Below are 57,671 nucleotides of genomic sequence, written 5' to 3' on the forward strand. Positions count from 1 at the left end.
CGAACAGAGAAGTTAAGCCCGCCTGCGCCGATGGTACTGCAATGCAATGCGGGAGAGTAGGAGGCCGCCTTTTTTTTCAGAGTTGAGTCCCTGACGTCAGTCGTGATGTCAGGGACTCTTTTTTTTGTTTGGTTCCCTTGAGGATGTGACTTATGAGACTAGTAAGACTAATGTGACTTATGGGACGGATGGGAATGATATGATGATGGAAATCATTATTTTACCCCCAATCGCTTTCTATGTTCAAATCTAAATATTTTAACCGTCATTTTTATAATTATGCAGATATCCGATATTTAGAAATGGAAGGTTTTCTGTAGTGATATCCAATGCATGAGGTGCTGCACTTACAGGCCATGGAAATAGGATATGCGTGAGTGCAGGTGAAATGGTGAGTCCAATGAGGTTTTATTAATGTTTCTGCCTTAGGCGGCAGATGGCTTGGTGGAATGAAATAGAAATGAGAATTGTTCAAAGATAGTTAGTTCTTGCGCTGTTTGGCGCTTATACCGCATATATCTAGACAACATTTGATAATTCCTTATATGAGCAAATTAATTAGGCGGAAGGACGTTTGAGGTTGCCTTGGCTGTGCATAAAGGAATGTATGAGTGATAAAACAACTGAAGCCGGACGAACAACTCAATATAAAGATACAATTATCGAGGATGCTTATTGGCAGATTTTCATAAATGATTCCGCCCGCCTGACCTTATGCAGAAATGCTTTATTAGTCAGGCGGGCGGAAGCGTATTTCTTTTCTGTATTATATCTCTTGGCTTATGCGCCGAAGATTATATTTTGATATATTGCTTATTGTGGTTAGATTTATGCCTCTCCTTGGGCCTTAATCATATTTTGTTTACGGTGGATTTACTTTATTGTTTTCTCTCCGTTCTGTTATTCTGTCCAAATATTGCTGTTTAATATCCTCAATACGATAGTTTTGTTTCTTTCTGAGGCATTTTAAACGCATTACAACGGGATTATGCCTGGCAGGGGGATATGCATACCGGCAATATCTATTTTATGCTCTCTGGCGTAATTCAGGATGCGCTTGCGTGTCCTTATTGCCTTTTCTTTATCCATGTCGTATGACGCACAATATTCGGGATGGCTTAGCTGGAGTGCCATTCCGTGAATTATGTCGCCTGCAACCAATACTTCATTGTCTACATTGTAGATGGTATGGCCGGGAGTGTGACCGCTGCCATCAAGCGCAATGACGTTGCCTGGAAGAGTGTCTCCAAACTCGAAAAGGTGCAAATGCTTTTCGTATGCCTTCATCGTCTTCACGACCTGAGCCTTTGCTTCATCCGGCATTTTCATCCAACTTTCATATTCTTCACGCGAAGCATAGACTTCTGCATTGGTGAACACAGGCTTGTCGCCCTTCATCATGCCGCCGATATGATCGCCGTGAAAGTGTGTGAGATAGATGAACTTGATGTCTTCTGGCTTATTGCTCAGGGCCGTAAGCAACTGGCTGTCCGACTTTCCGAGTCCGGTGTCGAACAGTATTGTTGCTCCTTCTGTCTTGACCAATATGGCATTAACAGACGACTTGATGCCGTTGCGTATGCCAAGGCTGTCTATAAGGCTTTCAGGTATGTCGCCAAAAAGACTCAGCGGCATTGTGCGCTCTGCCTTGTTGTCCCTGATACAGGTAACCGTAACTTCGTTTACCTTGACGGTTTCAGATATATTTGCTTGGTCTGCCATTTTAGGTTGACTGATAACGACATTCTCTTCTACGTTGCCACCATTTGCCGCATGCGGCACAATGGCCGCCAGCAGCATGACACATAAAGCTAATGGCTTGTTCATCGCTCCGCAGTCTTTATGTTGTCACTTAACGATATTAAAGCCCTTAGCCAGTCCGCCTTCGCTTGTCTCCTTGTAAAGAGAAGGAATGTCGTGGCCGGTGTGCTTCATCACGTCTACTACTTTGTCGAACGAAACGCGGTGGATACCGTCTGAGAATGCTGCATACAGGTTAGAGTCGAGGGCTCTTGCTGCAGCGTAGGCATTGCGCTCGATGCACGGAATCTGCACAAGTCCGCACACAGGGTCGCACGTCATGCCGAGGTGATGCTCAAGACCCATCTCTGCTGCATACTCAATCTGCGACGGACTGCCGCCGAACAGCTGGCATGCAGCTCCTGATGCCATGGCGCAAGCAACGCCTACCTCGCCCTGGCAACCTACGTCGGCTCCTGAGATTGAGGCATTCTTCTTTACGATGTTGCCGATAAGTCCGGCTGTGGCAAGGGCATGAAGTATGCGGGTGTCATTGAAGTTGTGGCCTCTCGAAAGATGATACAACACGGCAGGGAGCACACCGCTGGCGCCGCAGGTGGGAGCTGTTACGATGGTGCCGCCCGAAGCGTTCTCCTCGCTTACTGCCAGCGCGTAGGCATAGACCAGACCTCTCGACTGCAGCGACTGCTTGTAGCCTGAAGCCTTGACATAATAAGTGGGAGCCTTGCGGGTGAGATTGAGCGGACCTGGCAAACGTCCTTCGTGGTTAAGACCACGCTCTACTGCCTGCTGCATCATATGCCATACCTCGAGAAGATAGTCCCAGAAGCCTGAATCCTCACATTGGTCGACATATTCCCAATAGTTGCGTCCCGTCTCGTAACACCAGTTCATGATGTCGCTCATGGTGTTCATGTCGTACACCTCGGGCGTATTGAACATGTCGTCGCGGCCCTTGCCTTCAGACAGGGCGCCTCCGCCGATGCTGTAGACGGTCCACTCGTCTGCCACTTTATCTTCATCGGCATAAGCAACAAATTTCATTCCGTTGGGATGATAGGGCAGAAACACCGACGGCTGCCAGTCGATTTCTACCGGAGCCGCTGCCGACAACACTTCTATGATGGCCGTGTCTGTCATGTGGCCTTTGCCTGTGGCTGCCAGACTGCCGTATAGAGTAACCTTAAACTGCTTGGCTGAAGGGTTCTTCTCCAAAAAAATCTTAGCTGCTTTCTGCGGCCCCATTGTATGACTGCTCGACGGGCCTTTACCTATCCTGTATAATTCCCTTAATGATTTCATATCTTTGTTTTCTTAATGTCTTTGCAAATATAATAAGAAAACACGTTAACGGCAAAGCCCTGCGGCGTTTTTATGCAACGGTCTTGACATGAATCATGACAGAGGTTAGGGCCAACCGCTATTCATGCGGTACGAAAATGTGCCCCTGCACGGCGCTTTATGCAGGTGAAAACCCGAAAACGCTGACATGCAGGGGCGCTGTATCTAATCCCAAATCTGTCATTCGGCCGCACATGGCTTTATCTGTTTTGTGCATCCATGCTTTCAGTCAGCCTTTCTGTTTCTATTGAGCGGATTTTCGTCAGATTCTTCTTGACTTGGCACTTTGTGCCTGCAAAATGACTGACGAAAATCCGCTCGATAGAAGGCAAAAATACGGACGGAATACTAATAACGCTTCGTGCTAAACTATTTGTCCCGCATCTGTGCCGCCTTAGCTTGCCATGAACGGCATAAGCGGAATGTCGTGGCTGCGAGGGAGGCTAAAGACTGTAAGGACACCTTGCCGGACATTATCTGATACCGTTGTCGTTGTCGCTGTTGCTCAGCCTGCGCTGGTCGGCCTTATACTTGCGTCCGTGACTGAAGTTGTACGACAGAGTGAAATAGATCATGTTGCCGTTGTCCTTTATCTGCGTAACTCCCGTGTTCTTATAATAGCGGCTTGTGGTGCTGCTCTCGTATATGTTGCCCTGCGCATAGCCTACGAGGATGCCGCCGACGCCCACCTGAAGGTTCTTGTATTTGTAGCTTACGTTAAGGTTGAAGTTGCGCTCGCCTCCCGTCATGCTCTCGCCGAAGAAACTTTTCGGAGCGTTGTATATGTCGGCCGACGCGCTCCAGTTGCCCAGCATCAGATAAGCCGAAGCCCTCCAGCGCCATGCGTTGAAGTTGTGCGAGTAGCTAAGTCCGCGGCTTTCGTATCTGTTATAGCTGCCATACAGCGCTATGTTGAGCACGTTCTTTATCGGGCGCAGTATCAGGTTGGCCGCAACGGTTTTCTGTGTGAAGCTCTCCTGGTTTTCAGGTCTTGCTGTTATGACGTATGTTCCGTCTTCCTGCATCACCGGGCTGTAGGTGTTCATAATGATGTCGGGCGCATAATACCAGCTGCCGGTAAGGCGGAAGTCGAAGAAGGGCATCGACCAGCTTACCATAAGACTGTTGTTGTAAGAGTTGTATGGCGTCAGATTTCTGTTGCCGTCGTAGGCCACAGCCTCGTTCATATACTGCTTGACCTCCGTGAGCTGCGACAGCGACGGCATGTTCTGTCCCATGCTTCCGCTGTATCTGATGAATACATTCTTTATCGCACTTGTCGAGAGGCTAAGCTGCGGCCTTGCCGTCCATTTGTTGAATCCTGTCTCGCCCTGATGTATCGAGGTGTAGCTGGCACCTATGCCTGCCTGATAGTTTATCACGCTGAGGTTGCCCTGTAGCTGCGCAAACATATACAGGTTGTCAGAGTTGAGGTGTGCGTCGGTCTCATTGGTGCCCGAGTAATCGTTTTCGGTCCTGCTCACAGAGTATCTCGCCCCAGCCGTGAAGGCTGTCTTCTTCATGGTCTTGGTATACATAGCCTCGCCTATCAGCGAGTATTTGCGTCCGTCGGCAATATAGCTGTAGTCGCTCAGCGGCTCTGACTTGACTGACTGCTCAGGCGACTCGTCGAAGAGATAGTTGCTCATCAGGTATTTGTAGTCGGTGCTGATGTACGTGCCCACAAGGTTGGCCATGATGTTCTGGTTGTGCGGCAAGTTGACTGAGTAGTAGATGTCGAGCGACGGCGTGCGGTCTTTGTTCACCACCTTGTTGTAGAGATACCTGTCGGGCTGCCCCGTCTCCTGCACCAGCTGGCGCATGTCTCTGTTGGGACTGTTGTAGTTGTTGTAGAATAAGCGCACGTCGAGCACATACTTGCCGGGGTCGGCCAGGCTGTAGCCCAGCTGCAGATTGTTCATCGTGTACATGAAATCAGAGTTGTAGCCTATATAGTTTACGCTCTTCTGCGTTCCGTCGGGCAGATAGTAAGTGCTGTTGTTGCTGATGCTGCGCTCGTCGTAGCCGCGGTAGCTGAATCCGTAGTTAATACTGAACTCCGACTTCTTGTAGTTATATTTAAAGTAAGCGCTGCTGTTGTTGAATCCCGTGGCAAAGGCCTGCATCGTGCTTGCCCCGCCCACGTAGCCCGCGCTGCGCCGCTTCACCACATAGTTGATCACGGCCTTCAGTCCGCTGTCAGAGTATCTTATTCCTGGGTTGTCGATATATTCTACGCGCACCACCTCGTCGGGCCTGAGCGCCATGATGTCCTGCGTGCTGGCCACGATGTCGTTGATGCGCACCTGCACCGAGCCGCCCTCCATGCTCGACACGGTCTGCATCACGGGGTCTACCCTTATGCCGTCGAGCGTCATGAGGTTGAGCAGTTCAAATCCGTTCGACGACGCCTTCACCATCTCCTTTGTAGGTATTATCAGCTGCCGGTCAACCTTCTTTATCACTCTCATGCCCTTCACCGTTATTTCGCCCAGTGTCAGCGTGGTGTCCACCTCGAGCGAGTCGGTCTGGGCCGCGGCTGTTCCGGCCGTGCATGCCATAAGGGACAGTATTAATATTATGTTTCTCATGTTATTACGATTTTGTGGGGTTGCTTGATGTTTTGTCTGCTACGGTAAACATGTGTTGCCGCTGCCGCTTTAGTGCGGCGTCAGCTTTTGGCTGCAAGCTGAGTTTGTGTTGCCTTGCTTCAGTCAGAGCCTTTCGCTGTTGCCATGTGTCAGCCGCCTTCATGTGGGCGTATGCCAGTGTTGCCGTCGTTCATAGTCTGCCGTTTTTTAGTTAAACCTAAATAAAATATGTCTGTATCTTTATGCCGGTAAAATACTTACATACGGCAAATATATGCAATTATTCTGAATTTGGCAAGTATTATTATTATTATTATTATTATTATTATCTGCAAAATGTCGTATTTTCAATGCAATAGGTGTCATACAGATACTTAATATCTTTAGCCTGTGTAAAAATGAAATGCTGTACGGATGCAAACAGAAAGGCCGTCACCATGCCCGGAGAGGCGCTTTTACCGGCTATGAAAACATCGTAAGCGATGCAACCGGCACGCCCTGACGGCCGTTTGGGATGACGGGAAATGCTGCCGCTGTAACGCCTTGATATTCAATGCGTTGCAAAAGGCCACCTTTTAGCGTGCAAAAGACGGTCTTTTAGAGGCTGAAAGCATACCTTTTAGGAGCTGAAAGGTGCCCTTTTGGCTGGGCCGTGCACGGACTGATGGGCGACAGGGGCAGCCTGCGCCATGTCAGTGGCGTTACGTCGCGCAGCCGGCGGCCTTGCAGATGCTTTCAGTGACTTATGGTGAGGTCAGACGGCTGCAAAGTGATGTATTATCACAGAATGTCGCATTTTTTTGAATAAAAATGCTTTTTTCGAATAAAAATATATATATTTGCATATTACAACACGGCAACGGCGCAATATGAAAAACAACTTTGCTGTTGGGTGGCTTATGCTTTGTCAGTGTATGGCACCGGTGTCTCCGGGCATTATTGCCGGCGGCAGGTTAGCGCCAATGCATGCTGTATATTATATAATGTGTCCGACTTTGGCAAAGGCGATAACATGATGACTACAGATAAGACGACATACAGTGCGGCAAGTTCATGCGGCAAGCTGCGGCGCATGCTTGTGTGGCTGAGCCGCATGCGCCATAGCCGCGGCTTTGGCGTGCAGTCGCCGTGGGCCTACCGCATGGTGCGCTATGTCATCAACGAGCATTATCCCTATTACGCCTACGACGACCTGGCGCTGAGCTATCCCGGCCTGGGCGTGGTGGAGCGCAAGATGTGCGAGTTGTGCCTCAGGCTTGCCAACAGCGTGCAGCCCTCGCTCGTTGTCAACTTCGACGATGCCGGCGGCGCTTACGGCGCATATTTCGGTGCCGGATGCCGCAAGGCGCGCATCGAGAGCGTCAGTTCGGCCTTGTCGCCCGTGCGCCTTTCCGACATGATTGGCGGCTGCGGCGGCCGCTTCGTGGCAAGGCTCGTTCCCTGCAGCGGACTTGCCGACCAGCTGGCCTCCATATGCAGTGCGGCCCGTGCCGGTTCGGCGGTGATGGTTCACGGCATACATTCCGACAGCAATGCGCGCGGCGTATGGCGGCGCATAGTGAGCGATGAGCCCGGCGTGGTTACGTTCGACCTGTATTACTGCGGACTTGTGTTTTTCGACGAGAAACGTTATAAACAAAATTACATAATTAACTTTTAAATCCATTATGGCTATGAAGATGACGAAGGTATATACAAAGACCGGCGATAAAGGCACCACAAGCTTGGTGGGAGGTGTCAGAGTAGAGAAAACAAACGCACGCATTGAGGCCTACGGCACAGTCGACGAGCTCAGCGCCCATCTCGGCATGCTGGCTTCTTTCTTGAAGGATGGCGAGGACAAGGAATTTATCTACAGAATACAGCGCAACCTCTTTACCGTATGCTCGTATCTGGCCACCGACAAGACACAGACAGCCCTTGCGCCGTCGTACACGCTTAATCCGGAAGAAGTTACAGCCGTCGAGGAGGAGATTGACATCATCACGGCCAACATACCTCCGCAGACAACGTTCATCCTGCCCGGAGGATCACACGGAGCAGCCCTTGCCCACGTGTGCCGCACGGTGTGCCGCAGGGCAGAGCGCCGCATATTCAAGCTCAACGAGATGACCGAGCTCGACCCTGAGGTGCTGCAGTATGTGAACCGTTTGTCGGATTATCTTTTCGTATTGGCGAGAAAATTAAACTTTATTTACGGAGTGAGAGAAAAAATCTGGAAGAAACCTTGCAAATAAGAAAAAATATAGTACTTTTGTGGGTGATTAAAAACGTAAATTTTAAAGGTTATGTATTGGACACTTGAATTAGCTTCAAAACTCGAAGATGCACCGTGGCCCGCAACAAAAGACGAGTTAATCGACTATGCAGTCCGCTCGGGTGCTCCTCTGGAAGTGCTGGAAAATCTGCAGGAAATAGAAGACGAGGGCGATGTTTACGAGAGCATCGAGGATATATGGCCAGACTATCCTACCAAGGAGGATTTCTTGTTTAATGAAGACGAATATTGATTTAATTTGATAAAAAAGGGCAGCTCAGAGAAAAAGAGCCGCCCTTTTGCATACAATAAAATTGCATGACTTGCGTTATATTGTCGTGCGAATACGTCTTTTAACCATATTAACAGTGATGATGCTGGCCTCGGCAAGGGTCAGCGCGCAGTATGACGCGTCTTTCAGTCACTACTGGGACCTTGAGCCTTACTATAACCCGGGCTCGGTGGGCAAGGCCTCAAAGCTAAACATTGCGGCGGTGTATGCCCTCAGCTTTGCAGGATTCGAGAACAATCCGCGCTCAATGTACGTGGGCGCCGACATGCCGCTGTATTTCCTTAAGAACTATCACGGCGTGGGCCTCTCGCTCTTCAACGACCAGATAGGTCTGTTCACACACCAGCGCCTGGCGCTGCAGTATGCCTACAAGCACAAGCTCTTCGGCGGAATGATAAGTGCGGGCGTACAGCTGGGGCTGCTCAGCGAGGGCTTCGACGGCTCGAAGCTCGACATTGAAGACTCGAGCGACCCGGCCTTCACCACATCAGACGTCAACGGAAGCGCCTTCGACGTGGGCTTCGGACTTTATTACACGCACGGCCCCTGGTATGTGGGCGTGTCGGCCCAGCACCTCACCGCTCCGCTGGTTGAACTGGGCGAAACAAACGAATTGCAGATAGATCCTACATTTTATTTGACCGGCGGATACAATATTAAACTAAGAAATCCGTTTCTTACAATACATCCGTCTGTGCTGCTGCGCACCGACGGGGTGGCCTGGAGAGGCGACGTGTCGGGCCGGCTGGTCTATACAAACGACAAGAAAATGCTCTACGGTGGCGTGTCTTACAGCCCCACAAACTCGGTTACGGTGCTGGTGGGCGGCAGCTTCCACGGCATCAACATAGGCTACAGCTATGAGGTGTACACCTCGGCCATCAACATGGGCAACGGCAGCCACGAGCTTTTCATCGGATATCAGACTACACTCAACCTTTATAAAAAAGGAAAGAATAAACATAAAAGCGTGAGAATATTATAAGATATGAAAAAGATAAATACAATAATTGCCCTTGGCGTGATAGTGCTCACCACGCTCTCTGCATGCTTCGGCGGACGCTCCGCATCGGTAGGACGCGGAGGCGAGGTGGTAGGAGTAGGCGGGCGTGCCTTCACCGAGCCTACGCCTTACGGAATGACACTTATAAAGCGAGGCTTCCTCAAGATGGGTATGGATAAAGAAGACAGCCTGTGGGGAAAGCAGACTCCGGTAAAGGAAATATCGGTTGACGGTTTCTGGATGGACGAAACCGAGGTTACAAACTCTGAGTACAAGCAGTTTGTGTTCTGGGTGCGCGACTCTATCCTCCGCACTCGTCTTGCCGACCCGTCTTATGGCGGCGACGAGAGCTACATGATAACCGAAGACAAGAACGGCGACCCCGTAACCCCGCACCTCAACTGGAAGAAACCGTTGCCGCGAAAACCCAACGAGGACGAGCTGAGAGCCATCGAGAGTCTCTACGTTACAAATCCCGTTACAGGAGAGAAGATGCTCGACGCCAGTCAGATGAACTACCGTTATGAGGTCTACGACTATACAGCCGCTGCGCTGCGCCGCAACAGGCTTAACCCTGCTGAACGCAACCTCAACACCGACATACCGGTTAATCCCGACGAAGTGGTGATGATTTCAAAGGACACTGCTTACATCGACGACGAAGGACGCATCGTAAGACAGACCATCGACCGTCCTCTCAGCGGCCCGTGGGACTTCCTCAACACATACATCGTCAACGTATATCCTGACACAACATGCTGGGTAAACGACTTTGTCAACTCTGACAACGAGACCTATATGCGCCTTTATTTCAGCAGTCCTACATATAACGACTATCCCGTTGTGGGCGTAACATGGGAGCAGGCCAACGCGTTCTGCGCATGGCGCACCGACTATCTGCTCAAGGGTCTTGGCGGCGAGGCACGCTATATACAGCGCTATCGCCTGCCCACAGAGGCCGAGTGGGAGTATGCCGCACGCGGTAAGGAAGGCACAGAGTTCCCCTGGGAGACTGTCGACGTTAAGAACGACAAGGGCTGTTTCTTTGCCAACTTCAAGCCCGACCGCGGCAACTACACCGAAGACGGCAACCTCATAACCAGCCGTGTGGGCATCTTCTCGTCTAATTCAAACGGACTGTTCGACATGGCGGGCAACGTGGCGGAGTGGACCAGCACCACATATACCGAGGCTGGTATCGACGCTATGAACGACCTTAACCCCGAGCTGCGCTACAACGCTGCCAAGGAAGACCCCTACAAGCTCAAGAAGAAGAGCGTGCGCGGAGGTTCATGGAAAGACCCCGAGTCGTACATACGTTCGGCATGGCGTACATGGGAGTATCAGAATCAGCCCCGTTGCTACATCGGTTTCCGCTGTGTCAGAAGTCTGGCAAGCACAACAAGTTCAAAACAGAAAAAGAAGTAAGACATGACAGAATACAGCAAATATAATATCATCTACCGCCTGCAGAGGTGGCTCGACAGCGTACCGGGACAAACGTTCCTGAACTACGCTTACAGTTGGGGTGCGTCTATCGTTATCCTTGGTACATTGTTCAAGCTCACTCACCTTCCTGGAGCCAACATCATGTTGTACTTCGGTATGGGCACTGAGGTTATAGTGTTCTTCATTTCGGCCTTCGACCGTCCTTTCGACAAGACTGCCATAGGCAAGGAAATACCCACTCATATTGCTGAGGAAGGGTATGGCGACGAAGAACTTGACATGGCTGATGCCGACGGGTTTGGCTCTCAGGCGGCTGCTCCGCGTGTTGCCGGTGGTGGAGTTCAAGGCGGAAATGTGGTTTATATCAATGGTGGCGGTGCTCAGCCGCAGCCCGCTTCGGCAGCTGTTGCTTCTTCTGACGACAGCGTTCAGCCGTCAGCCGGAGGCCAGTCGTCTGCCGGTGGCGAGTTTGTTGCAGGCCAGCCATATGCCGCTGCAGCAGGAACTGCTCCGCAGGGAATGCCCGCTCAGCAGCCTTCTACAGGCTGGATAACAGCCCAGCAGCAGGTATCGCCTGAGATGGAAGAAGCTACAAGCAACTATGTTGAAGAACTCAAGAAACTTACAGACATGCTGGCCAAGGTGTCGGAGCAGAGCGCACGTCTTACACGCGACTCAGAGGAGATGGAAAATCTCAACCGCACTCTCACCGGTATATGCAAGGTTTACGAGATGCAGCTTAAGGGCGCAAGCTCTCAGATCGGCACTATCGACCAGATAAACGAGCAGTCGCGCAAGATGGCTTCACAGATAGAACAGCTTAACAAGATTTATGCCCGCATGATAGAGGCCATGACCGTGAACATGCGCGCAGCAACAAACAACGGAAACAACGCAGAAGTATAAAAACGCAAGGCAATGGCAATAAAGAAAAGACCGGTATCTCCACGCCAGAAGATGATAAACCTCATGTATGTCGTCCTCATGGCCATGCTTGCGCTTAACGTCTCGACCGAAGTGCTCGAGGGCTTCTCTATTGTGGAGGAGAGCCTTCACCGCACCACCTCAAACGCTTCGTCAGAGAACGAATCGCTTTATGGCGATTTCGAGACTCAGATGAAATCAAACCCTCAGAAAGTGAAGGCATGGTTTGAGAAGGCCACTGCCGTCAAGCAGATGAGCGACTCGCTGTTCAACTTTGCACAGCAGCTGAAGGAGGCTATTGTGAAAGAGGCTGACGGAGAAAAAGGCGACGTGCTTAATATAAAGAACAAAGAAAACCTCGAAGCTGCCAATCAGATAATGCTTTCGCCTGCTTCGGGCAAGGGCGAACAGCTCTTCAACGCCATCAACTCATTCCGTGAGCGCATCCTGAAGATGGTTACCGACGAGCGTCAGAAAGCAATCATAGCCAGCAATCTTACCACGACATTGCCCAAGAACGCGCGGACAATGGGTAAAAACTGGCAGGAATACATGTTCGAGGATATGCCTGTGGCAGCGGCTGTTACGCTTCTGACCAAGCTGCAGAGCGATGTCCGCTATGCAGAAGGCGAGGTGTTGCACACTCTTGTGGCCAATATCGACATGAAAGACATACGCGTCAACAAGCTAAGTGCTTTCGTGATACCCAATGCACAGACGATAGTGCGCGGCGACAAGTTCTCGGCTCAGATCGTTATGGCAGCGGTAGACACAACGCAGCAGCCACAGATATACATCGGCGGAAGGCAGATGAACCTGCGCAACAATACCTATGAGATTGTAACCGGACGCACCGGCGACTTTAATCTCACTGGTTATATCACAATGCGCAACGGCAGCGGCGATGTGATTCGCCGTGATTTCTCACAGAAGTACACCGTGGTTGACCCCAGCGCAACGGTTTCTGCCGACCTCATGAATGTGCTTTATGCAGGCTACAGCAATCCTATCAGCATAAGCATCCCGGGCGTTCCGCTCAACAAAGTATCGGCATCGATGAGCGGCGGTACGCTTCAGCCAGTGGGTCCGGGCAAGTATATAGCCCGTCCGACAGCCGTAGGAAAGGATGTAACGATAAATGTAATGTCGCTGCAGACAGGCAGCGCTAAGCCTGTAGGCCAGTTTACGTTCCATGTGCGCAAGCTTCCTGATCCTACACCATACATCGCCATCGGCGACAACCGTTTCCGTACGGGCGGCTTGGCCAAGGCTTCGCTCATGTCGGTAGGAGGCATCAAGGCCGCCATTGACGACGGACTGCTCGACATTCCGTTCAAGGTGCTGAGCTTTGAGACCGTGTTCTACGACAACATGGGTAACGCTGTGCCAATGGTTTCTAATGGCGATTCGTTCACGCAACGCCAGCGGGAGACCTTCCGCGGACTGTCGCGCAACAAGCGGTTCTATATCACCCGCATCACAGCCGTAGGTCCCGACGGAATTAAGCGCACGCTGCCGTCGACAATGGAAGTTATTGTGAAATAGTTCTCTTGCCCGAGGCCGGACAGCAGACCCGGGCTGAGATAAAAATAAAAACATAAGTATGACAAGATTCATGTTCTTTAAGAAGATAGCAAATGGCCACAAGACGGTGGCTGGCGGACCCACCTTGCGTGTGTGCGCAGTGCTGCTTTTGCTGGCAGCATGCATGGCAGAGGCGTCTGCACAGCCGGCGGCGCGCCGCAGACAACAGCAGCAGAAAAACGAGTCGAACGCACAGACGCTTACCACCCGTGCTCGCATCTCTTATCCGACGGCTGCCCGCATGTCTGAGGATGTGGTGTGGCGCCGTGACATTTACCGTGAGATCAATCTCGAGGAGGACGCCAATGCCGGCCTTTATTATCCGGTAGAGCCTGTAGGTTCGCAGATGAACCTGTTCACATACATCTTCAAGCTGATGATGCGTGGCGACATAAAGGCGTATGAGTACCGTCTGGACGGCAACGAGGTGTTCACCGACTCTGCCCGTGTAAAGCCCCTGGCCTTTCTCGACAACTATCACATATATTACGAACGCAACGGAGGCCGCGTGCGTCTGGACAACAGCGACATTCCGTCGCGCGAGGTTAAGTCTTTCTATGTAAAGGAGAGCGCATATTACGACCAGGCTTCTGCCACCTTCCATACAAAGGTCTTGGCGCTGTGTCCTATCATGTCGCGTGAGGACGACTTCGGCGACGGAGCGCAGAAGTATCCGCTTTTCTGGGTGAAATACGACGACCTGGCTCCTTATCTGAGCAAGCAGATAATAATGACGAGCAATCTCAACAATGCCGCCACGATGAGCATGGACGACTATTTTACGCGCAACATGTATAAGGGCAAGATATACAAGACCACGAACATGCTTGGCAAGACGCTCAGCCAGTATTGCCACACTGACTCTGCCATGATCAAGGAGCAGAAGCGCATTGAGGGCGAGCTTGCCGCCTTTGAGAAAAACATCTGGGGCGACCAGGCACGCAAGGACTCGCTCGACAGCATTGCCAAGGCCGAAGTGAAGGTGAAGGGCAAGAAGGTGAAGAAGAACCGCCGCTCGTCTACAACGGTGAAGAAGAGCCGTTCGTCGAGCAAGAGCTCTTCAGGCTCATCATCGGCAGCACGCGTTACGGTGCGCAGACAGAGACACTGATATAATACAAGATAACGACTGCCCCACGACGGGGCAGCCAAATTTATAAACACTTAAAATGAAAGCTTATGAAAAAGTTATTTACACTGATTGTTCTTGTAGCGGCAACCTATTTCGCCGTGCCGGCAAACGCACAGCTGAAGTTTGGTATCAAGGGTGGTCTTAACATCACAGACATGTCGCTCAGTAATGATGTATTCGAGACATCAAACCGCACCGGATTCTTCATCGGTCCGACTATCAAGTTCACACTCCCCATCGTAGGCCTTGGCATCGATGCTTCTGCGCTCTACGACCAGCGTGAAGGCGAGGTCAATGTTGAGGCAGACGACAACACTCTGGTGTCAACAAGACTGAAGCAGAAGTCAATCAATATTCCTATCAACCTCCGTTACGACATCGGCTTGGGAAGCCTTGCAGCCGTTTATCTCGCAGCCGGACCTCAGTTTGGATTCAACGTCGGCGACAAGAACCAGAGCTTGTATAAGGATGTGGCAGAATGGAGACTCAACACCTCTAACTTCAGTGTCAACGTGGGTGCCGGCGTAATGCTGTTAGGCCATCTGCAGGTTGGTGCCAACTATAACATCGTTTGCGGCAAGACAGGCGAGATAACCGTTCTCGACGGTGCCGAGAGCGTGTTGCGCGGCCGTTCAAACACATGGCAGATTTCTGCTGCCTACTATTTCTGATCCGGGCAAATTCTTTAAAAGCATAGAATAATTCCGTTGGAGACATTTCTGCGTAGGCATGAAATGTCTCCTTTTTTTGTTCCTTTTTATTCCGCCATTTATGGTTTTTGTGCAAACAAGCACTTTCATCTTTTGTGCATTTGGGCATAATTCTGTATTTTTGCACAACAGATGACTTACGCAGATATCATACTTCCGCTGCCGCTCGACAGCCTGTTCACCTACTCCGTGCCCGACAGTCTTGCCGGACGCGTGGGGCAGGGCATAAGGGTGCTCGTGCCGTTTGGCAAGAGCAAGACATACGTGGGGCTGGTGGTGAGGACACACAACAACAAGCCCGACTTCAATGTTAAGGACATATCTACCGTGATGGACGACGCTCCCGTGGTCAATGCCGTGCAGCTTGAGCTGTGGCGATGGATGGCCGACTACTATCTGTCGTCTGTTGGCGACGTGATGAACGCTGCCCTGCCGTCGGGACTCAAGAGCGAGGACGGATACACGGCAAAGACCGAGACCTATGTGTCGCTTGCGCCCGAATATCACAGCGAGCGCGCCATACGTGTGGCTCTCGACATGCTGAAGCGTGCTTCGGCCCAGCTTAAGGTGTTTGAGACATTCCTCACGCTCTCTCACTGGGACACCATAAGCGGCGACACATGTGCCGAACCCGTGGCCGAGGTGAGCCGCGACGAGCTTATGAACGAGACACACAGCACTTCGGCAGTGTTCAGAAATCTTGTCGTAAGAAAATTCCTGAACACCTACGAGCGCGAGATAGGCCGGCTGAACAATGCCGGAGAGCCGCATCCCGAGCTGATAAAGCCGCTCAACGAGGCTCAGCAGACGGCCTACAACAATATAGTCTTTAGCTTTCTGAAAAAAAACGTGGTGCTGCTCCACGGCGTAACGTCGAGCGGCAAGACCGAAATCTACATACATCTCATCCGCCAGGCCATCGAGCGCCGGCAGCAGGTGCTCTATCTGCTGCCTGAGATAGCGCTCACCGTGCAGATACGCCAGCGCCTTCAGCGCGTGTTCGGCAACCGCCTCGGCATATACCATTCAAAGTATTCCGACGCCGAGCGCGTGGAGATATGGAAGAAGCAGCTGTCTGCCGCGCCCTACGACGTTATACTCGGTGCGCGCTCGGCCGTTCTCCTGCCGTTCACCAATCTCGGCCTTGTCATCATCGACGAGGAGCACGAGACATCGTTCAAGCAGCAAGACCCCGCCCCGCGCTATCATGCCCGCAGCGTGACCATAATGCTTGCGCGCAAGTTTGGCGCAAAGGTGCTGCTCGGCTCTGCCACGCCTTCGCTCGAGAGCTGGAACAACGCCCATACGGGCAAGTTTGGCCTGGTGAGCCTTATGCAGCGTTATAACGACATACGCCTGCCCGAGATTGAGGTGGTGGACATTAAAGACCTGCAGCGCCGCAAGATGATGAGCGGTCCGTTCTCGCCCCGCCTTATGGCAGCCGTGCGCAAGGCCTTGGACAACGGCGAACAGGCCATACTGTTTCAGAACCGCCGCGGCTTCGCGCCGATGATAGAGTGCCGCGAGTGCGGATGGGTGCCACACTGCGACAAGTGCGACGTGTCGCTCACATACCATAAGAGCCTCGGACAGCTTACGTGCCACTATTGCGGCACGACATACACCGTGCCCGAGGTGTGCCCCTGCTGCGGAAGCCGCAACCTGCGTGGGCGCGGATATGGCACGGAGAAGGTGGAAGACTACGTGATGGAGCTGTTTCCCGACGCCCGCGTGGCACGCATGGACCTCGACACCACCCGCACGCGCAACGCCTATGAGAGGCTGATAAGCGACTTCTCGGCGCATAAGACCGACATTCTGATAGGTACGCAGATGGTGAGCAAGGGCCTCGACTTCGACAAGGTGAGCGTGGTAGGCATATTGAATGCCGACAGCATGCTCAACTATCCCGACTTCCGTGCCTACGAGCATGCCTTCATGATGATGGCGCAGGTGGCCGGACGCGCCGGGCGCAAGGGCAAGCAGGGCCTCGTGATACTGCAGACCAAGAGCCCGCAGCTGCCTGTCATAACGCAGGTGGTGCGCAACGACTGCGAAGGACTGTTTGCCGACCAACTCGAGGAGCGCCAGGCGTTCTGCTATCCGCCGTTCTGCCATCTGATATATGTCTTTCTGAAGCATCGCGACGACGCCGTGGTGGCCTCTGCATCCATGCGTCTCGGCGACATACTGCGAGGCTGGTTCGGCAGCCGTGTGCTCGGTCCCGACAAGCCTTCGGTGTCGAAGGTTAAGACGCTCAACATACGCAAGATTATGCTGAAGCTCGAAAACGGCATCGACCTTGCCAAGGTGCGCCTCTATCTGCGCAAGGCACAGGCCATGATGGGGCAGGACGCCAAGTATCGTTCTGTTCAGATTTACTTCGATGTCGACCCCCTTTAATCCCAATCAGGACATCAGACCGCACATTGTGTTGTCTGTTTTGTGTATTCCGGCTCTCTGCCGTCTTTCCGTTTTCTGTTGCCACGTTTCCGTCCGCTTTTCTTGACATGGCGTACTATGCCTGCTAAATAACAGACGGAAATATGCTCTGAATAAAGCAAAACAACAGGCAGAATAATGATGCCGGTTTAGGTTTAGCCACGTCATTCTTAACCGGCTGCAGAGCCTGCTGTTGCCCCTGGAAAAATGGTTGATTATATATGTATTTCCAATATGTGGTCTTTTGCCTTCCAAAAGGCCACATATTGCAACGTAAAAGGCCACCTTTTAGACGATAAAAGGCGGCCTTTTGCAAAAGTAAGATTATGATGCCCGTAACGCACTGATAATCAGCTGCATTACATCGCGTAGGAATTAAAAGTCGATGTCAAGTCCGATACCGAACACACGGTTAGTGCGTGTGAACGTGTCGGCACCGTAAAGCATGCTCTTTCCTGTCGACGGGTCAGGCGTGGTCAGCAGTGCCGTGGTCTTGTCTACGGCCACCTGTGCAGCCTCCGGGCCCAGCAGCTCGTTGGCCACGTTGCCGATAACCTTTCCGGCCAGTCCGGAGATGTTGTAGTAGTCGTTGGTCTCGCGCTTGTAGTCCTTGTAGAATGTCTGGAAGTATGCCAGGTTGAGCTTCATCTTCTCTGTCAGCTTAATGCCCACGCCCAGGCCCACAGAGCAAGAACTTACGTTGAAGCTGATGTCCTCCATGTAGCTGTCTGTGAAGTCATACTCCGTAAACTGCGCTCCGGCGCTCACCTGCACTCTCTTGTTGATGTCATACTCTGCACCGAAGAGATACTCGTTGGTGTTGCCTCCGAGCTTGTCCTGGTGGTTGTCAAACTGCTTTGCGTCAGTGTCAAAGTAGTGGTGCCATCCGGCAGAGATGCGCAACTGCTGCAGCGGCGACCACTGTGCGCCCAGCGTCAGCAGAGCCGGCGAGTCTTCAGCCACCTCTATTCCGTCGGTATAGCGGTTGAGCTGCTCCAGGTTCTTGGCGCTCTCGCTGTTGGCAGAGCGGTTCTTCAGGCGCATGCGCGTCTTGAATTCATACTTTGCTGCAAAGTTAAAGTCGCCCGTCTTATAGTCAACACCGATTATCGGCGCGATGCCCCATCCGGTCTGGTCGCAGTTAAGCGTTACGTCCTCTGTGGCAGAGCCGAGCGCACCCAGCATCACGGCCTTCACCTTATAGTCCTTTGCCAGCTGTGCATATTTGGCAGCGTTGGCCATGTCGCCTGCCTGCTGATACATGTTGGCCATCTCTGTGTATGTGCCCACAGCCACGGCAGCCTGTGCCGAAAGGTTCTTGAACGTCTCGGGCGCGCTTACCATCTCGCCGTTTATGTTGGCCTTGATGTTCTTCACGTAGCCGTAATAGTTAGAGTTGCCGTATAGCACACGTGCTCCCAAATACACCGACCAGTTGTCGTTCAGCTTGCGTGCCGCTCCGAGCGTAAAGCCGTAATAGTATTGGCGTCCGCGCATGTATGTGTCCATGTCATACTGCGACACCGTGGGCAGTCCCAGCGAGCCCAGTCCGAGTTCGTTTGTCAGCACGTCGAGGTTCTGCGACAGCAGCGGCAGCAGGGCTATGTTGCCCTCAAACGACGACAGGCCGTCGTCGAACACACACTTGCCGCCTCCGCCCGTGATGGCGAAGTTAAACTGGAAACTCCAGTTGTTCTTGTTGTATGCCGCCTGTATCGACGGTATGATTGGGGCGTTGGCCTCGCCCTTGAAAGTCTTTGTGGTGTTGCCGAAGTTTTTGGCTCCATAGGCAAACGGAGCGAACGTTGAGGTTATCTCACGCGTCTGGTGAGCGTTCTGGATGTTGAGCGACAGATGGAATCCGTTGTTCATAAACGCCACTCCGGCAGGGTTGCTGTACACACCGGCAATGCCAATCACGGCATCCTGAGCCGGATTTCGTAGGAAAGCAATGTTCTGATTGGTGTTAGTAAGAATACCGCCTGCGCTGGCCGTTGCGGCTGCTGACAGTGCAAGAGCTGCGCAGATTAATTTTGTTTTATTCATCTTTAATAACCTTAAATAAATTGGCTGCAAAGGTATTATTCTTGTTCTTTATTTCCTAAAATGCGGTCTTTTGTTTAATTTTTATTAACAAGATAGCGGCATGTTAATGCACAAATATATAGATGTGTGCAAGTTTTTGTGTCATACACGTGCATAAATAAAAGGTCGCCTGCGCTGCATCTACAACAGCGTTGGCGACCTTTTTCAGCTGTGCCGTCGGCCCTTATTGCTTTGCGGGCTGCGTGTTTTCGGTCTTGTTGTTTTTCTTTGCCAGTTCCGGATAGCTTGTGCGCGTGTGGTATATCGACTTCAGTCGCTCCGTCAGCACCTGCTTTGCCACGGCTATGTCGTGGAAGGTTATCGGGCAGTAGACAAAGTATCCCTCGCTCACCTGCTGGTCTATGAGCCTGTTCACCAGGTTGGATATGCTCTCCTCGGTGTATTCAGGCAGCGATCTCGATGCCGCCTCCACCGTGTCGGCCATCATCAGTATGGCCTGTTCGCGCGTGAACGGGTCGGGGCCGGGATATGTGAAGAGCGAGTCGTCCACGGGTTCGTCGGGGTGTTCGTTCTTGTACGATATGTAGAAATACTTTGTCTTGCTGCTTCCGTGGTGAGTGTTTATAAAGTCCTTGATTATGCTCGGCAGGTTAAACTTCTCAGCCATTTTCAGTCCTTCGGTTACGTGGCTTATCACGATCTGTGCCGCCTCTATGCGCGGCATCTTGTCGAGCGGGTTGGTGCCCACCTGGTTTTCGGTGAAGAAGGCCGGGTTCTTCATCTTTCCTATGTCGTGATACATGGCTCCTGTTCTCACGAGCTGCGCCTTAGCTCCGATCTTGTTGGCTATCTCGGCGGCAAGGTTGCTCACCATGACAGAGTGCTGGAATGTGCCCGGAGCCACCTCGCTAAGCTGGCGCAGCAGGTCCTTGCTGGTGTTTGACAGCTCAATGAGCGTAACGTTTGAGATGAACCCGAACGCCTTCTCGATGATGAGCATCATCGGGTAGGCAAAGAGCAGCAGCACGCCGTTCACGATAAAGTATTTATACATGCTGTGGTCCATCGACGTGATGTTGTTGTCCTGCATCAGCTGCAGCGCGAAATACATGGCGCTGCTGCCTATCGTCACGAGCACGGCCGTCTTGAACAGCTGCGCCCTCTGCGACAGTTCGCGCAGCGAATAGATGGCCACGAGGCCCGCCACAAGCTGCACTATGATGAACTCATACTGATATTTCACGGCGGCGGCACATATCAGAATCATCGTTACGTGCGATATGAAGGCCGTTCGCGAGTCCATGAACACGCGTATGAATATCGGTGCTATGGTGAACGGCAGCACGTAGACGTTCAGTATGCTGTGGCTCATCATCACCGACACGAGTATCGGGAACAGCGTTATCATCGTGTAGAGCATGGTGATGCTGCGCGGCTTTTCAAAGTAGTCCTTGCGGAACAGGCCGAGATACGTGGTGAACAGCATTATGAGCGTGGCCACGAAGAGTATCTGTCCGGCTATTGTCGACGGTATGGCACTCACCGTTGCGCTGCGCCTCTGCGTCTCCTTCTCAAACGAGTTGAGCACCCTGTACGTGTGGTCGTCTACAATTTCGCCGCGGTCTATTATCTTCTGTCCGCTGAGCACCATTCCGCTTGCCAGCGGTATCGTGCTGAGCAGGTCGGCCTTCTCGGTCTCGCTGCGCTCCTCGTCATAGTTGAGGTTAGGCTGTATATATTCGTTCAGGTTGCATTTCTGCAGTATCTGCCTCTGTTCGGCCAGCTTCTGGTCGGTGAACAGTTGTTCATAGGCCGTCATCGTCGAGTAGATGCACATTATTTCGGCGTTGGTGGCCTTCTTGCCGCTCACAATCCTTATGGTGCTTGTTGTGTCCTTGCTTATCTCTGAGTATTCGGGCGTGTCCATGATTCCTGCCTGATACAGGCGGTGAAGCCTGTCGGCAATGGTCGTAACATAGTTGTAGGGCAGTCCGGGTATGCCCTCCTTGTATTTGCTCAGAAACTTGCCGATCTGCTCCTTCTCTACAGCCGTGTTATAGTTGTAGTAAGGCTCAAAGGCCTTTATTATGCTGTCTTGCTCTCCCTTAATGGCCTCGTCGGTCTTGTAGATAGGAAAGTCGAACTTGGCTATCAGCGAACTGTACATCCACGGCTTGCCTATGTCGTATCTGAACTGCGGTCCGCTGTTGCGCGGAAGGAAGCCCACGATGATGATCACAGCCGTAACCACCAGCGACACTCGTGTCAGGATGTTTCTGAAATAATGTTTGTCAGTTTTGTTGAATTTGCCCATTTCTATTCGTATTAAATGCTTTACACTGCGAAAATAATAAAAAAATACGCCACTTTGCTAAAAAAGTTGTAATTTTGCACAAAATTTATCTTATCTTCATTAATAAATGGCAGAAAGAAAAGTAAGGGTGCGCTTTGCACCAAGTCCTACCGGGGCGTTGCATATAGGCGGCGTACGTACCGCATTGTATAATTATCTTTTCGCCCGTCAGCATGGCGGCGATTTCGTTTTCAGAATAGAAGATACAGACTCAAACCGTTTTGTTCCGGGCGCAGAGGAGTATATCATAGAGTCGTTCAGATGGCTTGGCATCAAGTTTGACGAGGGTGTCAGCTTCGGCGGCGAACATGGTCCTTACCGTCAGAGCGAGCGTCGTGCGATATACAGAAAATATGTCGACCAGCTGCTCGATGCCGGCAAGGCATACATTGCCTTCGACACGCCCGAGGAGCTTGAGGCAAAACGCCAGGAGATAAAGAACTTCCAGTATGATGCCCATACGCGAATGATGATGCGCAACTCGCTCACATTGCCGGCCGAAGAGGTTGAAAGACTGATAGCCGACGGCAACCAGTATGTGGTGCGCTTCAAGATTGAGCCGGGCGAGGACGTTCACGTTAACGACATGATACGCGGCGACGTTGTTATAAAGAGCGATATTCTTGACGACAAGGTTCTTTATAAGAGCGCCGACGAACTTCCTACATATCACCTTGCAAACATTGTTGACGACCACCTGATGGAGATCAGCCACGTTATCCGTGGCGAGGAGTGGCTGCCGAGCGCACCGCTGCACGTGCTTCTTTACAGAGCCTTCGGCTGGGAAGACACTATGCCGCGCTTTGCGCATCTGCCTCTGCTGCTCAAACCGGACGGAAAGGGCAAGCTGAGCAAGCGCGACGGCGACCGCCTGGGCTTCCCCGTGTTCCCGTTGGAGTGGCACGATCCTAAGACAGGCGAGGTGTCTAACGGCTTCCGCGAGCAGGGATATTTCCCCGAGGCTGTCATCAACTTCCTTGCACTGCTGGGCTGGAATCCGGGCACGGAGCAGGAGATGTTCACTCTCGACGAGCTTGTTGAGCAGTTCGACATAACGAAGTGCAGCAAGGCCGGAGCGCGTTTCGACTATCAGAAGGGCATCTGGTTCAATCACGAATACATCCTGCGCAAGAGCAATGAGGAAATTTCTAAGCTGTTTGCGCCTATCGTTGCAGGCAACGGCATCGACGAGTCAATGGAGCGCATAACCAAGGTCGTTTCTATGATGAAAGACCGTGTAAGCTTCGTCAAGGAGCTTTGGCCGCTCTGCTCGTTCTTCTTCATTCCTCCTACAGAGTATGACGAGAAGACCGTACGTAAGCGCTGGAAGGAAAATTCGGCTCAGGTTATGGGCGAGCTTGCCGAGGTGCTTGAGGGCATTGACGACTTCTCGCTCGAGAATCAGGAGCACATCGTCATGGCTTGGGTTGAGAGCAAGGGCTACAAGCTGGGCGACGTGATGAATGCTTTCCGTCTTACTCTTGTGGGCGAAGGCAAGGGTCCGGGCATGTTCGACATTTCTGCTTTCCTCGGCAAGGAAGAGACGCTGCGCCGTCTGCGCCGTGCAATCGAGGTGCTTAAATAGACCTAACAAACAAGCATAAGCCGTGTACGAAATTGTTATCAGCCTTTACACGCTGGGCGTGGCCGTGATGAGCCTGTTCAACGATAAGGTAAAGAAGATGTGGCGGGGCGAGCGCGAGGCCTTCAGAGTGCTAAGGAACAGCGTTGACCCCGGCTCACGCTATGTGTGGTTCCATGCGGCGTCGCTCGGAGAGTTTGAGCAGGGCCGCCCCATCATGGAGCGCCTGCGCCGCGAGCATCCCGAGCTTAAGATTCTTCTTACGTTCTTCTCGCCCTCAGGATATGAGGTCAGAAAGAACTATGAGGGAGCCGACATAATATGCTACCTGCCGCTCGACACGTATTTCAATGCGCGCAGATTCCTTAATCTGGTGCATCCCGAAGTGGCTTTCTTCATCAAGTATGAGTTCTGGTGGAACTATCTGCACATACTGAAGCGCCGCAATGTGCCTGTCTACAGCGTGAGCAGCATATTCAGGCCCAATCAGGTGTTCTTCCGCTGGTATGGCCGCACCTACAGCAATGTGCTTAAGTGCTTCACACGTTTCTTCGTTCAGAACGAGGTCAGCAGACAGCTGTTAGCCAAGCTCGGCATCACTGAGGTTGAGATTACGGGCGACACACGTTTCGACCGTGTGCTGCAGATAAAGAGCCAGGCCAAGAGTCTGCCTATAGTTGAGGCTTTCAGACAAGACTATAAAGTGTTTGTGGCCGGAAGCAGCTGGCCTCCCGATGAGGACATCTTCATCAAATATTTCAACGGCCGCGACGACTGGAAGCTGATTATTGCCCCGCACGTTATCGGCGAGGACCATCTTCAGCAGATATTGTCTAAGCTGAAGGGCAAGGCCGTGAGGTATACCGAGGCCACTCCTGAGAGCGTTGCCGATGCAAAGATTCTCATTATCGACTGTTTCGGTCTGCTCTCCAGCATTTATGGCTACGGCCATGTTTCGTATGTTGGCGGCGGTTTCGGTGTCGGCATACACAATGTGCTCGAGGCGGCGGTATGGAACATACCGGTGATATTCGGTCCTAACAACGAGCGTTTCCAGGAAGCGCAAGACCTGCTTGCATCGGGCGGCGGCCGTCAGATTGACGGTTATCAGCAGTTTGAGAGCCTGATGAACAGCTATATAGCCGACGACAGCCTCCGCAAGGCAGACGGCGACAAGGCTGCGCAATATGTAAGCAGCAAGGCCGGAGCAACGGGAAAGATACTCTCGGCAGTTAAATTCTGATTTTTTTGTTGGCTAATGAATATAAGGACACAGCGCGCCTGCCGTTCACACGGCGACGCGCTGTTGTCTTTTTGTGTTTTTCTTTGTATGTGATGTAAGGTCTTTTATATTTTCAGCCGCTGTCTTTCTGCTGCTTTGACCTGCACATTCTCCCGAGATATATGATGAAGTCAGGCGTGCAGAATCCGTTTTTCATCTTATAGGCCTTCTGTCAAACGAGTACATGTTTCTTCTGTATTCGCTTGGCGACATGCCAGTCTGCGACTTTACAAACTTTCCGAAGAATGATATGTTAGGAAAGTTCATCGTGTCCGAAATTTCCTTTATTGTCATGTTTGAGTATCTCAGCCTCTTTATTATCGCGTCAATGGTAAACTGATGAATCCAGCTCAGCGCAGTTCTTCCGCTGACCTTTTTCGACAGCGACGAAAGATATTTGGGCGTTATGCACAGTTTTTCGGCATACGCACTCACCGATCGCTCCATGCCTCCGTTTTCGGCCAGCAGCTCCATGAAGCGCCTGAACAGCAGGTCGCCCTGCCTTATCACCCCGTTGTATATAGTATTGTCTGTGCATGATGCTATAAGTTCGGCCAGTTCATAGAACGCAAACTGAAAGAGCGAGCGCATTATTTCCCTGTGAAACAGCCCGTCCATGCTTTCCAGCTTAAACTGCAACAGACTGTAGAATCTGTTCATCAGTATTTGTTTTTCGCTGTTGAGGCTTATCACTGGGTGATGAGATGCGTATAATACGATGTTCCAAAAGTTTTTGCTGAGGTCAAGACTTCTGAAAAGAGCCTTGCTCGAGAGTCCGAGAATCTTCAGGTCGATGTCGTCTGATGTATTTATGTCGGTTACGAGCGAGTTAGGCAGACATATCATTATATTGCCTTTTTCAAGTCTGTGGTAAGAGTCGTTGATGCAGCACTCAACTCTTCCTCTGGCACAATATATAACTATCAGCAACTCAAGCTTACAGGGGTTGTCCGTGGGGATGTTCTTTAGGCTTTCCATTACCACGATGTCTCCGTCGTAATAGTCGGTCTGGGCTTCGTTGATTATTGATTCGATGTCTACTTTAAGTTCGTTATCTGTCATAAGTTGCGTCAAAATTTGTTCTTCGGGTGCAAAGATAGGTATTAACTGAAACAGTGCAACTATCTAAAAGTAGATAATAGTGTTCCTAAATTCTTTGCAGTGTTCATATTCTCCACTTTTGGATTTTTTGTTTAGGAAATAAGAACACAAGAGTAAAAGCCTTTATCCGTAATTTTGCAAAAAAATTTTTGAACAAATACAAAGGAAATGAACAAAGCAAGTTATTTAGCAATCCTTGCGCTGTCGGTGGTGCTTCTTGCATCATGCTCCGGCAAGGAAAAGGCGAGAGAGGTGATGCCGGTTAAGGTGAAGACAGAGAAGGCAGAGCCGGTACCCGTAAGTGGAAGTCAGGAATTTTCGGGCACGGTAGAGGCCTCAGACGATGCCGCTCTAAGTTTTGCTTCGGGCGGAACCGTAACAAAGGTATATGTGTCTGTGGGCGATATGGTAAAGAAAGGTGCCCTCATAGCCGAGGTTGATCCTGTCAGCGTGCGCAATGCCTACAATGCAGCCAAGGCCGTGAGAGAGCAGGCTGAGGATGCCTTCAGGCGCATGAAGCAGCTGCACGACGAAGGAAGCCTCACCGAGATGCAGTGGATAGAAGTGCAGAGCAAGCTGCGCCAGGCTGTGTCAACCGAGAACATTGCCCGCAAGAGTCTGACTGACTGCCGTCTTTATGCCCCATACAGCGGATACGTGGCCGAGAAACTTGTCGAGGCAGGACAGAACGCCGCCCCCGGCATGCCCGTGATAAAGCTGGTAAGTATTAATAAGGTGAAGATAAAGATTGCCGTGCCCGAAGACGAGATGTCTGGCATAAAGGTTGGTCAGAGCGCCCTCGTGCGCGTGCCGGCACTGGAGAACATGAGCTGCAGCGGCCGCGTGGCCGAGAAGGGTGTGGCTGCCGACCCGCTGTCGCGCTCTTACGAGGTGAAGATAGAAGTGTCTAACTCTGGCCACAAGCTGCTGCCGGGCATGGTGTGCGAAGCCTATGTGGGCGACAATCTTTCAGCCACGGCCGTGGCCCTGCCTGCCAATGTGATACTGATAGACACCGACAACCGCACATTTGTGTGGACTGCCGTAGGCGGAAAGGCTCACAAGACTTATGTGGAGGTGGGCGAGAGCGTAGGCAGCCGCGTGGTGATTAACAGCGGAATAAGCGCCGGCGACAAGGTCATTGTCGGCGGACAGCAGAAGGTCAGCGAGGGAACTAAAATAGCAGAACTATGACAAAGAAGAAAAGAAACATCGTAGAGTGGGCCATGCACTATCGCCAGATAGTGATAATGGTGGCATGCTGTCTCGTGGCCTTCGGCGTCTACGGTCTGGCTGACATGAACAAGAACGAGTTTCCCGACTTCACGGTGCGCCAGGGTGTGGTTGTAGCCGTCTATCCGGGCGTGTCGGCACAGGACGTTGAGGAACAGCTCACAAAGCCGCTCGAAAACTACATATTCTCATATAAGGAGGTAAAGAAAGAGAAGACCAAGTCGTACAGCCGCAACGGCATGGCCATAATACAGATAGAGCTTAACGACGATGTGTCGGGCACCGACAAGGACAACTTCTGGAGCAAGTTCAAGCACGGCATCAACACGTTCAAGGCTCAGCTGCCTTCAGGTGTGCTTGCGCTCATGGTTCAGGACGACTTCGGCGACACGTCGGCCCTGCTCATAACCATGGAGAGCAAGGACAAGACCTACCGCGAGCTCAACGACTATATGGACGACCTGAAAGACAGGCTGCGCCGCATTGAGAGCATCGGCCGCATGAACGTATTGGGAATGCAGAAGGAGCAGATATCAATATATCTCGACAGCGACAAGATGTCCCACTACGGCATAGGCACCAACACCATTGCCGCCAGCCTCTTTGCCAAGGGCTTCGTTACCACTGCCGGCACGCAGAAGGGCAACGGCTACGACAGTCCGATACAGGTGGAGCGCTCGCTCAACGTGGTGGGCGATGTTGAGCAGCTCGTTGTCTACTCCGATCCGTCAGGCAACGTGGTACGTCTGAAGGACGTTGCCAAGATAAGGCGCGAGTATCCCCAGCCGTCGTCGTATGTAACCAACAACGGACAGAAGTGTCTTGTGCTGAGTGTGGAGATGAAGAAGGGCCGCAGCATAACGGCCATGGGAGCTGACATCGAAAAGGTGATGGACGAGTTTAAGTCGACATTGCCGTCAGACGTAACCATCTTCACCATAACGGACCAGACCAAAGTGGTAAACGACAGCGTCGTAAACTTCCTTCGTGAGCTTCTCATTGCCATAGCAGCCGTCGTAATAGTGATAATGCTGTTCTTGCCGATGCGCGTCGCTCTTGTGGCGGCGTCCACCATCCCTATCTCTATTTTCATCTCATTAGGTTTGTTCTATGCGTTCGGCATAGAGCTCAACACGGTTACGCTGGCTGCTCTTATTGTTACGCTTGGCATGATTGTCGACAACTCCATTGTGATAATCGACAGCTACATGGAGATGCTTGCCGAGGGCAAATCGCGCTGGACGGCATCTATCAGCAGTGCCACCCATTTCTTCAAGTCGATATTTTCGGCCACGCTTGCCATAAGCATCACGTTCTTCCCGTTTCTGCTTACTACGAAGGGAATGTATCACGACTTCCTGCTTTATTTCCCGTGGTCCATCACCATCGTGCTGCTCATATCGCTTCTGGTGGCAGAGCTTATAGTGCCGTTCCTGCAGTTCTACTTCATACGCAAGCCTGTTGGCACAGGGGGTAAGAAGAAGTTCTCGTTCCTCGACCTCGTTCAGCGCTATTACGACTGGCTCATAGGCCGCTGCTTTGCCCATCCTTACATCACCGTTTCTGTCGGCGTGGCAAGCATAGTGATTGGTTCAGTCATGGTGTCACAGCTGCCGCAGAAGATGATGCCTACGGCCGAGCGCAACCAGTTTGCCGTTGAGATTTACCTTCCCGACGGCACGTCGCTCAAGCGCACCGCTGCCGTTGCCGACAGTCTGGAGCATATTCTGCGCAAAGACAGCCGCGTGGTGTCGGTGGCATCGTTCAAGGGCACTTCGTCGCCGCGTTTTCATGCAGCCTATGCGCCGCAGTTTGGCGGATCTAACTATACACAGTTTATCGTCAATACGAAGAGTAACCACGATACTGAGACCCTGCTGAAAGACTACCGCATGAAGTATGCCACACACTTCCCCAACGCTTATGTGAGGTTTAAGCAGCTGTCTTATTCGCAGGATGCCAACCCTGTTGAGTTAAGGCTTACGGGCGACGACTGGCAGCAGCTTAAGTCGGTTGCTGACTCCGTAACGCGCCTGTGGCGTAACAATCCTTACCTTATGCTTGTGCGCAACGACGTCAATGAGCCTCTGCTGACCACCGACGTAGTGCTCGACGAGACCAAGGCCGGCCGCATGGGCGTAACCAACGCCATGGTTGAGGCCACGCTCGCCACGCGCTATAACAGCAGCGGCATAAGTCTCGGCACGATATGGGACGGCGACTATAACTACGGAGTATGCCTTAAAGGCACTAATGCCGACTCGTCTGCTATGAAGGACGTTGCCGACGAGCTTATACCCGTCAGCGGCGGACTCTCCGTGGTGCCCTTGCGTCAGATAGCCGATATTAAGCCTGTATGGGCTGACGGACAGATAGCCCACCGCAACGGCCTGCGCACCATCACCGTGATGGCAGATGTTGTCAACGATAAGAATGTAATGGAGCTGACCGCCGAACTGCAGAAAAACTTCGACACGTCGCGCCTTCCTTCTGGCGTTACGGCCGAGTGGGGCGGCGAGTATGCCGAGTCGCAGGAGTCGCTGCCGCAGATTTTGTCGGCTCTTGCCGTGGCTGTGGTCATCATCTTCTTCATTCTTGTATGGCACTTCCACCGCATCAACACCGCCGTCCTGCTGCTCGTGTCGCTTGCCATGACAATATTTGGTACGAGCTTGGGTGTTGTTATTTCAGGCGTAACGTTCAGTCTTACGTGCTTCCTCGGCATAATCAGCCTGATGGGTATATTGGTGCGCAACGCCATAATAATGTATGACTATGCCGAAGAGCTGCGCGAAAAGGAGAAACTGACTGCCCACGAGGCCATCTTCCTTTCGGCCAAGCGTCGCATGCGTCCCATCTTCCTTACCTCGGCGGCTGCCTCAATGGGTGTCATCCCGATGATTCTCGGCGGCAGCGGTCTGTGGATGCCCATGGGTTCTGTTATATGTTACGGCACGCTGGTTACGATGTTGCTCATACTCACCGTGCTGCCCGTGGCCTACTGGCTGATGATGAGCGGATCGACAAAACGTCGTGAGGCAGGACTGAAACTTGAAAATGAATGATAAAAGTAAAAATAAGAAAGCGTTATGAACAATAATATAAAACTAATCGGGCGCGCCCTCTGCGGTCTGCTTGCCGTTCTTAGTCCGGCAGCTGTGCAGGCTCAGACGGGCCTCACGCCCGAGATGTGCCGCAGCATGGCCGTGAGCCATAATGCCAAGATGGTCAACGCCAAGAATGCAGTGGCTGAGGCAGAGCAGACAAAGAAAGAGGCCTTCACCAACTATTTTCCCATTGTCAGTGCCACCGGCATGGGCTTCAATGCCGACAAGGGCATGGCCAAGATGCAGCTTCAGCCCGACATGGCCATGGAGATGTGCAAAAACGGACTCATGGGAGGCGTTACTGCCGTTCAGCCCCTGTTTGCCGGCGGACAGATTGTCAACGGCAACAAGCTTGCCGGATTGGGCGTTGACGTGAGCAAGCTGCAGCTCGAAAAGTCGGAAAACGACGTGGAACTTACAGCCGAACAGTATTTCTGGCAGCTCGTGGCTCTTAACGAAAAACTCAACACGCTGCACGTGGCCGACACCATGCTCACGCGCATTTATCGTGATGTGAGCAACTCGGTCAACGCCGGCGTGGCGCTGAAGAACGACATGCTGCAGGTGCAGCTCGAGAAGAACGACAACATGAGCAACCGCGTAAGCCTTGAGGGCAACATCGCTGTGGCAAGAATGCTGCTCGCACAATATCTCGGACTCGAGGACAGCAGCTTTGTGCTCGTGTCAGACATCAGGGTGGGCGAGATGCCCGAGTCGCCCGCCTCGCTGAAGAGCGACCACCGGTCGGCATTGCAGCTTACACCCGAATACCGCCTGCTCGAAAAGAACGTTGAGGCCACGCGGCTGAAGCAGAAACTCGACGTGGGCAAGAACATGCCTACGGTGAGCGTAGGCGCCGGATATATGTATCACGACCTGCTCGACTGCAGCCGCTCGTTCGGCGTAGTGTTTGCCACGGTCAACGTGCCGCTGTCGGCATGGTGGGGCGGAAGCCACGCCATAAAGCGCCGCAAGATGGAGGTTGCCGACGCGCAGACCGAGCTTACGGACAAGTCGCAGCTGCTCGTCATCGGCATGCAGAAGGCATGGAACGACCTCAACACGGCCTACACCCAGCTGGGCATAGCCTGCAAGTCGATAGAGCAGGCTGCCGAAAACCTGAGGCTCAACAACAGCTACTATCGCGCCGGAACCGCCACCATGACCGACCTGCTGAAGGCTCAGACGCAATACACGCAGAGCCGCGACCGCTTCGTTGAAACTTATTGCAATTATAAGATACTGACTCTTCAATATCTTCAGTTAACAGGTAGATAGTATTGTTTTGAGTTGCGCCCGGAGAGAAATCTTCGGGCGTGTTTTTTTGTCTGTCTGTTGTGCATGTTTTACCGAAAATATTACCATTATCCCGTTTTTCGTGTTGCTGCCGTGCCGTAAGTACGGCGAAAGATGTAACTTTGCAGCCATACTTAAAACAATGAAAACAATGTGGTTTGTTCTTTTCTTCGTGCTGCCGTTCGTCGGCCTTGCCTATGTTCTGTGGCATGTGTGGTGCCTCCTGCCGCTGTCGGCGGGCTGGCGCTGGGCCGTGGTGGGCGTTGGTCTGGCGGCATTTCTCACCCTGTTTCTTAACTTTTCGCGTGCCATCGACGGCCTTCCCCTCAATCTGGCTTCGGCATGTTACGAGGTGGGCAACTCCTCCATATTCATCCTTCTTTATCTCGTCATCGCCTTTCTGCTGCTCGACCTCGGGCGGCTTTTGCACATAGTGCCGCGCTCATGGCTCTATTCCAACTGCATAGTGTCCACGGTGCTGTTTGCCGTCGTAGCGCTTGTGTTCATTGCCGGCAACATTCACTATAACAACAAGGTGCGCCATACCATACAACTCACCACCGACAAGCATCTCGGACGCCCCGTTAAGGTGGTCATGATGAGCGACCTTCATCTCGGTTATCACAACCGCCGCAAGGAGCTGGCGCGCAGGGTGGACATGATTAACGCCGAGCATGCCGACCTTATCCTTATTGCCGGCGACATGATAGACATCAGCATGCGTCCGCTCATCGAGGAGAACATGGCGTCAGAGCTGCGCCGTCTCAACGCTCCTGTGTATGCCTGTCTTGGCAATCATGAGTATTACAGCGGCGAGCCGCAGGCGCAGAAGTTCTTTGCCGACGCCGGCATAACGCTGCTGCGCGACAGCATGGCCAACGTAGGGCAGCTGTGCATCATTGGCCGCGACGACCGCACCAACCCGCGCCGCCGCAGCGTGGCGGAGCTTATGCGCCGTGCCGACAAGAGCAGATACACCATTCTGCTCGACCATCAGCCCTATCATCTCGACCGCTCCGAGCGTGCCGGCGTTGACTTTCAGCTTAGCGGCCACACCCATCGCGGGCAGCTATGGCCCATATCGTGGATAACCGACCGCATCTACGAGTGCTCTTACGGTCCGTGGCAGCGCGGCAACACGCAATATTATGTAAGTTCGGGCCTTGGCATCTGGGGCGGCAAGTTCCGCATAGGCACCTGTTCAGAGTATGTTGTGGCTACGATAACGGAGCGCAAATAGCCGTCGTCAGAAAAAGTTTCTGAAAATCGTAACATTTTATATGATTTTTCCTTTCAGATTAAACATTTGGACTTTAAAATAGACATATTCATTAAGGAATATTACCGATTTACTTTCGAACTGTTAGTGGCCGAGTTACGCATCGTAACTCGGCCACTTTTGCATAAAAAGTGGCCTACTTTTCAAGCCTAACTCATAGCCTTTTTTCGTGGATTCTGATGGAATAGGAGAGACGGACCATGATATTAAGAGTAAAGGAACGGGGTTAGATACTTTATAAGGTGAATGGCAACAAGGCAAATGACTTGTTGTTTTTTTAAAAGGGTATATATTATTGGAAGTTATCGGATCACAGATTAGCTTCGCTGACTTTCAGTTCTAATATTTAATTCCGGCAGATTTTTCGCTGCGTTCAACAACTCGTGCAAATTAGCCGGCACATTAGTCTTGTTGGTATTTATGGAAGTAATAAGGCAACAAAGCTAATGTTCTGTCAGATTTGTAATCTGACAGCGATGAATATAAGAACTGAAAGTCAGCGAAGCTAATTTGCGATCCGCAACTCCTATCTTTTTATTGACTAATAGGAAACTTAACGGAAAAATTCATTCGCTTAAACCGCGAAACAAGTGATTATCAGCCGGTTGTCGGGATAATGTCAGTAAAATGTCAGTTGTTTTATAGCTGAATTTTTTTGTCAAACTTTATTTTTGCAAAATTAAAAACAGCTATTAGTTATGAGAAAATTGAAATTTATTTTTCTGCTGCTTTGCGGTTTAATGTGTACAATATCTACATTGGCCCAACATACCATAAAGGGTATTGTGAAAGATTCTAAGGAACAATTTATAATTGGAGCTTCAGTAGTAGTAAAATCCAAAACAGATTCTCTTTATTATAAAGGATGCACCACTGACGGAGAAGGACAATTTGCTATAGAAGGACTTGCGTCAGGAGACTATATTCTTGAAATTTCATTTTTGGGATATTTAAATCATCATCAGAATCTGAAATTGAACAAGACTATGGATTTGGGAATAATTCATCTGCAAGAAAAGTCTTTAAACATTGACGAAGTTGTTGTAACAGCCAGCATGGTAAAAAGGTTCGCCGATAGGAAAGAATATAAATTGACTAATGCTGAAAAAAAGCAATACAGCAGTGCTTTGTCTGCTTTGGAATTTCTGCCTAAGATTCAGGTCCTTGATCAAAGTGTTTCGTCTGTAGACGGTAAGGCTGTAAAGATTCTGATTAACGGTGTCCCGTCAACTCCGGCAGACCTGTCTGTCATATCTCCAGAAAATATTTTAAAAATCGACTATTACACACAGCCTCCAATACAATACTCTAATATGGGATTAGGTTCGGTAATAAATGTAGTAACCAAAGAAAAACAAACAGGAGGCTCTGTTGGTATAAACACTCAGAATGCTGTTACAACAGGTTTCGGCAACAATGTTGTTAATTTTAAGTATAATTGGGGCAATTCACAGATTGGCGTGACTTACAATATCAATTACAGAAACTACAACAAGAGAATCTTGGATGAGAATATGACATATTCGGTTGGAGGGATAAATTATGAAAAAGTAAAAAGCGGTCATAATAGTCCGTATGCCTATGAACAGCAGATGGCTGAAATCAGTTTCAACAATTCAAAAACAGACAACTATCTGTTCAGTGCAAAACTGTCTTTCAATTCATTAAACCGTAGACGTTCGTCAAAACAAGACATAATATCGAGAGTCAATGGAATGGAGTCTGACAAAATAGGTGAAAGCTCAGACAAGGATAAGTATATCAGTCCGGTTTTGGATATGTATTTCAGCAAGCAATTCGGCTCAAGGCATGAATTTATAATGAATATTGTCGGCACATACTATAAATCTGACTATGATTATGAGTACAAGGAAATGATGGATGAAAAAAAGGATTTTGAAACAGCAACAGTGATAAACACTGACAAATATTCTGTTATCGGAGAGGTATTGTATAACTATAAAATGAAAAAGGCTAATTTATATGTTGGAACAAGGTATATGTATAACAACAGCACTCAGAACAATTTGCCTTCGAATAATAAAATAACAACCAAAGAACTCTATTCTTATTTGGGAATAACCGGGATGCTGGGCGAGAAATTCAATTACAGCATAAGTGCTGGCGTGAACAACAATATTTTTACAACAATTGAAAACGAGACGTACAACTTCACTTATTTTCATCCTCAGTTAAGACTGGGATATTTTATTGATCGGAGTTCGGAGCTGATGTTCAATTATGAAGTTAATACAGAAAATCCGTCAGTATCTTCATTGACTTATAATCCGTATTATAAGGATCCGAATTATATATTCACAGGAAATCCAAATTTGTCACCAAACTGCAATCATGAGTTCTCGTTGTCCTATTTCAAAGGTTTCAAGAAGTTTGTTATTAATGCAATGGTGGAATATTCATATTCCAAAGATGCCATTGCACCTGTGTTCCAATCTGATGACACAAACATAATTGAGACATACAGCAATCTGGACAACGCACAGAACATGAAAGCCAGCTTATTTCTACAGTGGTATCCATTCTCAGATAATATTCTTAGGTTGAGACTATACTCAGAAGTGTTCCATCAGAAAAATAAACTTGGAGACTCGAAATGGAATCATACAGGCTATTCAATAATTCCTTCAATATATCTTGCATATAATAAATGGGGACTTCAGGTGTTTTATCAGACTCAGAAAAAATCTCTTATAGGACAGACCACGAAAAATATACCAAGTATGGCATCGGTAGAATTGTCTTATAAACCGATTAAAAATTTGACAGTCACGGGTGGCATAAGATATCCTTTCTATGATTCATGGAAACAGGTTACGTCTGTATCAGGAACATCACTTCTGCAACGTACAGAGAGTGAAAGAATCGTAAACAATGCCAATATGGTATATGTAAATCTTGTTTACAATATCTCATTTGGCAAGTCTAAATCCGGAGCAAAATTGAAAATACAGAATAAGGATAAGGATTCTGGTATTCTGAATAGGGAGTGATTATTTTATGAACTGACGAAAAGTGAACTTTGTGATGTTTGTTATTTCAAAACATCAGCGGATCACAGATCCTGATATTTAATTCCGGCAGATTACAAATCTGCCGGCACATTAGTCTTGTTGGTATTTATGCTTCTAATGAAGCAACTAAGCTAATGTTCTGTCAGATTTGCACGAGTTGTTGAGCGCAGCGAAAAATCTGACAGCGATGAATATAAGGATCTGCGATCCGCAGCTTGTCAACAAAAAAGGTTTTAGTCTTGTTGTTTTGTTCGATATACCTTTCGGTTGTAGCTTCTTACAGCTTGCTCATAAACTTCTCGCGGTCAACGATGAAGCGCAGGTGAGTGCCTTCGCCTATCACGACGTCGCCCTGCATGGCTTTGACGGTGAAATACAGCTTGCGGCCGTCTACCTTTGTCAGCGTGGCTTCAGCCTTGACCTCAACTCCTAATGGCGTAGGCTTCAGGTGTGATGACTCTATGTGTCCGCCTACGGTGGTGCTTCCTTCGGGCAGTTCGGGGGCAACGGCCGACATTGCGGCGTTCTCCATCAGCGCCATCATGGCCGGCGTAGCCAACACGGGCATGTCGCCCGAACCCATGGCCTTGGCGGTGAGAGCTTCGGTCACCGTCAGGCTGCTTGTGTGTGTAAGTCCTATTTCCAGCATAATATTTATAGATGATTTTATTTTTAATGTTCAAAAATACATAATCTTTACTTTACGTGCAAGCTATTAAGTGCCGATTTTTTGTTTTGCAATATAAAATAAACTAACTTTGCATCGTGAACATAAAAAAGATAATAACATTATGGCATTAATAAAATCAATAAAAGGTCTGACACCCAAATGGGGCAAGGACTGCTATTTCAGCGAGAACGCCACTGTTGTTGGCGAGGTTAACATGGGCGACGAATGCTCAATATGGTTTAACGCCGTTGTGCGCGGCGACGTGGCTCCCGTAACCATAGGCAACCGTGTAAACGTGCAGGACGGTGCCTGCGTGCATGTTACCAACACCACCGGTCCGGTTGTCATTGAAGACGACGTGAGCATAGGCCACAACGCCACCGTGCATGCCTGCACGATACGCCGCGGAGCGCTGATAGGCATGGGCGCAACGGTGCTCGACAATGCTGAAGTGGGCGAGGGCGCAATAGTAGCTGCCGGCGCACTGGTGCTGCAGGGCACAAAGATTGGTCAGCACGAGATATGGGGCGGAGTGCCTGCCAAGTTTATCAAGAAGACACGTCCCGACCAGGCAGAGAGCTTTGCCAAGCATTATGTTGAATACTCTAAGTGGTATCTTGAGGAAGAATAATTAAGTTGTGGCCGACGGCAGACAGCCGTGTGCCGGACGATGCTCTTTCGGCATAGAGTAAGCGCGGCATGCCGGTAAGGTCATTATTGCTATAACGCACAAAAAAAGTGACGCCCCGCAGGAATCATTCCTGCGGGGCGTCGTTGTCTTATAGGGGTCTTTAAATCTAGGAATTAATAGTCTGTGTTCTGAGGATCAAAGTTTGTCCATCCGTCGAGCCATGTGTCGCCTGCAGCGAAAGCTCCGATGTAAGAAACCTGGTCGAAACCGCTCAGCAGCGAGTTTGTGAATGCTGCAGCGCTGAGCAGCGGGCTGCCTGATGTCGGGATATATCCTGTTGTGTCGAACCAGCCTGTAGCAGCCTCATAGAACTTGTTGCCGCTCTGAGCCTTGAAGAATGTGCTTGAGAATGAAGGCTGAGATTCGTCAACCTGTTTTGTCTCGTAGTTGTAGAGACCGTCTACATAAATCTTGTTGAAGTCAGTACCAACGGCGTTGACATTAGCCAGCCAGATGTTCTCGAGCTTCAGGTTGCCTGCTGTTGCTGCGCCCTGTGTGTCGCCCTTCTCGTTGTCGATGATGATACCGATAGGCCAGCCTATTGCAACAGAGTTGAAGCAGTTGAGGTGAGTGTCGCGGCGTATGTGCATTGCAGCCTGGAATTTGCCGAGGCTTGAGCCGTTGTTGGGATAGTAGTTGCCGCCGTTGATGTAAGAAGCGTCGTTTACGAACGAAGCGTCTGTAGCCATCGGGCCTACGAGTGTCATGTTAGAGAATACGGCAGATGTGTGAGGCTCGCTGTTAGAACCGTCGGCGTTGTTGTCGCTCTCGAAGCTGTTGCTCTGTGATACGTCGGCAATCTTAGAGTCGCGTACTGACAGACCGAACTGAACTTTTCCGCTGAATCCGTTGTCTGTGTCGAAGTCGTCGTCCCAGCCTTTGTATGCTACAAGATATTTGCAGTTTACTGTTCCGCCGAACCATTCATAAGAGTCGTCGTTAGTATATGACACCTGTACGTGGTCGATCTTTGTGCCGCTTCCTACAGAACCGAGTGTAAGACCGTTGATCTCCTGGTCGGTCTGGAAAGGATAGCCTGCAAACTCGATGCGCACGTAGCTCAGCACGCCAGAGTTGTCAGCGTCGTCGTTACCTCCGTGCTTGGTGCGCGGACCACCCTCAATCTGCATTTCGCTCTTGTTGTTCTTAGCCTTACCGCAGAGGATGATGCCACCCCAGTCGCCCGGACGGCGGTTGCCTTTAGCCTCTTCTGATGTAAACACGATAGGTTCTGTTGCTGTTCCCTGTGCGATGAGCTTTCCGCCGCGCTCAGCTATGAGCGAAGCCTTTGTCTGCTTGTCGCCCTTGATTACGGTTCCCGGCTCTATTGTAAGCTCGGCTCCGTCGGCTATGTAAACCCATCCTTTCAGGATATATGTGCCTTTCTTGATAGTCTGCTTTCCTGTGAAAACAAACTCCTGGTCACCGTTTCCGATCTGTGTACCGTTGTCGTTTACGTTGGCGTCGCCGTCTGCCGTGAACAGCAGGTGGTCGCAGGCCTTGATACCGCCGTTGGTGGTCCAGTTGACACCGCTCTGTGTAGTGCCTGAATTGTCGTCGTCGCTGCAAGAGCTCATTGTGAGCGCCATTGCCATGATGCCTAAGCATCCGTAAAGTTTAAACTTGTCCATTTTCATCTTTTTGTTAAACATCTTATAGTGAATAATTTTTTTATTTTTCTTTTATGGGAGTAATATGACTGATGGGAGTGATGGGGCGGATGTTCCGCCTTGTCCCTTTATCAGAACTTATATACGGCGCTTACTCCTATGTTGCGGCCGGGCTTGTATACTCTTGTTATCTGCTCTACCTCGCGGCTTGTTCCGTTTGAGTAGTGAACGTCGGCAAACTGCTTGTAGTAGACTTTCTGTGCCAGCAGGTCGCGTATGCTTAGCTTCACTTCCCAGTGCTTGCCGAATTTCTTCGATGCCGAGAGGTCTATCACGTCGCGTGGCATCTCGTAGCTGTCGGGCACTCTCAGAGTCTCGTTGCCGCTTGTTGTTCCTTCGCTGCGTCCTACTCCGATTATTCGTTTGCCTATGCGGTTGTAGAGCAGTGCTATGTCGAGCTGCATCTTGTCGTTCTTGTAGAATATTCCGGTGTTCACGAGGTAAGGCGACTGGCCCTGCATGGGGCGGTTCTCCTCCTTTGAGCCTTCTTCAAACTTCACGCGGCTCTTAATCAGCGCTCCGTTGAACGACCAGCTGAAGCCGGGCAGGCCTATGAACGAGAGGTCTTTGCGTATGTCGAGCTCTATACCGTAGTTGTTGGCGCGCTTAGCGTTCATGTAAGAATACACAAGACTTGTTCCGCCCGTAACGGTGTAGGTCCACTCGATAGGTGAGTCGAAGTATTTGTAGAATGCCGCTATTGAGATAAGCTCGCCCTTAGAGGGATAGAACTCGTAGCGGAAGTCGACGTTCTGTATGTAGCATGGCTTCAGGTCGGTGTTACCCTGCACGTCTGATGCTAGGTCGAAGTCGTAGAACACTGAGGGCGACACCTCGCGGAACTCAGGACGGTTGACCGTCTTGCCGTATGACAGGCGCAGCTGGTGCTTGTCGTTAATCTTGTAGGTGGTGTTCACCGAGGGGAACAGGTCGCTGTATTCATAGTTGTGGCTGAAGGGGCTCTCGGCGTTGTCGCGTGTGTTTGTTATCAGCTCCATGTGGTCATATTCGTAGCGCAGTCCGGCGTATATGTTCAGCTTGCCGAGCGGAATGTTGGCTGCGAAATATCCGGCTCCGAGATAGTTGTTGCCCTTATAGTTGTTGCGCATGTGCTGTTCCTCGAGCAGATACAGGCGGTCGGCACCGAAGTAGCTCTCGTCGCTGAGCATCTCCGACAGGTCGTTCTGGCGGAATCCGTCGGGCAGCGTGTTGCTGGCAGCGTTCCAGTTGTAGATAAAGTCGCGGGTGGTGTACTTACGTGTGCGGTATTCGCCGTAGGCTCCAAACTTGAGCGACGGTGTGAATGAGCCGAACTTGAATTCGTGCTTGTCGTTCACTGCTGCCGATACGATGTGCTCGTCGAGCTTTGTCCATTCGCGCGATATGTCGTTGGGGCTTGTCAGCTGCATCACTCCCGGTTCCAGTGCGTCGTTGATGAGATAGCGGCGGCGGTCGGGCACGTTGCGGTTGGCGTAAGAGTAGCTTGCGCTCCAGTCGAGCTCATCCAGCGCAAAGGTGTGCTTTCCGGTTATCTGTCCGTTGTATGTGGTGCGGCTGCGGTAGTAATATTCAGCTGAGTTCTCGTTGTCCGACTGTGCGCTCAGTCCCTCGCGCCATGTGTAGCGGTCGTTGCCAATCTGGTTGAAGATGTTCTTCAGCTGATACTTGCTGTTGCCGTCGGCAGAAAGTAGGGTGAAGTTGAGCATCGCTCCCAGTCGCACGTTGTGGTTATACTGGTCGTCTACAGAGTAGCGCAGATAGTTCGACTGGTCTTTGTCGGCATCATACACGCCGTAGAGGTTGTTCTGCATGTCTTCATACTTGCGGTATTCGTTGCTGTAGTTGAAGGCAGCAATCATTCCGAGCTGGCGGTCGCCCAGTTTCCAGCGGCGTCCCAGCGAGCCCGACAGTTTCAGGTCGCCCAGCGGACTCATCGTCCTTACGCGCCAGTCGTTGTTAAGACCATTGTTCAGCAGGTCGACACCGTTGCCGGCAATGCTGTTCATCGTGGCGTTTATGCCGCCGTTGAGTCCGCGCATGCCGCTGTCGAAACCGAGGAAGTCGGTGCCCGAGCCCTTGGCATACTTGAAGTCGGAGAATGAAGAAATGTCGTTCCAGTTGCCGCCTACAGACAGCTCGGCTGTGTTTTCCGCCGGAATGTCCTTCGTCGTTATGGTGATGAATCCGCCGGTGTAGTCAGCCGGATATTCGGGCGACGGCGTCTTCACAATCTGCATGTTGTCTATCTGTGAACTTGGAATAAGGTCGAACGAGAAAGCCCTTGAGTCGGCTTCCGAGCTAGGCACGGCTCCGCCGTTGATCCAAACGTTGTTGTAGCGCTGAGAGAGTCCGCGCACCATGACAAACTTGTCGTCGATGAGGCTCACGCCCGGCACTCGGCGTATCACCTCTCCTGCGTTAGTGTCCTGTGTCTTTGTTATTTCCTGTGCCGATACGTTGCTCACTATGACGGGACTGCTCTTGGTCATCTGTATTACCGCGATCTCCGTATTCTTCCTAGCCACGCCGGTAACCGTAACCTCCTTCAGCGTCTGTTCGTCGGGTGTGAGCTTTATCTCTAACACCTGTGGCTGAGCTTCAGCCCGAATCCCGTCAATTTTTTTAGTCTTGTAAGAGATGTATTTTATGGTTAAAGTATAATTTGCGTTTTCGTCGAGTCCGCTGAACGTGAACAGTCCGTCGATGTCTGTTGCAGCCGCTTTGGCCGTTCCTTCAATCTGCACGGTTGCTCCGATGAGCGCCTCGCCTGTCGTACTGTCTGTAACTTTTCCCTTAATGTCTGCCGCGTATGCTCTGAATGCTGTCAGGATGAATATCAGCGCCACGGCTAATCTTAACCTTTTAATCATACTTTGAAATGCTTTCTATCGTTTACGGCTGCAAAGTTATATGCGGCATGTTGCAATAAGGTTAACGCCATGTTATGAAAGACTGACAAACGTGTTGCAATGGCGTAACGTTTATTTTCATTGTATGACAGCTTCTACGCGGGCATAAATCATTGACGCAGGAATGAAATAAAAACGCCCTGCCGCCGTTCTTATAATATATATGATAACACTACTGCTGGCGGTCGCACTGACGGCCGCGCCATACGACAGCACCTCGGTTGCCGCAGACGACACGATAGCGGCTAAAGACAGACTTAAGGCCGAGGCTTACCGGGCTAAGCGCGAGATAGACAAGATACTCGACATGCGCGACAGCCGGGCGCGGAGCCGTGTAGACACAAGCTATATTGAGCGCACGCCGCAGCGGCTGCGCTTCAGGCTCACGCTCAACGCCTCGGGCTCTGACATACGCACGCGGGGCGTCAACGCCGACGGCAACTTCAATACGGAGATGAAGGCGCAGAACAAATACACCGTAAGTCTCAGCGCCGCTTACCGCGGACTGTCGCTCAGCGTGGCCATGAACCCGGCACATCTTGCAGGCGAGAAGAAAGACTATGAGCTGAACATGAACGCCTACGGCAACAAGTTGGGCGCCGACGTGATATTCCATTCGGCAAAGACTTTCGAGGGCAATGTCCACACTCAGCGCGGCGACATCAGCATACCGGCCGGACTGATAAGCCAGAACATGCTGACGCTCAACGCCTATTATGCCTTCAACGGCCGCCGCTTCTCTTATCCTGCCGTGTTCAGCCAGTCGTGGATGCAGAAGCGCAGCTGCGGAAGCCTCATGCTCGGCGCCTCGTTCATGGGCGGAGTGCTCAAGGCACGCCACGACGACGTTATAGGCAACCCTGAGTCGAGGCTAAGCATACTCTGCGTCGGCTTAGGCGCGGGCTACGGCTACAACCTTGTGCTGCGTCACGGCTGGCTCATACATCTGTCGGCGCTGCCCGAACTTGTGGTCTACAGCCGAAGCAGGCTGACAACAGGCGACAGCCGTACCAGGATGCCCTACAGGTTTCCCAACATAATAGCCGTGGGGCGCATTGCCGTGATCAGGCATTTCGGCCGCTATTTCGCCGGGTTTACCTCTGTCGTAAACACCTCGCAGCTTGGCGACCGCGATGAGCTGCTGCTGAACATCACAAAGTGGCGCGCACGCATCTTTATAGGCATAAAGATCTGAGGCGTGCCGGCAGGATGTGAATAACTCTATACAGACGCTTTCGGCTTTTGGTATGCGTCGGCCGATGAATCTCGTATATTTTTTTGAACAGAAACTCGTCACTCGTCACATTTGCGTGTAAGACGTTGATAGTCAGTCTTTTGTCGTGTGACGAGTTGAAAATCCAACTCGTCACATAAGCGTCGCAAACCTGATGCGTGATGAGTTGAAACGACAACTCGTCACGCTACAATACGTTGATTATCAGAAGGTTAAACCATTATGTGACGAGTGATGAGTTTTTAGGAAAAATATTTTTTCGTACAGATTTGTTATATTTACTGATTTAGGTTGACCGGCTCTCCGCCTGCTCCTGACAGAGGTTGACTCAGCCCATGCAGGCAAAAGCTATCCTTTTGTGTCGTAAAAGACCACATTTTGTAGTCTGAAAGCATACCTTTCGCAAGACAAAAGACCGCGTTTTGCCAGACAAGGTTTTCGTCAGATTTTTCTTGACATAGCCCGTTATGCCTGCGAAAAATCTGACTAAAATCCGCTAAGCAAAAATACAGAGCAAACCCTTATGCCCGATTTGGGATAAAAACACCGGAGGGACATGCGTCATGGCGCATGCCCCTCCGTCAAACTGAATCATAAAAAACATGTATTAAGCCGTATGCGGCCGATGCCGCATTGGGGGTTAATCTTCACCCCAGATGCTCTTGTGCTCAGGCGCGAGCATAGGGTTGTCGCTGACTTCGTCGTTCCATCCGAGATCTGTATCTGATGTCGGAGGGATATTAGAGGCCTGCATCAGGTTGCCTTCAAACTTTACTTCTACTATTTTACATTCCGGTTTTATATACTTTTCCATAATATGTTTCTCCTTTATCTGTCTTATTTAATGTTGTTGTTTATTTCACTGCTACTTTCTTACCACCTACGATGTATATGCCTTTGGGCAGCTTGTCGAGGCTCTTGCCTGTGTAGACGCCGGTTATGGTGTAAATCTTTTGGCTGTTGTCGTTGCCGTTCATAACGCCGTCTATGCCAGTTGTGCCGCCGTCGCCGTCGAGCGAGAAGCCTTCAGGAGCCTGCGATGCGTCTGTTATGTCGATGGCAAGGAATGCGCGGTTGGCTGTGTATTCGAATGCTGCGCCGTCGGCTGCGCCCCAGTAGAATCCGCATTTGCCGTCGTTGCCAAGTGCAAGCTTGTAGTATTTAACGTTGGTTCCCTCAACAAATGTCATTCCGTCTGCGTCAACGTTGTCTGCGCCATAGAGCATGTTGCCTGCAGGAGCCGTTTCTTCAGATGTAGTGTAGTTCACAGTGTAGTCGCCTTTCTCGCCTTTAAGCACGATAGGAGTCTTAGCAGGAACAGTGGTGCCCGGCTGATAGTTGTAGCTTACGGTGAGCTGGCTTGTCTCATTGTTGGCTTTGGTTACAATTCCGCCCAGCACATTCTCCGGCATTACAAACGCCTTGTCGGTGTAGTATGTGGCGAATCCGGCGTCGGTTATTGAGAATGAACCGGTGGTAGGCTCTGACACTTTTTCCCATACAAAGGTTATGTCTTTGATGTATAATGCTCCGTCGTTGCTTCTTATTCCAACATAAGGATAGTTGCCTTCGATGGTCAGTGTTGTTTCACCTTTTGCTAAGCTGCCGATAAGTTCACCTTGGTTTGTATTACCACTTGTTTCATAAAGTTCTGCTGCGCTTGTATATGGATTTGTATTTCCGTAGACATCAATTTGTCTGGCGTTTGCAGTTGAATTATCCCATGTTATAATTATCTGAGATATTCTTCCACCTGATGTTGTAGCAACAATTCCAGAATTACTTTTATCTGATCTTAATTGTATAGAGCCATTTTTATTGGCAGAATTACCTGCATAAACAGCACCAGAAGTCTTTGTTACGCCGGAGAAATCTTTATAAGAATTAGCTTCTCCTTTCAAGTCGGCGGCTGTGATAACATCGCTATAAACCTGCTGGTTCGGGTCAACGATATTCACTGTGCATGTTGCAGTTGCGCCTGTGTATTTGTCGCTTTCTGCCATTGTAGCAGTAACTGTTACGCTTCCGGCTGTAGTGCCAGCCAAGAATTCGCCTGATGTTTCATCTATATACCAGTCGCCTTCAGTTGCAGAATAAGTTATTTGTGCATCCGGATTGTTTGATACGGCTTTCAGAGTAATTATCTCATCAAAGTTCACTGTATATGATGGCTGTTCAAATTCGAGTGTTGCGGCGGTCTTGTTTACCGTAAGTTCATACGAAGACTTAACCTCAGGGTCAGATGCCAGTGTGGCGGTTATAGTGGTAGTTCCTGCGCCTACGATGGTTATCTGTCCGTCTGTCTCACCGATAGTGGCAACGCTCTTGTTTGAGCTGTCGTAGTTTACTGCTCCCTCGTATGTGTTAGTCAGGGTAGGCAGAGCGCTTATGTCGCCGTTGTTGATATCTATTTCAGCCGATGTTGCTGTCCATGAGAATGTGTTTGTGTTTTCAGACTTTGTTATGTCGTCCTGTGAAAAGACGTTCAACTGCTTTGTGTCGAAGTAAATTCCGAGAACTCCAATTATGTCGATTGTTTCTCCCAATGTCATTGAGATAGACTCGTCGGCTGCTCTTACGGCTAATGTTGTTCCGTTTTGTGAAATCTCGCCGTTTCTGTTGCTGAAAGCAGAAGTTACTTCAGCTGCGGTTACTTTAACAAGGCGTGATTCATATTTGTCGTAGTTGTTTGTAAGTTCTTCAAGAGTAACTTCTGTCGGAGCTACTGCTCCTCCGTCTGTTATAGTTATGTCGCCTTCGATGCTTATCAGTTCGGCCCAGTTGTTATACATAAAACCTTTTACAGTGGCTGTGCCGTTGATAACCTGGCCTTCTTTTAAGTCGTTGTTATACTTGAAATATTGTATACCGGTTTCGTTTTCTTCGATAAATGCATTGTTGCCGCTAACCTTTGTTACAACGGCATTGTTCAGGCTTACAATATATTCTTTAGCGTCCTTTTGGCTTGTTACGTTGTCTTCTCTTATCTTGGCGCGCAGTTCGGCAAGTCCGTTCAGCGCATTAATCTTTGTATATGTGGCTGATACTTCACTGCTATTTTCCAATGCTCCGCTAGGGTCAACCGTTATGGCGCGTATTGTTGTTGTGGCGTCTATAGTAAGTCCTTCGCTTGGAAACTCAGTTGAGTTGGCGTCGAGTGTAGCCTCCGGGTCTGTAGTATAAACAATCTTTCCGCCTTCAGTGGCTGTTGAGGCTGTAACGGTCAATGTGTTTGCGAACGATGTGCCTGATGCAGGACTGAATGTCGGGGCAGAACATTGAGTGGTTGAAGAGGCCTTGGGTGTAAAAGTTAGACTATAAATATAATATGATGCTTTTTCAGAAGAGAATACGAACTGGCAATTTGGAACTTGTGCGGCTTCAGGTATTTCAATCTCGTAGTCTTTGAAATTACTTTTTTCAACATCACTTGCTGTATATGTCTTTATTTCAACAGGTTCGTTGCCTTCAATTTGATAACTGAATGTAAATGTTGTTCCATTGCTACTTCTTGTTAAATGTATTTTCACAGAAGAAAAAGCTTCTGTGAATACAGGACTTTTGATTGTTGCCGCTGTTTGTAATTGAGTACAGGATTTACCGGCATAATTTTGTTTTGCAACGGTTCCTGTTTTAGACCAGTCTGATGGCAGACCGTTAGAAAAGTCTATTACTTTCGTCTCTTGTCCCCATACGTTTACCGAGGCCAAGCACATAAGGGTCAGCAGCCAGAGCGCCAATCCTCTTCTTTGTGTGTGTAAAAGTTTTTTCATAAAATTAGTGTTATAAATTAGTCGATTTTTTAATAGTTAATATCTTGTATTATATCTTATGCAGGTGAGATTTTGTGTGCCTCAAGAGATAATTCAGAATTGTAATATATCCAAGGTGCAAATATATGGATATAATTCCAATAAATATAAAAAATGTGAATAAATTATTGCTTTGAAACTAATTTATAATGAAAACGTAAAACTGTATATGTTACGTGCTTGTTTGTCGATTTGTTTTTGCGCCTTAATCTTATTCGTTATATGAGTTTTGCGGCATGTCGTGGCTTTATACTTTTGTCGGTAATAAAGCTAAAATGACGTTAAAGACTTTGTGTTTTGGTGTGCAGCAGGATGGCATAAATGCATATTTTATTATTTTTGTGGAAACATTAAACACCGGCGCTGTACGGGCTGTATTCGCTGCGACACGCCAAATATAATACGAGGATATGATGAAACATACTGTTTTGCTGACATTCTTTATGGCGCTGACCGGCCTTTCGGCACACGCCGCCGGCTATGACGACAAGGCCATGCAGGTGAAAGAGATAAGGCTGAGTAACGGACTGACCGTGTGGATAAACGAAGACCACTCGCTGCCTAAGGTGTTCGGCGCAGTGGTGGTGAAGGCAGGAGCTGCCGACTGCCCAAATACAGGCATTGCACACTATTTTGAGCATATGATGTTCAAGGGCACCGACAAGATTGGTACGGTGGACTATGAGAAGGAACGGCCGTGGCTCGACTCGATATCAGCTAAATACGACCTGCTGGCTCAGACCGCCGACGAGACAACGCGCCGGCAGATACAGGCTGATATAAACCGGCTTGGGGCAAAGGCTGCCGAGTATGCCATACCCAACGAGTTCAGCAACCTTGTGTCGCGCTACGGAGGTTCGGGGCTTAACGCCGCAACGAGCCTCGACTATACCGTATATTACAACACGTTTCTGCCGCAGTATGTAGACCAGTGGGCGTCGCTCAACAGTGAACGCCTTGTCAGTCCCGTGTTCCGCCTGTTTCAGAGCGAGCTCGAAACTGTGTACGAGGAGAAAAACATGTATTCCGACAATGTGCTGATGAGTGCATACGAACGCGTGATGGAAAACTTCTTCGGCGGCACGCCTTATGCCTATCCGATAATAGGCAGCACCGAAAGCCTGAAGAATCCGCGGCTGAGCGAGATGCAAGGCTTCTACGACCGTTATTATGTGGCAGGAAACATGGCACTGATACTTGCCGGCGATGTGTGCGCCGACTCCATAATGCCGCTTCTTGAACGCACTTTCGGACGGATAAGGGCAGGCGAGGCTCCGGTGCGCAGCGAGTTTACGCCCGTGTCGCTCGCATCGCAGCCCGAAGTAAGGCTGCGCATACCTTATCCCATAGTTAAGGGCGAGCTTATGGCATTCCGCACTCCGCCGCACGGACATGCCGACGAGGCCGCGCTCGACATAGCCGTAAGACTGCTGACAAACAACTTCGGTTCGGGCAAACTCGACTCTATAAGCAACAACGGCGACGCGCTTATGGCCACGGCCATGACTGCCGCGCTGAAGGACGGTGGAATAACCTTTGTGGCAGGGGTGCCGAGTCTGCCGTTCGGCTCGCGCAAGAAACTTATGCGCAGGTGCATGGAGCAGGTGGACAAGGTGAAGAATGGCGACTTCGGCGACAGCGACCTGCAGGCGCTGAAGATGGAAGCCGGACGAGAGCTGAAACGTAAGCTGGAAGATGCCGACAAACGTGGATGGATGATGGTTGAGGCTTACGGCAACGGCGAAGACTCATGGGCGGAGTATCTTGCACGTGAGCAAGCTGTAGAGAATGTGAGCCGTGACGATGTGATGCGCGTGGCTCGCAAATATTTCAACAACGAATATATGGACTTCGTGAAAAAATACGGCAGCTATCCTTCCGACAAGGTGTCGCAGCCGGGATATAAGCCCATGCCTGCAAAGAACATAACGGCGCAATCGGCTTATGCCGCCATGCTCGACTCAATGGGGCACAAGGATGTTGAGCCGCGCATAATCGACTTCGACCGCGACGCTTCTCGCATAAGTCTCGGCCGCATGGCGGAGCTTTATGCCGTAAAGAATAACGTTAACGATGTGTTCACCCTGCAGCTTATCTATCACAAGGGAAAGGTGGCCGACCCGCGTCTTGGTGTGCTTGAATCGTATATCGACGCGCTCGGCACCGACTCGCTTACAAGTCAGCAGCTGCGCCGTGCCCTGCAGAACGTCGGTTCTACGCTCAGTTTCAGTGCCGGCAACAATTCGTTCACCATATCCATGCAGGGCTTTGAGCGCAACCTTGAGCCTTCGTTGAGGCTGTTGGCCCATTTTCTCTCGTCGGTTAAGCCTGACAAGAAGCAGATGTCTGAACTGAAACGTGCGTGGCGTCTTAACGACATGGCGTTTGTGAAAGACAATTCGAGCATTGCAAAGGCTGCACTGTCGAAGATAGTCTACGGCGACAAGTCGGCTTATCTCAACCGTGTGTCTGTCGGTGATGTCAAAAAAATGAAGCCCGAAGAACTTGTCAGCCTGTTTGACAGTCTGCAGAACGTGCAGCTGTCTGTCGTTTATTGCGGCAGCCGCGACGCAGCGTCGGTAGGGCAGGAGGTCAGCCGTCTGTTGCCTGTTGACAAAGCCTCTGAACCATATACTGACACATACAAGCCTCTGATGCAGTATGACGCCCCGGCAGTATATATATTAGACAACCCAAAGGCACGCCAGACCGTAGTGGCCACATACACGCCGCTTGCCCCACTGCCAGACCAGGACGGGCGCACTTGTCTGCAGCTGTGGAGCCGCTATTTCGGAGGTGACATGTCGTCTGTGATGTTTCAGGATTTGCGCGAACTGCGCTCGTTTGCCTATTACGCTTACGGCACGGCAGAGTTGCCGTCGCCCGTGCTTCATGCTGACGCTCCCGTAGGCTTCACTACAATGATGGGCACTCAAGCCGACAAGACGATGGATGCAGTGGCAACGCTCGACAGTCTGTTTGCCTGCATGCCAGTGCGCGACAAGAACATGAGCGACGCCCGCCGCTCGATGCTCAACGGCATAAACAACAGTTATCCTTCGTTCCGCAACATAGGTCAGACCATAGCCCTGTATCGTGCGCAAGGCTATAAGGTCGATCCTGACGCCGCCCTGGCGGAGTCGTTGAAGACCGTTACAGACGAGGATGTCTACGACTATTATAACAAAAATGTGAAAGGCCGTCCCTACATCCTGATTATTGTAGGCGACAAGTCGAAACTCGACATGCAGAAACTTTCAAAATACGGAAAGATAACAGAATTGAAGTTGGAGGAAATATACAGAATGTAATTTTTTAATTCATAATTCACAATTCACAATTCATAATTTACAATTCATAATTGGAACTGATGATTTAAACTCATTCCTAATTATAAAGTGTAATCATAATTATCCATTCTCAATTCTCCATTCTCAATTATACAAAAAAAAATCCCGGCTTTTGGCCGGGACTTTTTTTGTATAAATTAATTACAGGTTCGGGTTAATCTTGTTCCACTCAGAGATTTCAGGAACGATGTTCAGAGTAACCAGCTCGTCGCGCATCTTGCAGAGGTGCTCGTAGCTAGCGTCGAGTTTAGCGTTCTCCTCAGCAGTTCCCTGCGGCATCTCATAGTGAGCGCCGGTTGTGTCGAGAGTAGTCTTCATAGCCATCATGATGTGGTTGTATTTCTCGTTAGAAACATAAGTTCCAACAGGGAAACGGAAAGGCTCGCCACCCATCACGGCACGGATCATCTCAACAGAGAGATAAGCCGGGCTCTGGAATGAAGAACGTCCGCGGAGCTCGATAATCTTGGCACCACCCTTAGTAACGTCAACCTTCATCTGCTCCCACTCCTCGTTTGTGAACTCAGGTGTGCCGATGATTTCTGTCAGAGGTTTGCCGTCGATAGTTACGTGTGAGCCGAATACAGCCATCTGCTCTCCGTGACCGCCGTATGTAGCGCAACCTTCGATCTCGCTCTGCATAACGTTGAACTTCTTAGCCAGTGCGCTCTGCAGACGTGTAGAGTCAAGAGCTGCAAGAGTTGTAACCTGTGAAGGTTTCAGGCCAGAGTACAGCAGAGTTACAAGACCTGTAAGGTCAGCCGGGTTGAAGATGATAACAACGTGCTTAACGTCAGGGCAATATTCCTTGATGTTTTTGCCAAGTCCTTCAGCAATCTCGCAGTTGCCTTTCAGCAGGTCCTCGCGTGTCATGCCGGCCTTACGTGGAGCACCACCAGAAGAGATGATATACTTAGCGTTTGTGAAAGCTTCTTTTACATCAGTTGTAGCTGTTATCTTCACATCGCCGAAACCGCTCTGGCGCATTTCCTCAGCAACGCCTTCCGGTGAGAAAACGTCATAAAGGCAGATGTCGTTAGTCAGACCCATTGTGAGGGCTGTTTGAACCATGTTTGAACCAATCATTCCGGCTGCGCCGACGATTGTAAGTTTTTCGTTAGTTAAGAATTTCATAATAACTTGTGTTTTATTATTGTTAAGACATTCAATTGTCCTTGTTTTTTACCGTAATCGCAGGCATGGTGTGTCATACCTCTTTTTTAATAGTCCGATATGCGGCTTTACTTTTGCAAATTTAGTAAAAAGAATGGATATAAAATATTTATTAGTATTTTAGTTTGTTATTAAATTTAAAAAGACATATCTTTGTAATGTCTATTTTGCAAAATCATATAAAATATTATGTGATTTCGTCTAAAATGGGCAAGCCTGCCCTTATATAGGGTACATACTGTGTCTCCAGGCGTCCTTAATCGTCAGGAGATGTCCGGCTGTGCCGGCTTGCAGACCATAAATCGTGACGGGAGTTTCGGCTCATCCTATTTTAATATATATGGTGGTTCCGGATGTCATGGCTTGCAGCTGCACAGATGTCAGTATGGCGTGTGTTGTATTCATATTGTATGTTTTGCTTTTCTTGTCAGTAATATTATGAAAAGATTTTGCTTTTTGCTGGTGTTGTTGCTTCATGTTGTCTGCATGCATGCCTTGTATAGGGAGTTTGAAGGCAGGACTCACTATGAGGACTCTCTGCTGGAAACTGCCAAGAGACTGTCGGACAAGCGTAATTATAAAGAGTCTTTTGAGGTGCTGACAAAGCTGCGTGAGATGGCAGAACGCAAGAACGATTACGAGATGGTGTTCCATTGTCATATCAACTGGGCGTTCAATCTTGCCGAGATGCTCAATTATGACGACGCTTTAGACTATCTGTCGAAGGCATATAAGATTTCGGTGGAGAAACTCAGCAAGCGCGAGGAGATGTCAACCCTGAACAACATGGCATATCTTTACCTGAAAAGCAACAAGTATTTGCAGGCAAACGAATATTTCAAGCGCAACTATAATTATGCAAAAGAGATAAAGGATACAACCTTTCTGCGGGGATCTGCGCTCAACGTGGCCATTTCGGCGATAGATATGGGCAATCTTGAGGAGTGTAGGGTATATATGAATATAACCGAGCAGCTGGTTAAGCCCAATACAGAGGAATGGATGTCCCTGCAAGCCCTGAAGACTGACTATTTGTTTGAGACGCATCAGTATAAAGCTCTCATATCTTTTGCAAAACGTGTCATAAAGATGAACCTGTATCCGGATATAAGGCAGGACATAAGAATAAATATGTGTAAGGCCTATATCGAGATGAGAGACTATGACAGTGCAGTGGCAATGGCTAATGAAGGCATCGCTAACGAGACAGACCTTGTCAGAAAACAGCCTTTCTATGAAATTCTCAGTGAGGCATATCTCTGTATGAAACAATATAATCTTGCGTTTGCATACAAAGACTCGTTCATCGTAGCCAAAGACTCCATGCAGGTGCGTATCGACAGGGTGGCTTTCGAAAACAGCAGTATTCAGTTTGAACTGCTTAGGAAAGAGAAGGAGATAAGTGAATATCATGCCCGGGAAACCCGCACGCAGATTCTGATTGTCTTTATCGTGGTGCTGGTTGTCGTGCTGATATGGGCCTTGTCTAACCACATGGTTAAGGTGAAGCAGCGTCAGAAGATTGTGGAGCTGCAGCTCGAACAGGAAAAGAAAAATCAGGAGCTGCTGGCGAAGAAACTTGAAGAGCAGGAGGCACAGAGCATGCTTGACCAGAAAGATTTTCAGCTTCAGCTCGAGAAGAAGAACCGCGAACTGATGTCTAAGGCTCTGTTCATGGCAAACAGAAACGAGGCCGTGCTGAATATTATAGAATCTTTGTCGAAGGATGTGAACATCGAAAAGAACTCACAGCTCGATTTAAATATCCGTGAACTCAAGTCGCATCTTTCTGAAAATAAAGAATGGAGCTATTTTACAACTTATTTTGAAGAATCTAACAAAGAATTTGTCCTTCGGCTTAAAGAAAAGCATCCTAATCTTACCGCAAATGAGATAAGATTTATTTCTTTGGTATATATCGGCCTGAATAATAAGGAAATATCCTCCCTTTTGAACATAACATCGGAGTATTGCAAAAAGAAAAAACAGAAAATTGCAAGAAAAATGGGACTTGAAGATACACATTCTATGTATCAATATCTTTTTTCTTTTAATGTGTAACCTCCTGTTTTAGGGCAAAAAAACGATATATCCCCATAAAAACACTACCAGGGTCCCCTTTTTATCCCCCTAATAAGCTTGAAGTTTAATCAGAATGTGCCTATCTTTGGAGCGAATTAAATTTTTTAATGCTTATGAAGAATTTGTTTACAAGCAGGGGAACTGATAACAGGTTGTTGTCTACCCTTTTGATGTTGTTGGTGGCGTTGTGGACTGTTCCACATTATAGTAATGCCATGAACGTTCAGGCTCCTGACGGAGAGGACGAGTGCGTATTGGATCTGAAAACTGCAGGGTCTGCAATTTCATTCTACGTGGGCACATCTGATGCTGAGAGTGGCTCTATCAAGGTTGACTTCGGTGGTGGAACAGTGAAGGATTATGAGATAGGCAAGAAGGATACCATACAAATAGAGGGAGAAGTAAGTGAAGGTAGCGTTAAGGTTTATGGAAGCAGAACGCTTATAAGATTTCTTTACTGTCCATTGACTAGTCTGACAGGTTTAAATGTATCAAACTGCGAAAATCTTGAGGTTCTTAACTGTAATGGTAATGGCTTGTCTGTATTGGATTTGACAAAGAACAGCAAACTTTATTATCTTGATTGTGGGCATAATGTATTGACTGAACTTGATGTTACAAATAATCCTGCACTTTATTATATTGATTGTCAGTCTAATGATCTTGCAACTTTGGATATATCAAAGAATGAAGGTCTTATTTGGCTTAATGCCCAACTGAACTCGAAACTTGGCAATATAGATTTCTCAAAGAATAAAGAAATTCGTGATATTATTGTATATGGAGCAAGCAATATGACTGCTATAGATGTTTCAAATAATCAATATTTGCTTAATCTAGACGTAAGTCAGACAGCTCTTTCTACTATTGATTTGAGTAAAAACTTGAATTTGTCAATTTTAAGTGTGAGTTACACTAATATAACAACGCTTGATTTAAGTAAAAATACAAAACTCACACAGCTTTATTTTACTAAAAAAGATGTCAGTCCGTATAAGTTTAAATCAATAGATTTAAGCAATAACCCTGAACTTATATATCTTTTTGGACAGGGTAATGACTTGACGGAACTTGATATTTCAAAGAACAATAAACTCTTCTCAATATATCTGTCTGATAACTATATTAAGAATTTGGATGTGTCTAACTGCAAGAATCTTGGTGAGTTGATTATTCGTGGTAACTGCTTTACATTCAATACTTTGCCACTCCCTCATGATGGCGTAGGCTTTTATGACTATTCGTTGCAGAAAAATATAAAGATTGAAAGAGAACGTTCTGTTGCAGAACCATTGGATTTGTCTAAAGATATTTATAGTCCGGATTATGAGACAACTGTAGATGTATATCTTTTTGATTCTAACAGCCTGTATGGTGGAGGTAAACGTCTCGTTGCTGGTGAGGACTATACTTACGACAAGGGTGTAATTAATTTCCTTAAAGCTCAGACGGACAGCGTTTATTGTACTTTCAGATGCGATGCCTATCCGAAACTGTCATTGTCTACTACACGTTTTATGGTTCTTAACCCCGAGGATATGGGTAAGTCAACGCTTGCTGCTGACATGACAACGGGTATGGCTGTTGGTGAGACATTTGCAATGAATGTGGCTACATTCAGTAAGGATGAAAAAGTAGAAGTTGACTTTGGTGACGGTGAACTTAAAGAGTTTACTCTGTCTGACACACCACAAGAAATCAGTGGTGAGGTTAAGGGCGCAAACATTAAGGTTTATACGGCTTCAGGAGTCCAGCTGAAAGACTTCGATGCTTCAGGAATGAAACTTACTAATGTGAACATATTTAAGTCTAAGGCTCTGAAGAACCTTAATCTTAATGATAACGAATTGTCAGAAATCGATTTGTCTGGTAATTTGAGTTTTAATTCTATCCAGCTTGACAACAATAAACTTACAACTTTGAGCTTAAGAGGAATTAATAACACCACAATGCTTAGCTGCGACAATAACCAGCTTGAAAGTATTGTATTTGAGGCTTCAGCTCCGGTTTTGTCTAATATCAGCTGTTCTGGCAATAAACTTAAGAACCTGTCTTTCTTAAGCAGAGCATCGTCAGTAGAGGTTCTGGACTTCTCACACAACGAGGTTTCAGACTATATGTTTACAACTATGTATAACATCCGTGACCTGAATATGTCATACAATAAGTTTAAGTCAGCAGATTTGGCATATAACACCAAACTTGAGAAGCTTAACATTGAGGGCAACTACTTTACATACAGCACATTGCCTCAGACTACGGCACAGGAGTTTGTTTACGGTAACCAGAATCCTGTAACTATTGCAGAAAAATCATTCATGGTAGATTTGTCTTCTGAGGTGACATTTAAGGGCAAGAATACCAAGTTTACATGGAAGACTGAAAGCGGAAATGTAATGGAAGAAGGTGTAGACTACAGCATTGAAAATGGTATTACTACATTCTTGAAAGTACAGGAAGAGAAAGTATATGCTGAGCTGACAAACGAGGCTTATCCTGATCTGACTCTTACAACAACTCTTGTTGAAACTTCAAGCAAGCCGCAAGAAGTGTTGGCTAGCCTTGTAGGCGCCGGTGAAGTGGGTTCTGAAGTAAGGATGATATTGGCTGCCAAGACTCCTAAAGCTGTTTATGTAGATTTCGGTGATGGTAAACTGGCTGAGTGTATATTGGGTAGTGGAAATACAACATTGACATCACAGCTTGGTGCCAACAAGAATATAACAATTTACGGCTATGATGAGTCTTATTGTGACCTTACAATTCTGAGTATGTCCAACGTAGCATTGGAAAAGGCTGACATATCTAAGTTGAAAGATTTGACTACGCTTACATTAGCTAATGCAGGCTTGACAGAGATTGATTTGAGTAACAACACTCTCCTTGGATTCCTGACATTGTCAGATTGTAACCTGGAGCAGATTGACTTGTCTAAACTTACCAATCTTACAAACGTGTCGCTGAATAATAACAAGCTTTCGGCAATAGACCTTAGCAACAATACAAAGTTGGCAACACTGCAACTTAGTGACAATAATTTTGAAACTTTGGTTCTTCCTGAGCTTCCCGCCTTGTATCAGCTGAGCGTTTCACGTAATAAGCTGAAGACTCTTGATGTTACTAATTGCCCGATATTACGCGAACTTTATTGTGACGGCAATAACCTTTCATCGCTCGATATGTCAGGCCAGGCAGATAAATATAGCATGGTATACGCTTACGACAATAACTTTAAGTTCAGCACTCTGCCTGTATTCGACATCTATAACCCGATGAACTATAAGTATACTCCTCAGAAGGACGTTGAGATTACTGTAGACGGTGGTAAGGTTGACCTGAGCAGCGAGTATATGGTGGCTGAGAATCCTACAGTTTACACATGGACAACAGAATCAGGCGCAACTCTCGTTGAGGGCACTGACTATACTATTGACAACGGCGTTACAACATTCATGAAGAACTTTGACGAGAATGTTTACTGCTCTATGACCAATGCGGCTTATCCTGAACTGACGCTGAAGACTATAGGCGTTAAGCCTGAGACAACAGGTATCGGCGGAATAACTTCAGGCGAAGGCATTAAGGTTGAAAACGGAAACATCGTGATCACTGTTGACGGCGAGGCTAAGGTGCTCGTATACAACACAGCCGGAATGATGGTGCGTTCATTCGACGTTGAGGGCGGAACCGTTGTAGTAGATGGCCTGGCAGGCGGCGTTTACATGATAGATGTAAGATGCGGCAGCCAGCGCATAGTTAAGAAAGTTATGCTTAAATAAGTTTTTTAGGTTCTTAATGTAGTAAATTTTTCTGAGATGTCAGCGGGCAGGGGTTATCCCTTGTCCGCTGATTCTTTTTGCCTTAATTCTAAAAACGCTAAGTGTAGATACAAACGCCTTCTAAGGTATCTGCTAAAAAATAATCAGGTTATTTCTGTTTTAGTTTGCTGTTAAGTTTAAAAAGAATTATCTTTGTTCAGACTATTCTGAAAAATCTTATTCATTATGACGAACACTATTATAGAACAAAGATTGGCAGCCCTGCGCGACGTGATGCGCCGCGAGAGCATCGATGCGTTTATATTCCCTTCTACCGACCCTCACAACGGCGAGTATGTGCCCGAACACTGGGAGGGGCGCAAGTGGATATCCGGCTTCAACGGTTCGGCGGGAACAGCCGTTGTTACTATGGACGCTGCCGCGCTGTGGACCGACTCGCGCTATTTCCTTGCCGCTGCCGAGCAGCTCGAAGGCACGGAGTTTAAGCTGATGAAAGAGCGTGTT

General features: G+C 49.2%; 36 protein-coding genes (1 of these 36 running past the window's edge). 24 read left to right on the top strand and 12 right to left on the bottom strand.

Features of this window, described 5'->3' with window-relative positions; translation table 11 throughout:
- The first annotated feature begins 607 nt into the window (after positions 1 to 607).
- Positions 608 to 805 carry a hypothetical protein gene (locus tag ACZMIG_RS00005; RefSeq protein ID WP_418874614.1) on the top strand — a complete coding sequence of 66 codons (198 nt, stop codon included), beginning with the start codon at positions 608 to 610 and terminating at the stop codon, positions 803 to 805.
- 170 nt (positions 806 to 975) lie between these two features.
- Here ACZMIG_RS00005 and ACZMIG_RS00010 read toward each other — a convergent pair whose 3' ends face one another.
- The 3 genes from ACZMIG_RS00010 to ACZMIG_RS00020 form a co-directional block, all read right to left on the bottom strand.
- The gene (locus ACZMIG_RS00010) at positions 976 to 1,827 is read right to left on the bottom strand and encodes an MBL fold metallo-hydrolase (RefSeq protein WP_418874613.1); all 852 of its coding nucleotides are present in this window, start codon (positions 1,825 to 1,827) and stop codon (positions 976 to 978) included.
- A 21-nt stretch (positions 1,828 to 1,848) separates the two neighbouring features.
- On the bottom strand, positions 1,849 to 3,063 hold the full coding sequence (locus ACZMIG_RS00015; RefSeq protein WP_021853597.1) for an L-serine ammonia-lyase: 1,215 nt from the start codon (positions 3,061 to 3,063) through the stop codon (positions 1,849 to 1,851).
- 512 nt (positions 3,064 to 3,575) lie between these two features.
- Complete coding sequence (locus tag ACZMIG_RS00020) at positions 3,576 to 5,693, bottom strand: TonB-dependent receptor (RefSeq protein ID WP_487888802.1); 2,118 nt, start codon at positions 5,691 to 5,693, stop codon at positions 3,576 to 3,578.
- A 1,012-nt stretch (positions 5,694 to 6,705) separates the two neighbouring features.
- Here ACZMIG_RS00020 and ACZMIG_RS00025 point away from each other — a divergent pair.
- The 10 genes from ACZMIG_RS00025 to priA all read left to right on the top strand — a co-directional run bounded on the left by ACZMIG_RS00025 (position 6,706) and on the right by priA (position 17,447).
- Complete coding sequence (locus ACZMIG_RS00025) at positions 6,706 to 7,353, top strand: hypothetical protein (RefSeq protein WP_418874611.1); 648 nt, start codon at positions 6,706 to 6,708, stop codon at positions 7,351 to 7,353.
- Between the two features lie 13 nt (positions 7,354 to 7,366).
- Positions 7,367 to 7,930 carry a cob(I)yrinic acid a,c-diamide adenosyltransferase gene (locus ACZMIG_RS00030; protein ID WP_021853594.1) on the top strand — a complete coding sequence of 188 codons (564 nt, stop codon included), beginning with the start codon at positions 7,367 to 7,369 and terminating at the stop codon, positions 7,928 to 7,930.
- Positions 7,931 to 7,981: 51 nt separating this feature from the next.
- A complete protein-coding gene (locus ACZMIG_RS00035) occupies positions 7,982 to 8,203 on the top strand; it encodes a DUF2795 domain-containing protein (protein WP_021853593.1) in 222 nt (73 codons plus the stop codon).
- Positions 8,204 to 8,288: 85 nt separating this feature from the next.
- Positions 8,289 to 9,227: a PorP/SprF family type IX secretion system membrane protein gene (locus ACZMIG_RS00040; protein ID WP_125105622.1), complete on the top strand. Its 939-nt coding sequence runs from the start codon at positions 8,289 to 8,291 to the stop codon at positions 9,225 to 9,227.
- A 3-nt stretch (positions 9,228 to 9,230) separates the two neighbouring features.
- Entirely contained in the window at positions 9,231 to 10,673 is a 1,443-nt protein-coding gene (porK, locus tag ACZMIG_RS00045; RefSeq protein ID WP_487888803.1) for a T9SS ring complex lipoprotein PorK/GldK, read from the top strand.
- A gap of 3 nt (positions 10,674 to 10,676) precedes the next feature.
- Positions 10,677 to 11,600 carry a type IX secretion system motor protein PorL/GldL gene (gene porL / locus ACZMIG_RS00050; RefSeq protein ID WP_487888804.1) on the top strand — a complete coding sequence of 308 codons (924 nt, stop codon included), beginning with the start codon at positions 10,677 to 10,679 and terminating at the stop codon, positions 11,598 to 11,600.
- A gap of 12 nt (positions 11,601 to 11,612) precedes the next feature.
- Positions 11,613 to 13,163: a type IX secretion system motor protein PorM/GldM gene (gene porM, locus ACZMIG_RS00055; RefSeq protein ID WP_125105608.1), complete on the top strand. Its 1,551-nt coding sequence runs from the start codon at positions 11,613 to 11,615 to the stop codon at positions 13,161 to 13,163.
- 124 nt (positions 13,164 to 13,287) lie between these two features.
- The gene (porN, locus tag ACZMIG_RS00060; protein ID WP_053398704.1) at positions 13,288 to 14,313 is read left to right on the top strand and encodes a type IX secretion system ring subunit PorN/GldN; all 1,026 of its coding nucleotides are present in this window, start codon (positions 13,288 to 13,290) and stop codon (positions 14,311 to 14,313) included.
- A 68-nt stretch (positions 14,314 to 14,381) separates the two neighbouring features.
- On the top strand, positions 14,382 to 15,005 hold the full coding sequence (locus ACZMIG_RS00065) for a porin family protein (protein WP_021853587.1): 624 nt from the start codon (positions 14,382 to 14,384) through the stop codon (positions 15,003 to 15,005).
- Positions 15,006 to 15,176: 171 nt separating this feature from the next.
- Positions 15,177 to 17,447 carry a replication restart helicase PriA gene (gene priA / locus ACZMIG_RS00070; protein WP_487888805.1) on the top strand — a complete coding sequence of 757 codons (2,271 nt, stop codon included), beginning with the start codon at positions 15,177 to 15,179 and terminating at the stop codon, positions 17,445 to 17,447.
- Between the two features lie 414 nt (positions 17,448 to 17,861).
- Here priA and ACZMIG_RS00075 read toward each other — a convergent pair whose 3' ends face one another.
- Both ACZMIG_RS00075 and ACZMIG_RS00080 read right to left on the bottom strand, forming a co-directional pair.
- Positions 17,862 to 19,532, bottom strand: a complete 1,671-nt coding sequence (locus tag ACZMIG_RS00075) for a transporter (protein ID WP_125105611.1) — start codon at positions 19,530 to 19,532, stop codon at positions 17,862 to 17,864.
- Between the two features lie 223 nt (positions 19,533 to 19,755).
- Positions 19,756 to 21,846: an HD family phosphohydrolase gene (locus tag ACZMIG_RS00080; protein WP_487888806.1), complete on the bottom strand. Its 2,091-nt coding sequence runs from the start codon at positions 21,844 to 21,846 to the stop codon at positions 19,756 to 19,758.
- A 106-nt stretch (positions 21,847 to 21,952) separates the two neighbouring features.
- Here ACZMIG_RS00080 and gltX point away from each other — a divergent pair, with 106 nt between their 5' ends.
- Together gltX and ACZMIG_RS00090 are read left to right on the top strand one after the other, a co-directional pair.
- Positions 21,953 to 23,470, top strand: coding sequence for a glutamate--tRNA ligase (gltX, locus tag ACZMIG_RS00085; protein WP_021853582.1), 1,518 nt, complete (start codon positions 21,953 to 21,955; stop codon positions 23,468 to 23,470).
- A gap of 22 nt (positions 23,471 to 23,492) precedes the next feature.
- On the top strand, positions 23,493 to 24,710 hold the full coding sequence (locus ACZMIG_RS00090) for a 3-deoxy-D-manno-octulosonic acid transferase (protein ID WP_302353031.1): 1,218 nt from the start codon (positions 23,493 to 23,495) through the stop codon (positions 24,708 to 24,710).
- Between the two features lie 192 nt (positions 24,711 to 24,902).
- Here ACZMIG_RS00090 and ACZMIG_RS00095 read toward each other — a convergent pair whose 3' ends face one another.
- Positions 24,903 to 25,811 (bottom strand): helix-turn-helix domain-containing protein, encoded by a 909-nt coding sequence (locus ACZMIG_RS00095; protein WP_053398688.1) that lies wholly within the window; start codon positions 25,809 to 25,811, stop codon positions 24,903 to 24,905.
- Between the two features lie 207 nt (positions 25,812 to 26,018).
- Here ACZMIG_RS00095 and ACZMIG_RS00100 point away from each other — a divergent pair, with 207 nt between their 5' ends.
- From ACZMIG_RS00100 to ACZMIG_RS00120, 5 genes are all read left to right on the top strand, one after another.
- Positions 26,019 to 27,044 (top strand): efflux RND transporter periplasmic adaptor subunit, encoded by a 1,026-nt coding sequence (locus ACZMIG_RS00100; RefSeq protein WP_487888807.1) that lies wholly within the window; start codon positions 26,019 to 26,021, stop codon positions 27,042 to 27,044.
- A complete protein-coding gene (locus tag ACZMIG_RS00105; protein WP_487888808.1) occupies positions 27,041 to 30,148 on the top strand; it encodes an efflux RND transporter permease subunit in 3,108 nt (1,035 codons plus the stop codon). Before ACZMIG_RS00100 ends, ACZMIG_RS00105 begins: the two co-directional genes overlap by 4 nt.
- A 24-nt stretch (positions 30,149 to 30,172) precedes the next feature.
- Entirely contained in the window at positions 30,173 to 31,468 is a 1,296-nt protein-coding gene (locus tag ACZMIG_RS00110; RefSeq protein ID WP_486998131.1) for a TolC family protein, read from the top strand.
- Positions 31,469 to 31,628: 160 nt separating this feature from the next.
- Entirely contained in the window at positions 31,629 to 32,726 is a 1,098-nt protein-coding gene (locus ACZMIG_RS00115; protein ID WP_487888809.1) for a metallophosphoesterase, read from the top strand.
- Positions 32,727 to 33,463: 737 nt separating this feature from the next.
- Complete coding sequence (locus ACZMIG_RS00120; protein ID WP_487888810.1) at positions 33,464 to 35,776, top strand: TonB-dependent receptor; 2,313 nt, start codon at positions 33,464 to 33,466, stop codon at positions 35,774 to 35,776.
- Between the two features lie 298 nt (positions 35,777 to 36,074).
- On the opposite strand, the gene ACZMIG_RS00125 is transcribed toward ACZMIG_RS00120, so the two are convergent.
- Positions 36,075 to 36,446: a thioesterase family protein gene (locus ACZMIG_RS00125; protein ID WP_418874603.1), complete on the bottom strand. Its 372-nt coding sequence runs from the start codon at positions 36,444 to 36,446 to the stop codon at positions 36,075 to 36,077.
- Between the two features lie 142 nt (positions 36,447 to 36,588).
- On the opposite strand from ACZMIG_RS00125, the gene ACZMIG_RS00130 reads away from it, so the two are divergent.
- Positions 36,589 to 37,098 (top strand): gamma carbonic anhydrase family protein, encoded by a 510-nt coding sequence (locus ACZMIG_RS00130; protein ID WP_125105617.1) that lies wholly within the window; start codon positions 36,589 to 36,591, stop codon positions 37,096 to 37,098.
- A 173-nt stretch (positions 37,099 to 37,271) separates the two neighbouring features.
- Here the strand turns inward: ACZMIG_RS00130 and ACZMIG_RS00135 are convergent, their stop codons facing one another.
- Together ACZMIG_RS00135 and ACZMIG_RS00140 are read right to left on the bottom strand one after the other, a co-directional pair.
- Positions 37,272 to 38,789: a hypothetical protein gene (locus tag ACZMIG_RS00135; RefSeq protein ID WP_287601982.1), complete on the bottom strand. Its 1,518-nt coding sequence runs from the start codon at positions 38,787 to 38,789 to the stop codon at positions 37,272 to 37,274.
- Between the two features lie 110 nt (positions 38,790 to 38,899).
- Positions 38,900 to 41,698 carry a TonB-dependent receptor gene (locus ACZMIG_RS00140; protein WP_418874602.1) on the bottom strand — a complete coding sequence of 933 codons (2,799 nt, stop codon included), beginning with the start codon at positions 41,696 to 41,698 and terminating at the stop codon, positions 38,900 to 38,902.
- Positions 41,699 to 41,900: 202 nt separating this feature from the next.
- On the opposite strand from ACZMIG_RS00140, the gene ACZMIG_RS00145 reads away from it, so the two are divergent.
- Entirely contained in the window at positions 41,901 to 42,932 is a 1,032-nt protein-coding gene (locus tag ACZMIG_RS00145) for a DUF4421 family protein (RefSeq protein WP_418874601.1), read from the top strand.
- Positions 42,933 to 43,611: 679 nt separating this feature from the next.
- On the opposite strand, the gene ACZMIG_RS00150 is transcribed toward ACZMIG_RS00145, so the two are convergent.
- Complete coding sequence (locus tag ACZMIG_RS00150) at positions 43,612 to 43,785, bottom strand: hypothetical protein (RefSeq protein WP_156316891.1); 174 nt, start codon at positions 43,783 to 43,785, stop codon at positions 43,612 to 43,614.
- 40 nt (positions 43,786 to 43,825) lie between these two features.
- Positions 43,826 to 46,744, bottom strand: a complete 2,919-nt coding sequence (locus ACZMIG_RS00155) for a chitobiase/beta-hexosaminidase C-terminal domain-containing protein (protein WP_487888811.1) — start codon at positions 46,742 to 46,744, stop codon at positions 43,826 to 43,828.
- Positions 46,745 to 47,193: 449 nt separating this feature from the next.
- On the opposite strand from ACZMIG_RS00155, the gene ACZMIG_RS00160 reads away from it, so the two are divergent.
- Positions 47,194 to 50,094 (top strand): M16 family metallopeptidase, encoded by a 2,901-nt coding sequence (locus tag ACZMIG_RS00160; RefSeq protein ID WP_487888812.1) that lies wholly within the window; start codon positions 47,194 to 47,196, stop codon positions 50,092 to 50,094.
- Positions 50,095 to 50,274: 180 nt separating this feature from the next.
- On the opposite strand, the gene ACZMIG_RS00165 is transcribed toward ACZMIG_RS00160, so the two are convergent.
- Positions 50,275 to 51,267 (bottom strand): malate dehydrogenase, encoded by a 993-nt coding sequence (locus ACZMIG_RS00165; RefSeq protein ID WP_021853564.1) that lies wholly within the window; start codon positions 51,265 to 51,267, stop codon positions 50,275 to 50,277.
- Between the two features lie 477 nt (positions 51,268 to 51,744).
- Here ACZMIG_RS00165 and ACZMIG_RS00170 point away from each other — a divergent pair, with 477 nt between their 5' ends.
- The 3 genes from ACZMIG_RS00170 to ACZMIG_RS00180 all read left to right on the top strand — a co-directional run.
- Positions 51,745 to 53,367, top strand: a complete 1,623-nt coding sequence (locus tag ACZMIG_RS00170; protein WP_487888813.1) for a hypothetical protein — start codon at positions 51,745 to 51,747, stop codon at positions 53,365 to 53,367.
- A gap of 134 nt (positions 53,368 to 53,501) precedes the next feature.
- Positions 53,502 to 57,167: a hypothetical protein gene (locus ACZMIG_RS00175; protein ID WP_487888814.1), complete on the top strand. Its 3,666-nt coding sequence runs from the start codon at positions 53,502 to 53,504 to the stop codon at positions 57,165 to 57,167.
- Between the two features lie 225 nt (positions 57,168 to 57,392).
- A protein-coding gene (locus ACZMIG_RS00180) for an aminopeptidase P family protein (protein ID WP_487888815.1) crosses the window boundary here: on the top strand, positions 57,393 to 57,671 show its start. The gene runs 1,509 nt beyond the window's last position; only the first 279 of its 1,788 coding nucleotides appear in the window; it begins with the start codon at positions 57,393 to 57,395; the stop codon falls past the right edge of the window.

This window comes from Xylanibacter sp., from assembly GCF_057607445.1.

What these genes read in the sequence shown, in the direction of transcription:
- ACZMIG_RS00005 (WP_418874614.1), top strand. Translation starts at nt 608, where the DNA reads ATGAGTGATAAAACAACTGAAGCCGGACGAACAACTCAATATAAAGAT.
- ACZMIG_RS00010 (WP_418874613.1), bottom strand. Translation starts at nt 1,827, where the DNA reads ATGAACAAGCCATTAGCTTTATGTGTCATGCTGCTGGCGGCCATTGTG.
- ACZMIG_RS00015 (WP_021853597.1), bottom strand. Translation starts at nt 3,063, where the DNA reads ATGAAATCATTAAGGGAATTATACAGGATAGGTAAAGGCCCGTCGAGC.
- ACZMIG_RS00020 (WP_487888802.1), bottom strand. Translation starts at nt 5,693, where the DNA reads ATGAGAAACATAATATTAATACTGTCCCTTATGGCATGCACGGCCGGA.
- ACZMIG_RS00025 (WP_418874611.1), top strand. Translation starts at nt 6,706, where the DNA reads ATGATGACTACAGATAAGACGACATACAGTGCGGCAAGTTCATGCGGC.
- ACZMIG_RS00030 (WP_021853594.1), top strand. Translation starts at nt 7,367, where the DNA reads ATGAAGATGACGAAGGTATATACAAAGACCGGCGATAAAGGCACCACA.
- ACZMIG_RS00035 (WP_021853593.1), top strand. Translation starts at nt 7,982, where the DNA reads ATGTATTGGACACTTGAATTAGCTTCAAAACTCGAAGATGCACCGTGG.
- porK (WP_487888803.1), top strand. Translation starts at nt 9,231, where the DNA reads ATGAAAAAGATAAATACAATAATTGCCCTTGGCGTGATAGTGCTCACC.
- porL (WP_487888804.1), top strand. Translation starts at nt 10,677, where the DNA reads ATGACAGAATACAGCAAATATAATATCATCTACCGCCTGCAGAGGTGG.
- porM (WP_125105608.1), top strand. Translation starts at nt 11,613, where the DNA reads ATGGCAATAAAGAAAAGACCGGTATCTCCACGCCAGAAGATGATAAAC.
- ACZMIG_RS00065 (WP_021853587.1), top strand. Translation starts at nt 14,382, where the DNA reads ATGAAAAAGTTATTTACACTGATTGTTCTTGTAGCGGCAACCTATTTC.
- priA (WP_487888805.1), top strand. Translation starts at nt 15,177, where the DNA reads ATGACTTACGCAGATATCATACTTCCGCTGCCGCTCGACAGCCTGTTC.
- ACZMIG_RS00075 (WP_125105611.1), bottom strand. Translation starts at nt 19,532, where the DNA reads ATGAATAAAACAAAATTAATCTGCGCAGCTCTTGCACTGTCAGCAGCC.
- ACZMIG_RS00080 (WP_487888806.1), bottom strand. Translation starts at nt 21,846, where the DNA reads ATGGGCAAATTCAACAAAACTGACAAACATTATTTCAGAAACATCCTG.
- gltX (WP_021853582.1), top strand. Translation starts at nt 21,953, where the DNA reads ATGGCAGAAAGAAAAGTAAGGGTGCGCTTTGCACCAAGTCCTACCGGG.
- ACZMIG_RS00095 (WP_053398688.1), bottom strand. Translation starts at nt 25,811, where the DNA reads ATGACAGATAACGAACTTAAAGTAGACATCGAATCAATAATCAACGAA.
- ACZMIG_RS00100 (WP_487888807.1), top strand. Translation starts at nt 26,019, where the DNA reads ATGAACAAAGCAAGTTATTTAGCAATCCTTGCGCTGTCGGTGGTGCTT.
- ACZMIG_RS00105 (WP_487888808.1), top strand. Translation starts at nt 27,041, where the DNA reads ATGACAAAGAAGAAAAGAAACATCGTAGAGTGGGCCATGCACTATCGC.
- ACZMIG_RS00110 (WP_486998131.1), top strand. Translation starts at nt 30,173, where the DNA reads ATGAACAATAATATAAAACTAATCGGGCGCGCCCTCTGCGGTCTGCTT.
- ACZMIG_RS00115 (WP_487888809.1), top strand. Translation starts at nt 31,629, where the DNA reads ATGAAAACAATGTGGTTTGTTCTTTTCTTCGTGCTGCCGTTCGTCGGC.
- ACZMIG_RS00120 (WP_487888810.1), top strand. Translation starts at nt 33,464, where the DNA reads ATGAGAAAATTGAAATTTATTTTTCTGCTGCTTTGCGGTTTAATGTGT.
- ACZMIG_RS00125 (WP_418874603.1), bottom strand. Translation starts at nt 36,446, where the DNA reads ATGCTGGAAATAGGACTTACACACACAAGCAGCCTGACGGTGACCGAA.
- ACZMIG_RS00130 (WP_125105617.1), top strand. Translation starts at nt 36,589, where the DNA reads ATGGCATTAATAAAATCAATAAAAGGTCTGACACCCAAATGGGGCAAG.
- ACZMIG_RS00135 (WP_287601982.1), bottom strand. Translation starts at nt 38,789, where the DNA reads ATGGACAAGTTTAAACTTTACGGATGCTTAGGCATCATGGCAATGGCG.
- ACZMIG_RS00140 (WP_418874602.1), bottom strand. Translation starts at nt 41,698, where the DNA reads ATGATTAAAAGGTTAAGATTAGCCGTGGCGCTGATATTCATCCTGACA.
- ACZMIG_RS00145 (WP_418874601.1), top strand. Translation starts at nt 41,901, where the DNA reads ATGATAACACTACTGCTGGCGGTCGCACTGACGGCCGCGCCATACGAC.
- ACZMIG_RS00150 (WP_156316891.1), bottom strand. Translation starts at nt 43,785, where the DNA reads ATGGAAAAGTATATAAAACCGGAATGTAAAATAGTAGAAGTAAAGTTT.
- ACZMIG_RS00155 (WP_487888811.1), bottom strand. Translation starts at nt 46,744, where the DNA reads ATGAAAAAACTTTTACACACACAAAGAAGAGGATTGGCGCTCTGGCTG.
- ACZMIG_RS00160 (WP_487888812.1), top strand. Translation starts at nt 47,194, where the DNA reads ATGATGAAACATACTGTTTTGCTGACATTCTTTATGGCGCTGACCGGC.
- ACZMIG_RS00165 (WP_021853564.1), bottom strand. Translation starts at nt 51,267, where the DNA reads ATGAAATTCTTAACTAACGAAAAACTTACAATCGTCGGCGCAGCCGGA.
- ACZMIG_RS00170 (WP_487888813.1), top strand. Translation starts at nt 51,745, where the DNA reads ATGAAAAGATTTTGCTTTTTGCTGGTGTTGTTGCTTCATGTTGTCTGC.
- ACZMIG_RS00175 (WP_487888814.1), top strand. Translation starts at nt 53,502, where the DNA reads ATGAAGAATTTGTTTACAAGCAGGGGAACTGATAACAGGTTGTTGTCT.